This is a genomic window from Limnospira fusiformis SAG 85.79, assembly GCF_012516315.1.
GTDB classification, from domain to species: Bacteria; Cyanobacteriota; Cyanobacteriia; order Cyanobacteriales; family Microcoleaceae; genus Limnospira; species Limnospira fusiformis.
The window spans coordinates 1-57,671 of record NZ_CP051185.1; the positions used below are offsets into that span (position 1 = coordinate 1).

Genomic DNA, 57,671 nt, shown 5'->3' on the forward strand with positions numbered 1-57,671 from the left:
CAGAATCGCGGGAGCAAATCTTTAATTTTGGTAAGCCGTGGATATTTCTCTTGAACAGTTATGGAATCGAGTCTTGGAACGTCTCCAGCTACAGCTTGGGGAACCGACATATAATACCTGGATTAAGACAGCGATCGCCACTAGCCTAGAAAACGATTGTCTAGTAATTCGCACCGCTAACCCCTTCGCCTGTAATTGGTTACAAAAACACTACCGGGAAATCATCGCCGATGTCGTCCAGGATATTATGGGCGATCGCCTAGAAATTTGTATCACCACCGGAACCGGAGAATTAATGACAACCAATGATCACAGTCCTAGGGTGTCATCGAGCGGGTTAGATACCCCAGGGGAAGTAGTCTCTAGCGTGCATAAACCGCCTAACCTTAATTCTAAATATATGTTTTCCCAGTTTGTGGTGGGGTCGGGGAGTCGCTTGGCTCATGCTGCATCTCTGGCTGTAGCTGAGTCTCCCGGACGTGAATTTAACCCGCTGTTTCTCTGTGGTGGGGTAGGTTTGGGAAAAACTCATTTAATGCAGGCGATCGGTCATTACCGCTTAGAAATTAATCCTTATGCTCGTGTTTTTTATGTATCTACAGAAAAGTTTACCAATGATTTAATTGCCGCGATCCGTCGCGACAGTATGCAGAGTTTCCGGGACCATTACCGAGCGGCTGATGTGTTATTAGTTGATGATATCCAGTTTATTGAGGGGAAGGAGTACACCCAGGAAGAGTTTTTTCATACTTTTAACACTCTCCATGAGGCGGGGAAACAAATTGTCTTAGCCTCGGATCGCCCCCCGTCGAAAATTTCGGGATTGCAAGATCGCCTATGTTCTCGGTTTTCCATGGGGTTAGTAGCGGATATTCAACCTCCTGATTTAGAAACGCGGATGGCTATTCTTCAGAAAAAGGCTGAATATGAAAATATGCGACTCCCCCCAGCGGTGATTGAGTATATTGCGACTAACTACACCTCGAATATTCGGGAGTTGGAAGGAGCCTTAATTCGCGCGGTGGCTTATATTTCTATTTCCAGTCTTCCCATGAATGTGGAGAATATTGCGGCGGTTTTAACCCCGACAGAACCCAAGTCGGAGTCATCCCCAGAAATAGTCATCCAAGCGGTGGCGGACAAGTTTAAGGTATCGGTAGAGGATTTAAAAGGCAATTCTCGCCGTCGCGAAATTAGTTTAGCACGTCAGGTGGGGATGTATTTGATGCGACAGCATACGGATCTGAGTTTACCTAAGATTGGGGAAGTGTTTGGAGGGAAAGATCATACAACGGTTATGTATGGCTGCGAAAAGATTGCCAAACGTCGCGATCGCGATCCGGAACTCCATCAGATTCTACAACAGTTAAGCGATCGTATTAATTTAAACAGTCATTAAGTCCGGTAGGAGTCAACTAGCTTTATAGAGATATTGCTGGAAGCTGATAAAAACTTGCCGGATATCGCCAACCTTCCCCAATTGAGCCACAGCATCCCGGAGTCCGTGATATTTCAGTTCCAGCAGTGACCCTAGCTTATCTTCCCTCAATTCCTGCACCCCCTCTTTCATGTACTGCTCAAGGACAAACTCTAAAAACTCCTGTTGTTTGTCGTCATAGTGGGAAAAAATCAGGCGTTTTTGGGCGAGAACCCTCTGGCTGCGAGTTATCGGAGGCGTAGCATAGGCGATATAAGCCAGCACGTCATAAATATCGCTTTTTTCCGCGTCGATAATGCGGCTAATTTTCAGCAAGTCCTCGCCACTGTAGCCCCTCTCCGTCAGGCTGTCTAACAGGTTCTGGCGGGTATCAGGGCTGCTCCACAGTTCCCGCAGTTGGTTTTCATCTTGGAACAGTTCCGGGAGAGTGCCAAACAGACCCTTGATAAACTCAGCCGCTGATAACGGTTTCCCGTCGGGACTCCAGAAACTGGTCGCTAAGGTGTGCTGGATCTCGCGTTCTTTGCCGTCTGCCAGTTGGATTTTCACTTTCTGGGGTTGTCTCTTCTCTTCCGTTTCGCCCGGTTCTAGGGGGTCTTGAATCGAGGGCTTTTTGATTCCGGGCGTGATGGGGGTGGGGGTTTCCGGTTCGCCGTCCCATGCTGGGTCGTTAAAATGTTGGTACGCGCCAACAAAGATTATGTAAAATATTAGGCTGTTCTATAAATGCTGGTTTACCCAAAATCTTCATTTTTGAAGAAAGGTCAGTCATCACTATTGTTAAATCACCTACATTGAAAAGATACCCATTTGGTGAATTAGTACCAGTTAACCGTTTAGTATTTTTTGAATTAAAATATAAACGGCCATTTTCCGAATAATTTCCTGGTGTTAAGACAATTTGTTTTTCTAAGTCATTACTTGTATTAAAATCACCTCCTTTAAAAGCATAGCCGTGGGAAATGTCAATTAAGCTAGATAACTTCTTCTCAACCAAGCCCTCACCCTTCTGGCTAAAGACGCCATTGAGATAACTTTCAAACAGTTCACGGGCATTGGCGAGGTTCTTCTCTGTGTTGGCGATCGCTCTATCAATCCCCTCAAACGCCTCATCCAAAATCGCCACAATCCGCTTCTGTTCTATGATATTAGTAGGAACGTAAACAGTCTCGCTATGGACAGTGTTGCGATTGAGCGTTGGGACACCAGCACCACTTGAAAAAGAACTTAAATCGAATTTATTTAACAGATAGAAAATGAACCTGGGGTCATTGCCATGAAAATTTTTTACATAAAGAGTAGTGTTTAAAGGCCAGAAATCTTTTTCAATGAAAAAAACTGAGCCAATACTGCCGCTTCGTCCAGTAACAACTCCAGGCCCAGAAACCTTTGCTTCAACATGGATATCTATACAGCCACTTGAACTTATCAGAGGATATTCACCCTTCTTGCGTAGTCTTTTCGGAAGGTCAAATCCTCTTTGAAGTGTACAAACGTCTTCTAACTTCTTAATTACCCAACTTCTCATTCCAACATCCCCCCAATTCCTGCTAAAATAAACTCTGCAAATCTAGCCCATCAATCCATAAATAAAACCAGGTAGATTTCTAGGTTTGGTCATATGCAGCCAGAAAATCATCCCGTGAAATACCAGATTGAGTACAGATACTTCTCAGCGTAGAACCTTTAATTAGTTTATGATTCGGCAAAGTTAATGGAGTCCTTGTACCATCAATATTTTGACGAATCATAGAAATATGTTCTTTCTCCCTCACTATTGAAAATCCCAGCATCTCTAGTGCTTTAATAACTTTTGTTTTGGGTGCATTTACCGGAAATTTACTCATTATAAGCTAGTCTCAGCTACAAAAGCCTCTAATATAAAATCCTCCGATTCTAGTACCGATTTCCCAAAGGTTTCCACATGAAATAAAATCGCAGAACGGACATCATTTAAAGCCTCTTCATAACTATCTCCCTCACCCACAATCACCCCCTGTATTCCTAAAGGATAAGCCACATAACCATCAGCGTGTTTTTCTACAATAATTTTGATATTTTTCATAACCTACCTCAGTTCAATTATCTTAAATTCAGTAGCCATAAACCCGGTTTCTGGATTTTAGGGGATGTTGAAGTGCCGGTAGAGATGGAACTCGGGTAATTATAGGAGCTACTACGATATCCACGCCTAAGAATATTTGGGCGATCGCCTGAGAGTGCTGGCTGATTTCAGGCGACACGGAAGCCGATAAATACTCGCTGAATATTAGCAATATTGCCCAATTCTTTGACCGCATCCCGATCCGGAACTCCATCAGATTCTACAACAGTTAAGCGATCGTATTAATTTAAACAGTCATTAACAGTGGCGGCATTTCTGGACATCTAGGGGAGTGCGATCGCTCTCAAGTCTGACCTATAACAGGCTGTGGGGGTCATCCGATAAACCCTTCTGTTCAGCAAATCGTTGAACGTTGACTCGAATGAAGGAAGGATCGTCGCGTCCCTCCAGAAAAATGGCGATCGCCTTTCCCTGGGGTTGAAAACTTAGGAGAAATGTATTTAATTTAGCTTGGGATGATTTCGGTGCAGCCTTCAAAGCATCCAAAAAAGATGACATTTTTAAATCTCCTCGATAAACTCACTGATAGAATGTGCATATTCCGCTAGTGAATTTTCAAACACAAAAGGAGAATGAGTTACGGCAATTAAACCCGCACATTTTTGGGTATCTTTCAAGTCTTGCAGAAAACGGCGTTGCCAAGGTACAGATATAGATAATTCCGGCTCATCAATTACCAGGAAATACTTATCATAGTCACTTAAAAAGATATGAGTAAATAAGGAGATAATTTGCTTTTCCCCAGAAGATAAACCCGCAATCGGCACTTCTGTCATGTCTTTATTTTTTCGCTTAAAAACCAACTTAAATTCACTGGGGTTAAATTCTAAGGTTTTGTTGCTGAGATACTGATTGACCAAATCAACGAGGTTTCTAATTGGCTGTTCTTTTTCCTGTTGACTTTTATGAATTTCGACCAAACGAGTCAAAAAATAAGCAGTCACCCGTTGTTCTTCTAATAAAACCTGGTTAGTTTTTACATCTTTAAGTAACTGTCCCAGTTTTTGGCGATCGCCTTCTGAAAGAATATCCCCAATCCGAGGAAGCATCACCTTAATTGTTTCCCTAAATTTATCCGTAGACAGTTGAGATGGCTCAACATTTTTATAGTTATTACGAATAATGTCCCCTAAGTAACTTCCAGTCAGCCGATTAAGTGCAGTGCGGAAATTTTGATCCAAGTCTGATAAAGTCGAGTCAAATGCTTGCATTACATCTTCCATACCAAATTCAACAAGTTCAACATATCCAGACTGTAGCTTTTTCCGATAACTCTTAGTTTTAGAAAAAGGCAACACATCATCCAAGTCTATATCAGGAAAAACATCGCTTAGTTCTTTTTCAATTCGGCGATAAGTTGGCAAAAACAAGACTTGTTCTCTCTCGTTAGACTGTACAGCTTTAGCTAGTATATCTATAACCTGGTCTACTTCATTTTCATCTAAAGATGCCAATCTTGGACTAACTCTAGCTAACTCTCGCAATGCCATCAGGGAAATTCCAGGGAATTTATGCCTTAATTCTAGGAATCTGTTTTTTGACAACCAGTATTCTGAGTCATGGTCGGCTAATTCATTGATAAGACTGTCAAATTCTTGGGAAGATAGCCTTTGGTGAAAGTACCTCATCAACGACGACAATCTTTTTGGATTTTGAGTAGTGGGTAAATCCTCTCTTTTGATGGTATAATCTTGATTGCCAATTGTGACAATACAGGAATGAAAGGGAAGCTGGCTTAGGCGATCCCACTGAGTCGTTAATGTGTAGTATAATAAATTAATTAGTGTACTTTTCCCAGAGCCGTTTTCACCAACTAGGATTAAAGTATTGTCTTGAATGGGTACATCTAAATTATAAGCGTCAAAGAGACGCTCTATCCGAATTCGCTGGAGGTCAATAGACATTTTGATAAAATCACTTGGGTAATTATTTGTACAGTCGTCCCCTATTATAAGCCTTTCCCCTTCCAGTGAACAATTTTAGCTGACCCGGTTTGGGGAAACAGAGTTTAAGTCGGATAAAACCACTCGTAGCAAATCAGTTGTAAATCCTTCGCTGTAATTTCGCGAATTGGGGATTAATACTAGCTCTTTACTGTAACCAGTTAAACTTTCCGGGGGAGGGTGATTGCTTCTTATAGTCAAGATATCACCTGACCGAGGAATGCTCTACGTCTGATAAATCAACAATTCTTAGGGTAAAACCATTCATAACAAACGAGTTTAATGTCTTCTTGTTGGATGATTTGGAAATTTTTTAGTCTTGGATCTACTTCCGTTTCTGCATATAATTCATTGTCTACGAAGAAATCATCTAGTTCATTCACCAACTCAAGCAATTTTTTTGACTTTTGAAATCTATCCCATATTCGTCGAATATCTCGTTCAAACGCGCTGAGATTATTGGTTTCAATAACCGATATTATTCGCTCACTTATATCTGAACTTGGCATGGGGGATTCTGGGAATAATTCGTGCCGCTGAATCAGTATTTCTAAAACATTTTTCATAACCTTAGTGAGTGCTGGCTTAATTTTCGCCCCCGACTGTTGTTTTTGAAACATCATCATTAGATTATTGATCGCACTTTCCAGCACCGGAAAAATTGTTCGGTTGAATGGTGTTGGGGGTTGTTTTTCAGGTTGCGGGAAGTCTGATTCCTGGCATTTAATCCAGTTAAATATCTGGCGTTTATCCGTGATAGCAGCATTATCATCAGTACAAATTTCATTGTTGATGCGTGGATAAAAATGCCAGTAATGGTTATCTTCAGTCTTAAATGCTAGAAAAATGCCACCTTCGGCAAATTCAGACTTAGGAATGTTAAAATAACGGGTGCTGTGAATGCCCAAAGGAATATCCTCTACTTCTTCAGCAGTTTTGCGCTGGATATATTCGAGTAAGGGCAAGCGCATTTCATCTAGCGAGATTAAATCAGAGGCTTGTTCTAATTCTTCTAAAATTGCTTGCTTTTCTGCATCAGTGCTGGCTCGTTTCAGTCTAAATAATTCCTCTAGCGATTTATCAGAGATAGCTTCACCGAGTACACTAGCATCGAGTCCAACTTCTCGGTCAATGGTTGCAATCCGATCCTGCAACCGCTTCACCAAACCCAACAGTTCCTCTAACCCTTCTTCGGGGAAGCAGTTGTAGATATAGAGTTGTTCATAATCAGTGCCGAGTCTGTCAATCCGTCCGGCTCTCTGAATCATTCGCACCGGATTCCAGTGCAAATCATAGTTCACCAGCACTCCAGCATCTTGCAGGTTTTGACCTTCAGAAAGTACGTCTGTACAGATAAGGATATCAATTGGGTTGTTCAGCAGGCGTTCTAAATTTTCCTGAGTTTCATCATGGTTCGCTTTCGGTGCAAATCGGCTGACCTTCTCCTTACGCTGCTTTGAGGGTGTTGATCCAGTAATGAGTTCGATAGCTGGCGCGCGTCCGCTAACTGCCATCTGCCTCAACCACTCTGAATCATCAATTAGCTCTTTGTGTAAGTGTTCCGCCGTATCCTTAAAGTAGCTAAACACTAAGATTTTTTTCCCTTTCAGGCTCTCCAGCAGCAATTGCTTGAACGCGACCAGTTTGCGATCATAGTCAACTCCCGTTTCCACACTGTTTTTAATAGTCTCAAGCATTTGGAGGATATAGTCTAACATCCTCAAATCTGCCTGAATTTGCTGTTCCAAAGTATTCAGATTATATTGCTTGGCATCAACTGCTTCCAGATAATTAATAATTTCTGTAGCGGATTGGGATTCCTCCTCATCTTCAATTGCTAGAAGCAGTTTGCGGAAGTTCCTGCTATCGAGTAGCTTACCTTCTTTGGTAAGAATCTGATAAAATTTATCTTGGAATTTAGCCTGCCTTGTCACACTATTGCTAAAAGCAACTAGCCCACTTTCTAACCGCTTGAGGTAAAGCGCTTTTTGTAACGCCACCAGTGCCTTGTTCCGCTGTACCTCGTTTTCCTCTTGTCTCACTTTGCGCTTTTTGAAGGCCTTGATGTTGTAGGGGGCTAAGTTTAACTCATCAATGCAATTGGCAATTTTAAGATACATTCCAGAAAAGCTGGCTTCAAAATTATAGGTAAAATTCTCCAACTTCCGTGCTGGGAAATGAATGAGTTTACCCCCAATCCGAATCTCTTCACCTGCCTGCTGCCGCCGAATCACATCCTGCCTCGACCGTCGCACCATTGTCTCAAATAAGAGATTAGTAATTTCTATTTGACCTTTGGATAATGCTTTAAAATAAGTTTGAAGGTTGCTAATGCCGTCAGTCCGATAATAAGTATTTTGGCCGCGACCGAGCAACAGAATTTGATGGTACAGGTCGAACACACTATTGTTAATAGGAGTCGCGGTGAGCAAGACGAGTTTTTTACTACGCTTGCCACTATTTATCAACTTTTGGAGGGTGCGATAGCGGTTGGTGGCAGAGTTACGGAAATTATGGGATTCGTCAACCACTATGATATCGTAGTTGCTGTAACTACGAATATCAAACTCATTGCGGCTGATTTCTTCGTGAGAAATGACATCCGCTTTAATGCCGAACTCGTCCAGTTTTTTATTCCAAACCAAATCACGCAACTGAGCCGGACATAGCACCATGGCGCGAGGGACTTTCCCCGGTCTGCGTTCTTCAATTAAGTAATGGTCAAGCACCCGCAAACCGATGTAGGTTTTTCCTAATCCGACCGAATCGGCAACCATGCAGCCACCGTGCTTGTTAATCAGTCGCACTGCCCTAGCAAATCCTTCCTGCTGAAAACTAGCCAGTTCCACCGAGGTGCGATCGCCTTCCCCCAAAACCGACTCTTCCTTAAACAGTTCGTACAGTGCCTTGAGGAAAACCTGATAGGGCGTGTAAGCCTTGCTGCCAAACTTAGAGGCGTTGAGAGCGTCGATGAATTTGCTTTTGTAGTCTAGGTCAACGCTGGGGTCATCCCAAAACTTCTCAAACCACCTTTCTCGCAGGTCGCGGGCGATCGCCTCGATTTTGTTGACCACGTTCAGTTCAGAGTTACCTTTCAGCCCTGATGGTGTGAAGTTGCTCGAACCAACGATGCTGTATCTGTCAAATATGTAGGCCTTGGCGTGCAGAAATTGAGACTTGTCACCCACAGATCCAAACAATCGCATCTGGATATGGTCTTGCTGGAAGTAGGCGATCGCCCGGTCTATTTCCTGCTTGTATTTAAGGTTATATTCCCGCTGTTCCAGTTGTCGTCGGGTTTCTTCTTGGAAATATTTAACCAGGTCAATGCGATCGCTCTCCGCTGGTCGGATAGCCGGGTCGCGACCAATCAGCAACCGCAGCAATTCCAGATGGTTCATTGCTTCTTCCAAATGCACCCACGCCTCAATCTGGAAAAATCCCGTGGCGATATCCAAAACCCGTTGTTCTTCCTTTTCAATCAGTTGTTTAAGGATAGTTTCGAGTTTGTGTTGGTAATTGTCGATGTAGTCGGGTAATGTCATAGTATTTAGCAATTAAGGATAGTTAGGTGAACATCTTTTGCAAAATTCCCCATTGCTCTAGTTGATTGTGGGCAATGGCATACAGGTCAGTTTGATTGATACTTATACCCCAAACTATGTAGATGATATCTTTAGGTTTGAGTTCGGGCTTATTTTTGATTAGGTTCAACAGGTGTTCAATTAACAATGAGTCATCATTGGCATAGCATTGACGGTAAGCGTTGCGTTCTTGGAACTTAGCAAGTGGATCTATGTCAGGATTGCCAAAAAGTTGCGAAACCTGTGATTTTTGTGGCTCCATACCTGTATCAATTTTTGAGTTACTAGGATTGTTAGACAATTGTGATGGAATGATTTTCTTTTTCTCCAAATTAATTAGCCTATACTCAGTACATTTGCGGTTTCTTATTCCATGGGTTAATTTCCTGCGTTTTATTACTCCATAGGTTAATTGCAATTGTTTTATGGCTTGATTCTGAATTTGACGGATTCTTTCTCGTGTCAATCCACAGGAATCACCAATTTCTTGTAAAGTCCGTTCTCCCTGACCATCTAAGCCAAATCGAAGGGTTAACACTTTCTGATATCGTGGATCTAAAGTAGACAAGACTTGCTGAATTTCGTCACGCATCCATTGCTCTTCTAAGTATTGAGCCAGGTCATCGGTACCGTGGAGTAAATCAGCTAGACTGAAGTTATCGGTTAGCAGAGCATCCAATGACCTTGGTCGGCTTAATTGGTTGATTCCGCGTAAATCCTCAACTTCCTTCGCACTCATCTTTAACTCAACCGCAATCTCTTCTAAACTGGGGGTATGCTCAAGTTTAAGGGGGAGCTGACGGGTTGCTTTTTTGATTTTGTTCAAACTCTCATAGACGTGAACAGGTACTCGAATTATTCTAGATTCATTGCAAATACCACGGGTGATGGCTTGCCGAATCCACCACGTTGCATAGGTTGAGAATTTATAGTCCTTTGTCGGGTCAAACTTTTCGGTAGCCCTAATCAATCCAAAATTGCCATGCTGAATTAAATCTAATAACTCTAGGCCACGATGTTGGTAATTCTTGGCAATGGATACCACCAATCTGAGGTTACTACAAACTAAAGTGTGTTGAGCATATCGTCCCTTTGAGATAGCATCATGTAATTGGGATAACGACAACCCCGTAGTATTTGCCCACTCTAGGTCTGTAGGTTCTCGGTGCAGGCGGGAATCTAAGGACTTCTTATCTTGTTCTAACTCAAGCCATCGTTGCACCTTTTGAGCTAAGAATATCTCGTCCTGTCTTTTAAGTAATGGAATCCGGCCAATTTCTCTGAGGTAGCATTGCACTAAATCTTGACTGATGAGTTGCTGTTTTTCTTTCCTCACCTGTTTCAAGGTTTGGTGTTGTACCCGATAAAGTTGCCGAGGGTTGAGGCTATGGGCAGCCATCTTCTCCAATTGATTCAAGTCATAAAAGCTAGGGTCTTTGAGGTTGATGAGCATCTTAGCAATGCTCCACTTAACGTTAAATTGTTGGTCAAATGTTTGGAATGGACTGACCAACATTAATTTTTGATAGTTCACTGTAGCAACAATCAATATATCGGTATAACGTTGGCATAAACTTTTAGCGATCGCTATCAGCCGAGGCATTACTTCTACATTATAACTCCAGCTTTTCGGTTCTAACTCCAACAAAAATACCTGTAGCGCTCCCTTTTCCTGATTGGCAATTAGATACGCTGTTTTTATCGCTTCGGTATTGGTAGGCGATAACTCTAGGTCACTCACGTCAATCACATCGCAACAGGCATCGTAACCCAATAATTCAAATATCACGGCTACCGATAAAGCATCATTAATATTTTTTAAATCTTCTATATGTATATGCCGATAAACCATAACCTTCCCCTGATAAAAACATAAAAAATGACATGAAAAATTTGCCGTTTTTTTTTGATTACTACTCCCCTAAATTTTAATTTTTTCAGCAGTCATCCCATATATATGAGCTACCATATCATCTATTTTTGCTTCCCAATCCTCTACTTCGACTCCTTTGGTGTCTCGGTATTTATTAACTATAAATTCCATAGCTTTTTTGTCTACCTTTGAAGCTGATAAGATGGGAAATTGTGATAAATATTTATCCATAAATTTGACCAATCCTCATCCCATTAAATAACTAATTTGTGCATCAATCAAAACTTGATTATTTAAAATAGGTAAAATAAACTGCAAGTAAGTAAAAATGCAATATAATTTATTGAATAAACAACTGTTATTTTTATGAAAATCTAATTGACTATAAGATGCAATATCAGGATCTATAATTTTAGGCGTTTCCAATTTTTGACAATAAGCACAACTTCTTAATTCCCCAAAACACTTGCCTAGATCTACTCGTTTAATTAATTGATTTCGATATTCATTGAATCTCTTGTAAATAACAGAATAAGTTTTAGCAAAAATAGTTTCTGCTTCTTTGAAGGCTTGGCAGTGAGCGTGGTACAATTGGGAGGGGGATTTACCGTTAACAGCCAGGGCTTCCAGGCGATCGCGATCGAACGCCGTGGGGTTAGTGCGATCGATGAGTAGTTTGCGAATGTGACGCTTGATGTTCTTGTTGTCATCGAAGGCTTTACGAGGGTTAACCAACATCAATTGGTTATAATCGGTGGTAGCCATCAACAGAAATTCCGTGCTTTGTTGTCCTAACTGGTTAGCGATCGCCTTCAGGCGGCTACTGGCGGTGCTATCTTCCTGCCATTCTTCCGGGCGTAGTTGAAAAAGCAGCACCTTCAAATCCGGGTCGCCGTTATCCTGTTGTGCGATTAAGTAAGCCTTTTCAACCGCCTCACCATGGCGATCGCTCAGACCCACATCTTCCGGGTCAAATTCCTCGCCGCAGGTATTGTAACCCAACCGCCTGAATAAATCAGCGATTTTCTCCGGTCCAGTGAGACCCCTAATATCCTCAATTCCGAGCAAACGTTGATTAGTCATCTTGGCTTCCTGATCATGCGATCGCCATTCCCCCATAGTACCAATAAGCGATCGTTATTCTGGTGCTGCCCTTACGTCACCGGGCGAGTCCATCCCACTCAAATAACTTCCAGTGTACCCCCCCACCCACCACAAAAACCCCAATTTTTTACAATTCTTATTAATGAGCCAATCCCCATCTAATTAATAGGGAGCCGCCCCACAATCTTACCGACATTTCCGATATCACCCCCCGTCGAGAGTGTCTGCGAGTTATTGTTTTTGGTGGCGATCGGTTTCTCCTCGTGTGGAAAGTGTCTTAGGTGTTGTTATTGATTAATAGGCAATTTCCGAGAGGGGGAGAGTTTGTCCGGTCAATGATTGTCGCCCTTCAAAATATAGCCAGTATAATCAAAATATGACTGAACGATGAATCAGAATTGAGCAAGCCCCAACTGAAAAAGGAGCAACAGCCAATGGACTACAGAGAACGAATCACCCTAGAACCGAGCCAACGCAGTGGCAAACCCTGCATTCGCGGTATGCGGATCACCGTTTATGATGTGCTGTCCTATTTAGCCTCTGGCATGACCTACCAAGAAATTTTAGACGACTTTCCCTACCTCACCCAAGAGGATATCTTGGCTTGCCTCAGCTACGCCGCCAATCGGGAACAACAAACCCTACTGGTGCAAGCATGAATCTGCTATTTGACCACAATCTTTCACCTCGGCTAATACAAAGACTTGCTGACTTGTTTCCCGAATCAACCCACGTTTACCAAATCGGACTCGAGAAATCAGGCGATCGTGAGGTTTGGGATTATGCCAAGCACCATAAATTCATCATCGTCACCAAAGACAGCGACTACAACGAACTCCTCACATTAATGGGCTTTCCCCCAAAAATAATTTGGATTCGTCGAGGCAACTGCTCTACCACAGACATTGAAGCAATCCTGCGAACTCACGCAGCACATATTCAAACCTTAATCAGTGACTCTACCCTAGGCATCTTGACCCTCTACTAGCACCGGATTAGCGTTAAGGTAAGCTAAAATCGACAGCATTAGCTGTAAACTCAACAACAACTATGGCGACACAACTCCCCAGTCGCGATCGAACAGTCCGCCGTTGAGGCGATCGCCTCCCAGAAACTCCGAGGTCGCGTTTAAAGCGGGGAGTCAAGGCGATTTCAATGGGTAATGGTTCACTCGGCATCAATACCTTCCCACATTTCTGACAGGGGGAGGGTTTGTCCCGTGAAGGCTTCCTGTAGTCCTTGTTTAATGCCTTCTATGGCGATTTCGGTAGGTGTTTCGCCGGGGTCTTCTTCGTCTTCTTCCAGCATCAAGACGATGAGGCGGACTCGCTGAGGTTTGGTAATACCTAGGGAGCAATCAAGGGTTAGTTCTCCACTTTCGTTAATGGTCGCTGTGGTTTCAATAGCTTTCATGCTGTTTCGACTTTAGGGGTTTGTAGCTAATTTAGCGCATTTCCCCTTATCGAGTAGGTCGCCGGGGGTGGCGGCGGATTTGGCTGTCGGGTTCCCCAGCCTGTCGCTTTCCTCATGGTAGTGGGGTCGATTGGCGTTAAAGCACTTTTTTCCTGATTTGATAGGGGTTTGAGGATTCTAGGGCTGATTATCGGGATTTGCGTTAAAGCACTTTCAAGCCCAAAACCGAAGACGTTGATAGACTTCGGCATACCGCAGAACTCTATACTCTCCCCTGGCCTGATTAGCATTAAGGTAAGCTAAAATCGACAGCATTAGCTGTAAACTCAACAACAACTATGGTGACACAACTCCCCCTCCCAACCGATACCGAAATCATTTATCCCGAAAGTGATGGACAACCTATGGCCGATAATACCGTTCAATTTCGCTGGATTACTGTCATTTACGATAATCTAGCCTGGTTATTTGCCCAAGAGCCGAATGTGTTTATCGCCGGGGATTTATTGTGGTATCCAGTACAGGGAAATAATAAATTATGTCAAGCCCCAGATGTAATGGTGGCTTTTGGTGTTCCCAAAGGAGATAGAGGTTCTTATCAACAGTGGCAAGAGAATAATATTGCCCCGCAAGTCGTCTTTGAAATTCTTTCTCCGAACAACACTGAAAAGGAAATGAACCGCAAATTATTATTTTATGACCGCTACGGGGTGGAGGAATACTATATCTATGACCCTCAAAAGAATAAACTAACGGGATGGTTACGTTCTGAGACTTGGTTAGATATCATTGAACCCATCAATGGTTGGGTTTCCCCTCGTTTGGGCATTCGCTTTGACCTTTCCTCGGATAATTTGGTGTTGTATCGTCCCGATGGTCAACCCTTTGCCGATTATCTGGAAGCCCAACAGCAGTTAACAACTATGACTGAACAATTGGAACAGGAGCGGCAACGTAACCAACGTTTAGAACAATTGCTGCGAGAAGCAGGACTGAACCCTGATGCCAATTTATAGGCGGTTTCGGTGGGTGTCGCCCCGGGGTCTTATTCAATGGCTTTTATGCTGTTTCTAGCCGCCAGGGGTGGTTCCCCAGCCTGTCGCTTTCCTCATGGTAGTGGGGTCGATTGGCGTTAAAGCACTTTTTTCCTGATTTGATAGGGGTTTGAGGATTCTAGGGTTGATGATCGGGATTTGCGTTAAAGCACTTTCAAGCCCAAAACCGAAGACGTTGATAGACTTTGGCATACCGCAGAACTCTATACTCTCCCCTGGCCCGATTAGCATTAAGGTAAGCTAAAATCGACAGCATTAGCTGTAAACTAAACAACAACTATGGCGACACAACTCCCCCTCCCAACCGATACCGAAATCATTTATCCCGAAAGTGATGGACAACCTATGGCCGATAATACCCTTCAATTTCGCTGGATTACTGTCATTTACCATAATCTAGCCTGGTTATTTGCCCAAGAGCCGAATGTGTTTATCGCCGGGGATTTATTGTGGTATCCAGTACAGGGAAATAATAAATTATGTCAAGCCCCAGATGTAATGGTGGCTTTTGGTGTTCCCAAAGGAGATAGAGGTTCTTATCAACAGTGGCAAGAGAATAATATTGCCCCGCAAGTCGTCTTTGAAATTCTTTCTCCGAACAACACTGAAAAGGAAATGAGCCGCAAATTATTATTTTATGACCGCTACGGGGTGGAGGAATACTATATCTATGACCCTCAAAAGAATAAACTAACGGGATGGTTACGTTCTGAGGCTGGGTTAGATATCATTGAACCCATCAATGGTTGGGTTTCCCCTCGTTTGGGCATTCGCTTTGACCTGTCCTCGGATAATTTGGTGTTGTATCGTCCCGATGGTCAACCCTTTGCCGATTATCTGGAAGTCCAACAGCAGTTAACAACTATGACTGAACAATTGGAAGATGTGACTGAACAATTGGAACAGGAACGGCAAGCCAAACAAGCGGCTACTGAACAATTGGAACAGGAACGGCAACGTAACCAACGTTTAGAACAATTGCTGCGAGAAGCAGGACTGAATCCTGATGCCAATTTATAGGCGGTTTCGGTGGGTGTCGCCCCGGGGTCTTATTCAATGGCTTTTATGCTGTTTCTAGCCGCCAGGGGTGGTTCCCCAGCCTGTCGCTTTCCTGATGGTAGTGGGGTCGATTGGCGTTAAAGCACTTTTTTCCTGATTTGATAGGGGTTTGAGGATTCTAGGGCTGATTATCGGGATTTGCGTTAAAGCACTTTCAAGCCCAAAACCGAAGACGTTGATAGACTTTGGCATACCGCAGAACTCTATACTCTCCCCTGGCCCGATTAGCATTAAGGTAAGCTAAAATCGACAGCATTAGCTGTAAACTCAACAACAACTATGGTGACACAACTCCCCCTCCCAACCGATACCGAAATCATTTATCCCGAAAGTGATGGACAACCTATGGCCGATAATACCGTTCAATTTCGCTGGATTACTGTCATTTACCATAATCTAGCCTGGTTATTTGCCCAAGAGCCGAATGTGTTTATCGCCGGGGATTTATTGTGGTATCCAGTACAGGGAAATAATAAATTATGTCAAGCCCCAGATGTAATGGTGGCTTTTGGTGTTCCCAAAGGAGATAGAGGTTCTTATCAACAGTGGCAAGAGAATAATATTGCCCCGCAAGTCGTCTTTGAAATTCTTTCTCCGAACAACACTGAAAAGGAAATGAACCGCAAATTATTATTTTATGACCGCTACGGGGTGGAGGAATACTATATCTATGACCCTCAAAAGAATAAACTAACGGGATGGTTACGTTCTGAGGCTGGGTTAGATATCATTGAACCCATCAATAGTTGGGTTTCCCCTCGTTTGGGCATTCGCTTTGACCTGTCCTCGGATAATTTGGTGTTGTATCGTCCCGATGGTCAACCCTTTGCCGATTATCTGGAAGCCCAACAGCAGTTAACAACTATGACTGAACAATTGGAAGATGTGACTGAACAATTGGAACAGGAACGGCAAGCCAAACAAGCGGCTACTGAACAATTGGAACAGGAACGGCAACGTAACCAACGTTTAGAACAATTGCTGCGAGAAGCAGGACTGAACCCTGATGCCAATTTATAGGCGGTTTCGGTGGGTGTCGCCCCGGGGTCTTATTCAATGGCTTTTATGCTGTTTCTAGCCGCCAGGGGTGGTTCCCCAGCCTGTCGCTTTCCTCATGGTAGTGGGGTCGATTGGCGTTAAAGCACTTTTTTCCTGATTTGATAGGGGTTTGAGGATTCTAGGGCTGATTATCGGGATTTGCGTTAAAGCACTTTCAAGCCCAAAACCGAAGACGTTGATAGACTTTGGCATACCGCAGAACTCTATACTCTCCCCTGGCCCGATTAGCATTAAGGTAAGCTAAAATCGACAGCATTAGCTGTAAACTAAACAACAACTATGGTGACACAACTCCCCCTCCCAACCGATACCGAAATCATTTATCCCGAAAGTGATGGACAACCTATGGCCGATAATACCCTTCAATTTCGCTGGATTACTGTCATTTACCATAATCTAGCCTGGTTATTTGCCCAAGAGCCCAATGTGTTTATCGCCGGGGATTTATTGTGGTATCCAGTACAGGGAAATAATAAATTATGTCAAGCCCCAGATGTAATGGTGGCTTTTGGTGTTCCCAAAGGAGATAGAGGTTCTTATCAACAGTGGCAAGAGAATAATATTGCCCCGCAAGTCGTCTTTGAAATTCTTTCTCCGAACAACACTGAAAAGGAAATGAACCGCAAATTATTATTTTATGACCGCTACGGGGTGGAGGAATACTATATCTATGACCCTCAAAAGAATAACCTAACGGGATGGTTACGTTCTGAGACTTGGTTAGATATCATTGAACCCATCAATGGTTGGGTTTCCCCTCGTTTGGGCATTCGCTTTGACCTGTCCTCGGATAATTTGGTGTTGTATCGTCCCGATGGTCAACCCTTTGCCGATTATCTGGAAGTCCAACAGCAGTTAACAACTATGACTGAACAATTGGAAGATGTGACTGAACAATTGGAACAGGAACGGCAAGCCAAACAAGCGGCTACTGAACAATTGGAACAGGAACGGCAAGCCAAACAAGCGGCTACTGAACAATTGGAACAGGAACAGCAAGCCAAACAAGCGGCTACTGAACAATTGGAACAGCAACGGCAACGTAACCAACGTTTAGAACAATTACTGCGAGAAGCAGGACTGAATCCTGATGCCAATTTATAGGCGGTTTCGGTGGGTGTCGCCCCGGGGTCTTATTCAATGGCTTTTATGCTGTTTCTAGCCGCCAGGGGTGGTTCCCCAGCCTGTCGCTTTCCTCATGTGGGGGGGTCGATTGGCGTTAAAGCACTTTTTTCTCGATTTACCTATCTTCAACCTGAACTCATACCCTGTGGAAAATGTTGTGGATAACTTGCCTATTATTCCCAAATACTAAGGTTGACAGGGGATTGAACCAGACCAAATCCCTATCGATTTGATGGATTTTCCACAGTTTTTCCACAGATGCTGACAGGATGGAACCCTTAACCAAAGTCAAATTTAAACACAATTTCCACAATTTCCACAGTGGCTCGCCACCCCCCTAAACAATTAGCCTCAAAACTTAGCCTCAAAACTTAGCCTCAAAACTTAGCCTCAAAACTTAGCCTCAAAACTTAGCCTCAAAACTTAGCCTCAAAACTTAGCCTCAAAACTTAGCCTCAAAACTTAGTTTCAGAACTTAGGCGATCGCCACGTCCCCATAGCGCGATATAATGTTAGCTTCAGTCCCCTTGCTAAATACCTGAAATGCGGTTAATTGTAGAACAGGAACAACTCAGTTCTAATCTATCCTTAGTTTCCAGAGCCATTCCATCCCGTCCCAGTCACCCGATTTTATCTAACATTTTGGTGAAAGCTGATGCGGACACTCAACAATTGAGTTTAACCGCCTTTGACTTGAGTATGGGAATTAACACCAGTTTTCCGGCTCAGGTTCAGCAGGGGGGAGTTTTGACCTTACCTGCTAAATTGCTCAATGATATTGTCTCCCGTTTACCTGGGGGCGATATTCAGGTCGATGATGAAGAGACCGAGGCTGTAGTTACCCTAACTTCCAGTTCAGGACGCTATCAAGTCCGGGGAATGGTGGCTGAGGAGTATCCCGACTTACCCTCGGTAGAAGGTGAACATAGCATTCAACTAGCGGCTGATAGTTTATTGGAAGGCTTAAAGGGAACTCTCTTCGCTACCAGCCCTGATGAAACTAAGCAAGTCCTAGCTGGTGTTAATCTCAAGGTGGGAAAAGATACCCTTTGTTTTGCTTCCACCGACGGTCATAGACTCGCAGTGGTCAAGGTGGAAAATGTCCGAGACCCCAATAGCCAAGAACCAGAAAACTTGGAAATCACTATCCCAGCACGCGCCCTGCGGGAGGTGGAACGCATGATTGTCAGTGCTAACTCAGCGCGACATAGTGCCGCCACGGAGGAAGAATCAACAACCCCCCCCATGGTGACTTTAGGTTTTGATGATACCCAAGTGGTTTTTGAATTGGGGACTCGTCGTTTGAACTCTCGTAAGTTGGAGGGTGCTTATCCGGCTTATGAACAGTTAATACCTAATAAGTTTTTAAGCCAGGTGAATGTTGAACGGCGGACACTTTTGGCGGCTTTGGAGCGGATTGGGGTTTTAGCCAGCCAAAAAAATGATATTGTTAAATGTATCATTGATGAGGTAAATCAACAAATTTCCCTATCTGTAGAAGCTGCTGATGTCGGGAATGCTTTGGAGTCAATGCCTGCTCAGATTTCTGGTGAAGAACCCAAGGAACTTGCCTTTAATGTTAAATACTTAATGGATGGGTTAAAGGTGTTGAATAGTTCGGAAATTCAGATACAATTGAACGCGGCAAGCACCCCGGTAATTATCAATCCTTTTGGAGGTTTAAAAATGACCTATTTGGTGATGCCTATTCAACTGCGTAGATAGTAGTCAAATGGCAGATTAAAGGTTGCCAAGGTAGGCGGGGGCGGGGCTGTAGCCATTAATTAAGAATGCTTTTTATGGGTGAGAATACAACAATACTCTACCTAAAAAACATCGGATTTAACTGCGCCCCGCCCCAGAAAATATATATAATAGCTGGCATTGAGAGGAGGGATAAAACCCTAACCTATGACCAGAAACTTAATTAGTTTCGGATTCAGGAAATGTGCGTTTGAAGTCTTCTAGCAACTCGTCCATTTCCTCGAGAGCCTGATTTACATCAATTCGCAAAGGCCCTAAATTGGGTTTTTCCAATAACTTGAGTAGAGCCTCCCGTTTGCTCTCAATTAAGGCAACTCCCTCTCGGATCTTCTGTGAATCCATGGATTATCCTCTTGTCACCTAGTTAGATTTTCGATGATTTTAGCATCAAACTCAAGTTTTGTGTTCTGGTGATGTGAAAAAAAAAACCGGACTGGGGGACTGTAAATGATTGGGGTTGACGGGCAATTTTTTGGTAAAGTATTGATTGATGACAAAAATTGATAATTAGTTAATCTGATGTTGCGTAAAATTTCTCTGGCTCAAGTGGGTTTAGTGCTGGGTGGGTTAATTACTGTGGTGGGGTTTGTCGCCTATTTTGCTGACTATGCTACCCTGAACCTAGCGGGGTTTTTTTATGGGATTCCCCTATTATTGGGGGGACTAGCTCTGAAAGCGGCAGAAATTAAACCGATACCATTTTCTGAACCGACAACGCCAGAAGTCCTCAGCAAGCGGGAACAACAGGCGACCCCGACTCAAAATCAAGTGCGATCGGATGTGACCCGCTATCGTTATGGCCAATCTGCTCACCTGATTGATGCGATCGAACGCCTGAAGCTAGGAGGGAATGATGAGGAACACCCACAACTACAAGCCTTGCGGGAAGGGGTGGTTGATGGCAGTTATGCGCTCATTTTAGAATTTTACTCGCCTTTTGTGCCTCTATCGGTGTGGGAAGAGAAACAAAGCAAAATTGCTCAATTTTTTGGTCCGAATTTGCGGGTACAGGTGACTCAACCAGAAACTGATTGCGTGGATTTAATCATGATTGCTGATACGGAAAGCTAATTGAGGGCTAATCAATAGGCAAATTTGGGGTTAAATCCCATAGCTTTGGGGAACTGGTGTCTATGCTACCTATTCGGGATTGCCTTTTTCTAAACGTACTGCATACCACTGTAGATATTTTCCGGGTCCCAAATCAAGATCACAGCAGGTATTGATGAGATATTCGGCTTGCTGGGAGGGGGTGGGAAACTTTTGGAGCTCACGGGGGAGATCATCTTGTAGTTGGGCTAGAATAGCCTGTAACTTGTCTGTAAGTTCAGCGACAGTCATAAGTTGCTCGGGTTGGTTAGACTCCAAGACCACAAAGTGATCTTCCTGGTACATTAAAGAATCTGCCATAAAAAATTTTTACCAAATCTAAACATCAGCAGGACAATCTCTAGCATAATCATGGTACGATCATTTTGCTAGGATATCGAGAACCAGTGGGTGTGGCTTGGAATTTATGCTAAGTCAGGTTCAGCCTCGATGTTTTTTTGTTTTGACTGGCACTTCACCTTACTATGACAAGCCCTACATTTACCAAATCAGCGGAAAAGCTCTCTAAACTTGAAGCTATCAAAGAGCGCAGTAATCAACTGCGGGAGCCTTTAGCTACTGAACTGCTGAACGATCGCAACTATTTGACAGAGGATGCGGTTCAGATTCTCAAGTTTCATGGCTCCTACCAACAGGATAACCGAGATAATCGGGTTCCGGGACAAGAGAAAGATTATCAGTTTATGTTGCGAACCCGCAGCCCAGGCGGATTTATCCCCCCTGAACTTTATCAGACTCTGGATCATCTAGCGGATGAATACGGGAATGGGACACTGCGGACAACTACCCGCCAAGGGTTCCAACTCCATGGGATTCTCAAAAAGAACCTGAAAACGGTTCTCTCTAGCATTATCAAAAGCATGGGCTCGACTCTGGGTGCTTGTGGAGACTTGAACCGGAATGTGATGGCTCCTCCAGCCCCCTATTGCGATCGCCCTGAGTATGAGTATGCGAAAACCTACGCGAATTATATTGCGGATCTGCTGACTCCTCAGACTGGGGCTTATTATGAAATTTGGCTCGATGGGGAAAAAATAGTTAGTGCGGAGGAAAACCCGGAAGTCAAAGCGGCGCGCGATCGCAATGGTAATGGCACAATTTTCCATGAGGGGGAAGAGCCGATCTATGGCAAGCATTATATGCCCCGTAAGTTTAAGTGTGCGGTAACAGTCCCCGGAGATAACTCTGTTGATATTTATACCCAAGATGTGGGTTTGGTGGTCATAACTAATGCGGCGGGAGAATTGGAGGGATTTAACGTCCTAGCAGGCGGCGGTATGGGTAGAACTCACCGCAAGGAAGAAACCTTCCCCCGTATAGCTGATGAAATTGGCTATGTCGATCGCGCTGATATTTATGATTTGGTGAAGGCGATCGTAGCAACCCAGCGGGATTATGGCGATCGCACTAACCGCCGCCACGCGCGGATGAAATATTTAATTGAGGATTGGGGAGTTGACAAATTCCGCGCTCAGGTTGAGGATTATTTTGGCAAACCCCTAAAACCTTTTAAACCCCTGCCTCCCTGGAAATATCAAGATTACCTGGGATGGCATGAACAGGGCGACGGTAACTTATTTCTGGGTATCTCGGTAGAAAATGGTCGGGTGAAAGATGACGGGAGTTTCCGGCTGAAGGCGGCTTTACAGCAAATTAACCAAAAGTTTGAGTTGCCAATGTTAATTACAGGCAACCATAACATTATCCTGTATCAGATTTCGCCCAAACACCAAAAGACAATCGATCGCCTTCTGAAAGAACATGGGGTTTTGCCAGAAACAGAAATTGATCCTCTGGTCCGCTATGCCATGGCCTGTCCAGCTTTCCCGACTTGTGGATTAGCAATTACAGAATCTGAACGTGCAATCCCTGGTATCCTGGACCGGATTCGGGTATTGTTGGACAAGGTAGGGCTGGAACAGGAGCATTTTGTCGTTAGGATGACAGGATGTCCCAATGGATGTGCCAGACCCTACATGGCGGAACTGGGGTTCGTCGGTAGCGCTCCCGACACCTACCAGGTTTGGCTGGGAGGCTCTCCTAACCAAACGCGACTAGCTGAACCTTTTATGGAACGGCTGGCTCTATGTGACCTAGAAGCAGTTCTGGAGCCGATTTTTGTTGGCTTTAAACAGAATCGGCAACCGTCCGAGAGTTTTGGCGATTTTTGCCATCGTGTTGGTTTAGACTCCATCCGCACTTTTGTATCCAATTACCAAGTAGATTCCTCGATGAACATTGAGACGAAAGAAATCCCTGTCCCGACTTCCGTAGAAACACCCTCTAATGAGGCTCCCGCGCCCCAAGCTCCGGTCGATCCTAGCAAAATTCGACATCGGGTTAGTGTGCGTCATGACATCTATAGTCAACTAAAAGATGAGTCCAAACGCCAAAGCAAACCAATTGTGGAAATTGCTACCCAGGCGATTGAGGAGTACCTAGCTAAGGTGCGAGCTGAGTCCTAATTGCCTTTAATGGCAGATTAAGTAATCCCCACCCTACCAAAAGTCGGGTGGGGTCATTTTGTTAACAGAATTTCATGAGGGAACTTCAACGGATCGCGATCGCTTCTGAACAATTCCACGACCAACAAGTAGACCTGACTGCTGGACAACAGCATTATTTGGGTCGGGTTTTGCGCCTACAACCAGGCGATCGCTTTATTATTCTTGATGGTCGGGGGGGTTGGTGGCTGGCTATCTGGAAAGGCGGGCAAAATGCCACTGTAGTTGAACCGATAAGGATTAACAATGAGTTACCCATACCTGTGACTTTATGGGTGTCTATGCCTAAAGGAAGTGGCTTTGAGGAGATTGTGCGCTGTACTACGGAGTTGGGAGTGTCTCGTTTGGTTCCCATTATGAGCGCCCGCACTGTGGTTGTCCCTAGCCCTCAAAAACTAGCCCGCTGGCGACGTATTGCTACAGAGGCGGCGGAACAGTCAGAACGTCAGATCCTCCCGGAAATTACTGATCCACTATCGATACAGCAGGCTTGGGAAACCTTGTCAGACCAGGGAGAAGAGGTAGATAAATATATTTGTGTGGCTAGGGGAGATTTTCCCCACCTGTTGAATTGTTTGTTGGCTGCGAGAACGGGACAAGGAAAGGGTTATGTCTACAATTCCCTGCTTTTAGCTATTGGACCCGAAGGGGGATGGACAACACCAGAGGTTGAGGAGGCTATTAATAGGCGATTTCAGCCGGTGTCTCTGGGAAGCCGAATTTTGCGATCGGTCACAGCCCCCATGGTAGCTTTATCTCTGGTGGCTGCGGTCTCCGAAATGGATAATTATTAATTATTAATTATTAATTATTAATTGTTAATTTTGGCGATCGGTCACAGCCCCCATGGTAGCTTTATCTCTAGTAGCGGCGGTCTCCGAAATGGATAATTATTAATTATTAATTATTAATTATTAATTGTTAATTTTGGCGATCGGTCACAGCCCCCATGGTAGCTTTATCTCTAGTAGCGGCGGTCTCCGAAATGGATAATTATTAATTATTAATTATTAATTATTAATTATTAATTGTTAATTTTGGCGATCGGTCACAGCCCCCATGGTAGCTTTATCTCTAGTAGCGGCGGTCTCCGAAATGGATAATTATTAATTATTAATTATTAATTATTAATTATTAATTGTTAATTTTGGCGATCGGTCACAGCCCCCATGGTAGCTTTATCTCTGGTGGCTGCGGTCTCCGAAATGGATAATTATTAATTATTAATTATTAATTATTAATTGTTAATTTTGGCGATCGGTCACAGCCCCCATGGTAGCTTTATCTCTAGTAGCGGCGGTCTCCGAAATGGATAATTATTAATTATTAATTATTAATTATTAATTGTTAATTTTGGCGATCGGTCACAGCCCCCATGGTAGCTTTATCTCTAGTAGCGGCGGTCTCCGAAATGGATAATTATTAATTATTAATTATTAATTGTTAATTTTGGCGATCGGTCACAGCCCCCATGGTAGCTTTATCTCTAGTAGCGGCGGTCTCCGAAATGGATAATTATTAATTATTAATTATTAATTATTAATTATTAATTGTTAATTTTGGCGATCGCTCACAGCCCCCATGGTAGCTTTATCTCTGGTGGCTGCGGTCTCCGAAATGGATAATTATTAATTATTAATTGTTAATTGTTAATTGTTAATTGTCCGGCTTCTGATAAGCTCTAATCATGGCTTGGGTTCCTTGAGTAGAGCCTAAACCTTCATCCAAATTCTGAACTATTTTAAACAGGGTATCGGCTAATTTTACCCCTGGTAACTCCCTGGAAATAGCCTCTTGAACTAATCGCAAATCCTTAACCATGTGGCGAATCATAAAACCCGGAGCGAAATCATTGTTAGCTACCTTTTCCCCTAGGTTAGACAAAGCCCAAGACCCAGCGGCTCCGGTGCTGCATACCTCCACAATTAGTTGAGGGTCAATACCCTGATGTTCCGCTAGTAACATCGCCTCACATAGTCCAATCATGTTGAGGGAACATAGTACCTGATTACAGAGTTTGACAGCTTGACCGCTACCACTAGGACCACAATAGCGGATATTTTTACCCATTGTTTCTAACAAGGGTAGGCAGGTGTCAAAGCTATGGCGATCGCCACCCACCATAATAGTTAGAGTACCATTTTTCGCGCCGATATCTCCCCCGGAAACAGGTGCATCTAAAAACTGCATTTGATGGGATGCGATCGCCGAAGCGATCGGATGAACCGCCGCCGACCCAATAGTGCTAAAGTCTATAATGATCGCGCCCGGTTTAGCAAACTGAATCACCCCAAGGGAACCAAGGATGACTTCTTCCACGTCGGGAACATCTCCCACACAGGTACAGATCACCTCAGCTTCGGTCACAGCTTCTTCTATGCTATGGACGATTGTAGCACCTGCATCAGAGGCGATCGCCACACCAGGACGCGAGGGAGTACGATTCCATCCTTTCACATCATAACCACCTTGAGCGAGGTTAGCAGCCATATAGCCACCCATCACGCCAAGTCCCAAAAATGCAGTTTTAGTCACGAAATCCTTACCTCAATTTTTCAATATCTGTATTATTAGCTTGGGTAGTTTTCATATAGGAGAGTAACCAGTTAGCCATAGTAGCGCGCCGGGTTTGTCTCGGTCCAAAGTTTCCAATAGTGTAGCCTTTAAAGCCTAGTTCCTCTTTCAGGAGTTGTTTATTTTCTTTAGGTATCGACCGGGTGAGTTGAACAGTAGCCGGACGGCTTTCGATAAAGTCCGGGGGTTCTCGATATGTTTCTCGCCACTGTGTATCAACTTGAGTTATATCCCAGCGATCGCTTTGTTCGTCATAGCGATAACCAAGATAATACCAAACCAGTTGATTAACAGTGTTGTCCTCTATTTCCTCATTGAGAATCGCCCAAATCGTATCAGTATTTAGGGGGGGTAGTTCAGACATAACCTAGGTTGTAGTTTCCAGTTAATTACATGGGGGTAATGAGTTCTAAAGGTCCCAATCCAAACTCATCAGGAGAAACAGAGCGCAATTCAACCAATGCCATCATATCCTTAAAACCGGGCTGATCACTAGGGCTATCTGTCAACCCCATAGCAATAATTAAACCACACCAACCCTCAGTTTGGCTACAGCGTCTTTCCCAGTTTGTCCTAGCCCGCTGATGAGTTGGGTCATCCTCGATAAATTCCCCAAACAAATGCAACTCACCATTTTCTGTCTTCAAAATTCCCAGGTCATAATTCCGACCCTCAACTGGATCTTTCCCTGAGTTAAAACATATTCCCGCTAATCCTCCAGCCTCCTCCAAATTTTGAATTAGTGTTTTCGCCTCCGGCTCATAAGTTTGAATCAAAATCACAGGTAAACCATCCCCTTTCTGAGGAATATCCACATCAGAAGGCTGGTAGAACTCCGTATTGTTTCGCAAGTAATCCACCGTTTCCCAAGGAATTACACCCAAACTCAAAAATGATTTAGGTGGTATCAAATCATCTCGTAAGGTAGGGTAATCAAACTCCTCCTCGTCATCTTCCGCTGCTTTCACCATTTCCAGAAGTTCATCAGCCACCTCTGGTAAAGTTTTCACCTTCACCGAAATCATTTTGGTTTCAGGTGCATCAGGTACAGAACAAGATATGCGATAGCGTTTAGACAGCTCAGGAAATGAATCCTCATTTAATTTATAGCGAAAATCTCGTAAGAATCGGTGCAGTGCTTCCAAGGCTACCATCATCACCGTGGCTTCTTCTTCGTAGATGACCGATCGCAAACCTTCTAAGGGGTGTAAATTACCAAAGTTAGGTTCAATCTGCGATGCTGATAAAGTTTCCCAGATTACGTCCTCCTCCTCATCTTCTTCTGACAAAGGCTCAAAGGTGACAAACAGACAATCTTGAGTTAAAAATGCTTCTTCTAGGTTATCAAAAGGTCGGTCAGCAACAACTCTTTCTCGAAACCTTTTTAAAGATTCTAGGGAACGGTACATTAGCACCCCATAATCCATCCCTAACTTACCCAGTGTAGAAATGTAGATAGTTCCTACGTCTAAGTGATTGATTTCTATAGAAATAATTTGATGTTCCCCTAATTTATCCCAAGGTGCATCTTTCCAAATTTGCTCGGCTTTTTTGAGCAGGGGATCTACAAAGGCTTCGGGGAGTTGAGGGGGGCGACTTTCGGCTACTTCTTGGAGTCCCCTAAATATCTCATCAATTAGTGGTAAATCTGGTACATAGTCTATAACTATATCGAGTTCTTGTAGGACACCGCGCAGGAAAAACTGAATTTCGCGATCTTTGACCACAATTTTGTGAGGGCGGGCTGCTGGGGTAGGGCTTTGGGGATGTTCCATCGCCCTGAGTAAAGTTCGGACGATCGCTTCTGGGCCAATATTAGCCGATACCATATCCATTGACCGTACCATTCCCTGAGAACCGTCAACCCAAATGATGCAGTCATTATCAGCCTCTATATCTGTTTCCAAACTAGGTCGAGACTCGTGAGACATGGGACGGCGATCGCCCTCCCACACGCTAGGAATGGAGGGTAGTTTTTGTAAACGACGAAGGGTTGAACGATTGAGAAATGTCATTTAGATAATTTATAATATCGAGTAGTGCTACCAGATTAGGATTTTACACGATTCTCAGAACCAGGAAAGGACCCGCTCCGTTGAGAGTACCGGTTATTTGTCCCGGCTTTAGTCCCTAACTTAGATTGTATGACAAAATACCAAATTCGGGTAAATGCGATCGCGCCCAGATTAGATCTGGCTGTAGGACTGGGTTTCCGCCCCTAGCCCGGATCTCCTTGACCGCGATCTTAACACGATAAAAACTCGGGAGATTGGTAGCCCCGTCTCTTTATAGCGGGGCGGAAAAGCGACACGGCGGCTTTAGCCGCCATCAGGAATGGTGAGGGTCGTTAATGTAAGCTGTCACCTTAGCCGTGCTGACTTTCCCTGTAGCTTCGTAGTAATACGACCGAGTCCACAATGAAGGTAGCTTGCAGAGGTGAGGGAACTCCTGCCTGATCCGCCTAGATGAACGCCCCTTCATAACTTTGACTATTTGGTGAATGGCGACCTGAGAGCCGTGCTCTACCAGGATGTGAACGTGGTCAGGGGCTATTTCCAGAGCCTTGACCAGCCAGTCATTTTCTAGGGCAACCTCATTCAGTATTGCGGCAAGCCTCATCTTGACGTTGCCGACCAAAACCTTCTTCCGCCTTTTCGGAATCCAGACCAGGTGAACATGGGCCAGCCCTACCGAGTGGTTGCCGTGGCGGTAGTTGATTGACTCATCTCGCATTGTTGAAGGCTACCCATTTATCGACAATTCTAGTATACTTGTTTTATGGCTAAAACCTTTGCAGCACAAGTCAATCAACTCCCTGACGACCCTCCCCTGAGGGCCGCACTGGAGTATCTTGGCACGGCTTCAAATAACCTCTACAACTGCACGGTTTACCTGGCTAGGCAGTTGTATTTCAAGGCAGGTAAATTCTCGAATGGGCGCTGGCTATCGAGCCAGATGAAGCACAACGCCCACATGAAAGCGCTCTATACCAGCGCTGCACAGCAAACCTGTATCAGCGTGGGTGAGGCGTTCAAGGGCTACCGTGAGCTACTGAAGTTATGGCGCAGCGGTGGGCTGACTGAAAAGCCGAAGCCGCCCAATTACCGCAAGTCTGGCGGCATGTTTCAGCTTAGCTACCCTAGGCGGTGGCTGAGGCTGGTTGATGGTCAGGTTAGGGTGCCAATGGGAACGGCCTGCAAGGTCTGGTTTGACCTACCCGAAATCTTCCTGCCTTTCCCGTCAAACCTTGACTGGGAAAAGGTTAGAGAGGTGCAGATTGTTCCTCGTGCAGGCTACTTTGATGCCGTCTGGATCTGCGAAGCACCCCCCGTTGTGCCCGTGGTTCTAGACCCTGAGAAGTCGCTAGCCATTGATCACGGCATTGACAACTGGCTGACCTGTGTGGATAGCGAGGGCCATAGTTTGATTGTGGACGGCAAGCACCTGAAGGCGCTCAACCAGTTCTACAACAAACGGGTCGCCACCATCAAAGAGGGAAAGCCTCATGCCTTTTGGTGCAGGTTGCTAGATAAGCTCACGGGCAAGCGTAATCGCCAGATGCGGGATGCCGTCAACAAGGCAGATAGGCTAGTGGTCAATCACTGCCTGAAGCATGGCATTGGCACTGTGGTCTTTGGCTGGAATCAGGGGCAAAAAAACGGGGCCAGCATGGGCTGCCAAACCAACCAGAAATTTGTGCAGATTCCTACGGCAAGGCTGAAGAACCGAATAGCTCAGCTTTGCGAGGCCCACGGTATTTTGTTCGTTGAACAGGAGGAAAGTTATACGTCGCAAGCGTCCGCGTTAGACCTAGACAGTATTCCCGTTTACGGTGAAAAACCCGAGGGTTGGAAGGCTTCAGGTAGGCGCATTCGACGTGGAACCTATCGCTCTGCTGCTGGCGTTGAGGTCAATGCCGACTGCAACGGGGCGTGGAATATCGGTCGCAAAGCAAAAGTAACGGGGATGCAAGGCATCCCCGCAAGAGGCGTTTTGACTTCGCCTAGGCGTCTGAGAATTTGGGATCTTCCTGGTGTGTCGATCCTAACTCAGAAGTGCTGTAATCCCTCCGGGGAATCCCCGTCGCTTTAGCGCGGGGAGTAGTCAATCTCCCCCTTAGATTTGTTACAATCCTTGCTAGGATCAATAGATGGCAGGGTCGATTCGTGAGTTGAACTACCATACATTAATTAGCCCGGCTTTAAATTAGCTATGGAACCCCACGGGGAACTGTTTCAACAATAGTGTCTCCCATTCTGCCATGCTAAGGATAGCGTGCGAGACGTTTAGGATTGAAATAGGGCTGCAATGCCTGAAATAACCTCCTAGAGGGAGATAGACTGAATCAACCCAGTTTACCCCTTAACTGTTTATATGTTCCGACGCTCGGGCTGCAAACCGAGTAAGGCAGGAAACTCAAGGTCAATCCCATTTTAAGAAATCGCCAAATTTACCGTCCAGGTGAACTTAGGAGGAGTAAAATCCACTTGGGGCGATTATGGGAAAGAGTAAAGGCGGTAGCCACCCCCAGTTTTGGGAATCACAAACCCAGGATTGAAACGGGGAACGGAAGGCGTGAGGGAAAACCTATTCCCAATAATCCGACCACTGCCAACCATCCATGACTAAGGAAATCTGAATGTTCCGACTTGAACCATCGTCATTAGCAGGCAGCGAAATAGGTTGACACGCTGCGCCCAAAAGGGTAAGGGAAAAAGTAGGGTAATTCTATCATCACCTACACAGACCTTTAAAAGTACCCCGGTGGATAGGACAAGTCTAAAGATGGAATGCCCATATAAACGGAACGTTTAAACCCCTGTTAGGTTCTCGGCAAGTAAATCTTGTAGAGTAGTGAAAAGTGTAAGCGTATGGTGCGAGACGTTCGGGTATGAAATAGGGCTGAAATGCCCTAAATAACTACCCGGTGAGGATTCCAGCTCCGAATCTGGATATAAGGAGACCTCTCCTGAGCATCCTCATAACTGGTTATATCAAGTCCGGATAATCAATTATAGTAAAGTCTCGGTTTGAGGCCACCAATGAAAACTGGTCAAGCCTCGAATTAATTAGCGCTGTTTCCACAAACTTCGGCAGCGAGCACACAAGAGTTCCTCTAGCTGATCAAGATTCTCAAATGAACGATTGGCAATGGGTTCATCTACCAGAGGCCACAGTCTTTCTGCTGGTTGTAGTTCCGGGGAATGGGACGGTAGAAACATTAAATGCAGTCCTTCGGGTACTTTCAGATTCTTACTGATATGCCATCCGGCTTGATCAACCACTAACATAATGTGTTGATTTGGACCTAATTTAAATTCGGCAGCAAACTCCTGTAACACTCGACTAAATAGAGTTGTATTGACGTAAGGTATAATCCACCAATAAGTCTCTCCCGTTTCCGGTCTCACAAAACCATATAGCCATAACCACTCGAATTTCCAATTAATATGGGCGAGTGGTTGACAATCTTCCGCTACATAAATACGTCGCATCACCGGTTTGAGTCCCAGACGGTGTTCATCTTCGCTCCACAATTGCACCTGTGCATCAGGGTATCTCCGGCGAAGTCCCTCTAACTCCGTTACCAGTTTTTTTTTTCCAGGCTTGCTGCTCGTCTTCGTCACTTTCGATGTGAGCCGGTCTCGGTACACGAAGCCGAAATGTCATTTGTCGCAGAATCTCCCATCCCCTTTGTCGGCTAATTTTTCGTCCAGTTACTCCTGTCAACCAGTCTGCCACCTGGCGACCGTTCCACAGTCCCCCATCCGGCGCTGTTCCTTGCAGGGCTTGCCATAACTGAGCTTGAGTCACATCATCAATTAACGGTGGATGTCCGGGATTTCCTTTTCGGCGATCACCCAGCCCTTTTAATCCCAATTGGTTGTATCTCTTTACCAATTCATAAATCCAGATGCGACTGTAGCCCGTAATTTCTTGGACTTCCTCCGTGGTCTTCCCCTTAGCCAACAACCAAATAATTTGATATTGGCGACTTTCCAAGCCCTCTTGGGCTTGGTGATAAGCCCGGCCAAGTTCTTCGGTACTTAAGTGGGGAGCTATACTAATTCGTCTGGGCATAACGCAAGTTTGGCATTGGTCACTGATATTATAACCGATTAAGCGAACTTGATATTATATGTCCCGACGCTTAGGGAACTAAGCAAGGCAGGGAACTCAAGGTCATAAACGAACTGAGAAATCAGGGAGTAGAGAGTAACGGCGATAGCCACCCCCAGTTTTGGAAATCATAACTCCAGGATTGAAGCGGGGAACGGAAGGCGTGAGGTAGAACCTACTACCAAGACGCGACCACTGCCAACCATCTATGATTAGGAAGACCGAATGTCCGACTTGAACCATCGTAATACACTAGCAGCGAAATAGGTTGACACGCTGCGCTCAAAAGGGCAAGGGGAAAAGTAGGGGGTTCGTCCGACTACCTACACAGACCTTTAAAAGTACCCCGGTTCTGAGGACAAATCTAACGATGGAATGCCCATATAATCGGAACGTTGTAACCCCTCTAATGCTCTGCCTATAAACAAGTGAGTAATGCTATTCACAAGGCAGTAGTGAAAAATGTAAGCGCATGCTTAGAGGGTGAAGGATGTGACCAGAAGCTAAAGCCCAATTGTCATGGTTGGGATATGCCCACAGGTCACGGTGGGGATATAGATACTGCGGTCAGTAAGAATATAATGGCGAGGACGAGTTTAAAGACTACGTGGTGCATATAGCTCTGAACATCGAAGTAGAAAGCAGGTCTCTTGATTCTGCTCCTTTGACAAATAGGGTATCCACACCAGGAGCCGTGTGATGGGAAACTATCAAGCACGGTTCTGAATGGGAGAGGGTGAAGGTGACTTCACTCTCGACCCCTAACCCTATAAGGGGAAAGGATGTGACTGAAAGCCAATGCCTAACTGTAATGGTTGGGATATGCCCACTAGTCACGGTGTGGATATAGAGACTGCGATAAGTAAGAGTGCTTATGACGTGAGCGAGTTTAAAGACTACGTGGTGTATATAGCTCCCAAAGTTGAAGTCACAAAGCAGGGGGTAGTAACCCTGTTCCTACTGACAATAGGGTGTCCACATCAGGAGCCGTGTGATGTGAAAGTATCAAGCACGGTTTTGAATTGGAGTTGGGGGAGGTGACTTCCCTTTCGACCATAACAGGTAACGGTTCTCAATAGTCCGAGCCAGTCGTCAGACCCATCTCGATCTCTAGTTCACGCTTGGCGAAAATCATAAAAATCAAGGAGCTTAATTTAATCGCAGATTAGTTGAACCAATTAGGGCGATGCGCTACAATACCAAGTATGGGTGCGAGACCTTCGGGTATGAAATAGAGCTGAAATGGGCGAAATAACTACCCGGTGAGGACTTAAACCCCTTGCTTGATTGGGTCGCATCCCTGACCATCCCATAACACAGCCTGATTTTTTTGCCCACCTTCGAGACTTCCAATATGGTTGCCAAGGTGAAGCGTCTAATCAGGTCTAAGACTGCCCGCGCCATACTGACATGGGCGCATTATCGATTCAAACTAACCCTGAGACATCAAGCGCGGAAATAACTGAACAGTTGTAGATGTGACCGAAGAATACACCAGCAAAACCTGTACTCACTGTGGTCATGTTCATTCCCAGCTAGGTGGCTCAAAAGTGTTCCGATGTCCTGAGTGCGGGTTCACTCTACCACGGGACTTGAACGGTGCTTTTGGAATCTTTCTAAAAGCTTTGCGGGATACCGCCTCTGTTACCTTAACGGGTAATAGTGCTATCGTCGCATTGTCCAGGAACAACCGGAAAAATGTCGCGTAAATGTATCAGTTAGGAAAGCCAATGACACAAGCAACTGAGTCTAAAACCCCAACCCAAGGAATTCAGATGACTGATGCTGCTGTTCAGCAGGTGCTTTTCCTGCGCGAGAAGCAGGGTAGAGACCTCTGTTTACGGGTGGGTGTCCGTCAGGGGGGATGTTCTGGTATGTCCTACATGATGGATTTTATTGAACCCAATAACATCCAGGATACCGATGAGGTCTTCGACCATAATGGTTTTCAGGTTGTTTGTGATCCCAAGAGTTTGCTGTATATTTATGGTATGGTCCTTGACTACAGCAACGCTTTGATTGGGGGTGGGTTCCAATTTACTAATCCTAATGCTAGTCAAACCTGTGGCTGTGGTAAGTCCTTTGCTACTTGATTTTTGACGGACTACATCAGGTATGATTAAAGGCGATCGCAGATTGTAGTTAGACAATGGCGATCGCTTTGTAGTCTGTAATACTTGCTCTCTAACGATGAAAACTACTGAAGAACTGTTTAAGGAAGGATTTGAGCGTTATCAAGCTGGGGAAGCTATGGATACCTTAATCCCCGTGTTTCGTGAAGTGTGCGATCGCTCTCCTAAAAATAGTAACGCCTGGACTAGCCTAGCTTGGTTATACCTCCTTGCTGATAAACCTTCTGCGGCTTATAAAGCCGCCAAGTTAGCAGTTAAATTAAATCCCCACGACCCCCAAGCTAGGGTAAATTTAGCCGTATCGATGTTGGATTTACAAAAACCCGGGGTTCGTCCCCATGTAGAAATGGCTCAACAGATGATTATGGCTGATTCGGAGTGGCTAGAGGAAGTCAAAAAAAATTTGGACGATGGATTGACTCGCAAACCTGAATGGAAAAGTTTACTTAGGGTTAAACAATGGCTGCTAGAACTTTAGCAATACTAATTTGATGATATGCTAACATATAGCATCGCCAGTAATAGACCTGAAATTATCGGGTCTGTTCACGGCAATTCAAGTAAATTCCAGTTGAATAGGGCGACTGAGTAAATATTCCTACTAGGTAGCTCTTGAAACTCCTTTACAAAAAATAATATTATTTAACCAACAATTGGCAAAATAAATGATAAGATTTGGGAACTTCACGCATTAACAATCTTATTTGAAGTTAGCAGACCAATTTGATAACACAAGGAGTAGAAATAACTATGGGCAATGATAACGTAGAAATAACTATGGGCAATGATAACCAGGTTAATGATAACCAAGTTTACGTTAAGGCTGATACCCGCAATCATAAAGGCTTTTTTGTGCAGCAGGGTGCTTACAAGTTAAAAAACATTGAAGAGTCGGGCTGGGCGTTAATTTGCTTAGATTCCGTTTGCTACTATGTCGATCCTGATAATTTACAATCATCTCAGTCAGGGGAGAGTGCAGAATCTTAGAGTATTAAATACTAAGAGTATATACCTATAAATTAGATAAATTAGGCTGTCCTCACAGGTAAGGACAGCTATTTTTTTTTGGGGGGGGGTAACAATCAGTCAAATGAGTATGATTACTGATGGCGGTAGGGAAGTTGATCACCATACCAAATAGATTCTATCTGTTGAGCGATCGCCTGTGCTTCCTCTTGAAGAGTATGGATTGGGTCTTCAGTATCAATTAACACGGTGACATGACCCAGTTTACGACCCGGACGGGACTGAATTTTCCCATACCAGTGAACTTTAGCTTGAGGAATAGCAGCCAGTTGTTCCCGTTTAGCTAAATAGTCATTTTCCGCCAACTCAAACCCCAACAAATTCACCATCACCGCGCCGCCACATTTAAGGTCAGGATTTCCCAAAGGTAAACCAGAGACCGCCCGCAAATGTTGTTCAAATTGGGAGGTATGACAAGCATCAAGGCTAAAGTGACCGGAATTATGGGTGCGGGGGGCGATTTCATTCACCAAAACCTCCCCAGAAGCGGTCAGGAAAAACTCAATACCAAATAGCCCCACCACGTCTAAACCATGGAGAAGGGTATGGGCTAATCGATTAATTTGATCCTGTAAATGGGTGCTAATCTTAGCGGGGGCGATCACCCGATGACAAACCTGATCATGTTGGATAGTTTCCACGATGGGATAAATAGCGACATCTCCGGTGACTGACCGGGCGGCGATCGCTGCCAATTCCCGTTCAAAGGGGATAAACTCCTGTAGTAGCATGGGGGGATAATCAAACTTCGCCCAGGTAGCCTTCAAGGTAGCAGCATCAGGAATGATAAAGGTTCCCTGGCCATCATAACCATGCCGTCTAGCTTTGAGAACTACCGGATAACCCAAACCTTGTGTAATCTGAGGGTTAAGATCACCTTCAACCCGTGTTAGAGCCTCAAACCGAGGCACAGGCAAGCCTAAACCTTGTAATTGAGATAATTGCTCAAATTTATCTAACAGGGGTGCTAAAGCCTCCAGACGGGGGCGGAAACAGACCCCGGCTTCTGCCAATACCCGGAGGGCATCAAGATCAATAAACTCATTCTCAAAAGTAATGACATCGCAGCGTTTAGCTAACTCCTGAGTAGCGATCGCATCAGCAATATTTCCTAAAACCGTATCGGTGGCGATCGCCACAGCCGGATCACTATTATGGGGAGTTTGGACCACCAGAGACACCCCCAAATTCTTAGCCGCACTAGCCATCATCCAAGCTAATTGTCCGCCGCCAATGACACCAACGCGGGTAAGTGTTTGATTGGAAGGGGGGGGTATAAGGGTGACGTTCATCGTAAAAAACCTCCGCGACACTTGACGGTTTTATGTGATTAAAGCTGATCAATCTGTTTGGCTTGTTCAGGAAGACTTGCTTGTTGCTGACCCTGCGATCGCCATCTAGCATTAAGTAGACCTATGGGAGTCCCCACCACATCAACCCACTCACCGCGACCTATAATCGCCTTAGCACTATTGATGGGCAATTCCTTGACTATCCACCGCCCCAGGCTATATATATAGTCTTTAGGCTGCATTTGAGGCATTAAATCCACGCCGTGGATTTGGTGAAGATAGCGGTTGGATTCTCCATAGCGTCGCCACTGACTTTGTAATCCTTTGAGGGTGCTGCGGTGGCGATGTTTGACCTGTGCTTTTTCCATAAAGGCTAACTTGTAGCTGGTTTGCTGTTGAATGCGCCAACACAAATCAGCATCTCCCCCGGTGGTGAGATAGGGACGAAATAACCCCGTTTTTTGGAATGCGTCTCGTCGCACGGCTAAATTAGCGGTTTGACCGTAGGGATAAAAAGGGTGTGCGAGGGTGTGTTTTTGAGAAAGGGTATCTTGGCGGCTGGCGTGTTTTTCTAGGAGAGTGTTTCCGGGTAAAGCGATAATTTCCCCTGCTACTATGCCGATTTGATCATCTCCAAATGGTTGTACCAGGTTTTTTAACCATTCCGGTTCTGGGCGACAGTCAGCGTCGGTAAAGGCGATAATTTCGCCTCTGGCGGCGCGGATACCACGATTTCGGGCTGCGTAGGAACTTTGGATTTGATTTTCCGTCAGGGGTCGCAGGGGCAGGGTTGGATCTTGGGTAGCTGTTTGCAGAATTTCCCCAGTGCGATCGCTGCTGTTATTGTCTACTAGCAGATACTCAACCTGATTGGTTGGGTAAATTTGCGATCGCAAACAATCAATCAAATCTGGAAAATCCGCTTCGCCGTTATAGATAGGGATGACAACAGAAATATATGGCATAATAGGCAGTTCAAATTGAACTTTTTAACCACACAAGAAAATCCCTAACCAGCTATCAGAAAAACAACCCAAATTAGTAAGCCTTGTACACAGTAGAAACAGCCTACAACTTGAGTTTCTGACCAGCCAGAAAGTTCGAGGTGATGGTGAATTGGAGCCATTCTCAACAGACGTTTACCAACTCCGTTGGCATCTTTAGTCGCCTTGTAGTAGGTCACTTGGGCAATGACAGACAGGGTTTCGATTAAGAAAATCAAACTAATAATTAATAACACCCAGAGGGTATTAGTAATCAAAGCCACCCCAGCTAAGGCTCCCCCTAAAGCTAAGGCTCCTGTGTCTCCCATAAATACTTTAGCAGGGTTGCGGTTGTGGGAAACAAATCCTACACAAGCGCCGGACATACAGGCACAAAATAGGGCAATTTCTGGGTAAGTGGGGGCGAGATAGGCGGCCATTCCCAAAAAGGCGATCGCTCCTAATCCTCCCATTAAACCATCAACCCCATCAGTTAAGTTAGTGGCATTACTTTCCGCCACCTGAACGAATGTAGCGAGAGGCCAGAATAACACCCCTAGGGATAGAGTTAAGCCAAAGGGTAAGGCGATGTTAGATGCTACCGAAGCCTGATTGTAGGCTAACCAAATACAGAACAGCACTGCAAACAACACTTGCAGCGCCAATTTCATCTTAGCAGAGATACCTTTATTAGATTTTCGTCTCAAGATTTGCCAGTCATCTATGAACCCCACTAAACCAAAGGCAGCGGTGAGCGCACAAATTGCCATCACATTAGCATCAAATCCTGAGCCGGCTAGTGCGATCGCAATACCGACCGGAATAAAGAAAATCCCTCCCATGGTTGGGGTTCCCGCTTTCTTGAGGTGGGCTTGCGGACCGTCTTCCCGGATGAACTGTCCCGCTTTAATCCGGGTTAAGATAGGGATAATCCACTGTCCGGTCGCCGCCACGACCAAGGCGCAAATGGTAAACGGTACGAACAAGGAAATATTAGTAGGCCAGAGGTGGCTTACTGTCATATCCAAGCCAATGGCGAAAGCGCTCAATCCTAAACAAAGGAACAGTAATAAATACGATCCTGATAGTTGTAGGGACTTGGAGTTAGTAAATTTACTATCCACAGGTTTTTCAATCAATCCTCAACACCAAAAACTTTGTAGGCAAATACAATTTGCACTAGGGTAACTTATGAGTCCCCATTGATAAATCTTCCTCAGTCGATACCCGCACTCAATCGCTACTCCGATTAGTGGCACTGTTCCTTAGTCTTCGTCGATTTCATCATCGCTTTCATCCTCATCAACATAAGAAGGATCATCAACCATGAGTTCTGATATTTCTTCTTCGTCGGGCCTGTAACTATTCACAGGTTCCTGAACAGTGTCTCGCGGAATCAAGCGCCCAGTCTGGGTTAGCCAGTCTAACAGGGAAACCTGCTGTTTAGATGGAATCACATCAGCGGGTTCATGGCTTGGGGTTTCGCGCAAAGAGGGATTTTGCATAGGTTTTGGTTTCGTGATTCAGTTTACCCCGGCTAAGAGTCTTGGGAGTCATCCCCTCGACTCTATTGCGCCTGAGTTAGTTTACTGTGGCTCCTATATGTTTATTAGGCAGAAAGTACCAATAGAGATCCATATTGAAGCCGTCCATAATTTACCACGATTCCTAAAACAATCTACATGATTTGACCAAATTTTCCGCACTCCCACCCGTAAATCCTTCTACCCAAACCCGGGAAGAGGTTGCGGAGTTCTACGCCTGGTGCTGCTGAGGGTCTAGCTGTTGGGGATAAGAAACTACAGATAATTGATTGATTTTTGTATATCCTGATTTGCAGGTAGCCGAATGGGTCGCCCTTTTTGTTTAAATGGCATGATGCAAATCTTCGGGTTTCAGGTGGGAATGAATCACCTGACCATCTTTAAACCAAACTACCCTTTTGGTTTGGCGGGCTACATCGGGTTCGTGAGTTACCATAACTACAGTCATGCCGCTGTTATTCATTTCGGTGAAAATATCCATGACTTCCTGGGTGGTTTTGGAGTCTAAAGCTCCTGTGGGTTCGTCTGCTAGTAATAATACTGGACGGTTGACAATGGCGCGGGCGATCGCCACCCTTTGCTGTTGTCCCCCAGATAGTTGGTTGGGTTTGTTGTGCATACGATTTTCTAAACCTACCCTAATTAGGGCCTCTGTGGCTCGTTCTCGCCTTTCCTTGGCGGAAATTCCCGCGTAGAGCATTGGTAACATCACATTATCGAGGGCTGTCATTTGTGCCAGAAGGTGGAATTGCTGAAACACAAAACCAATTTTTAGGTTCCGAATTTTGGCTAGTTCCCCTTCATTCATTTGGGCGACACCTACCCCGTCTAATTGATAAGAACCTGAACTAGGACGATCTAAACAGCCGATAATGTTCATGGCTGTGGATTTTCCTGAACCGGACGCTCCCATAATTGAGCAGTATTCTCCTGGTTCTACCGTCAGGCTCACACCATTTAAGGCTTTAACTTCTATGTCTCCCATTCCATAAACTTTGCTCACTCCTTCTAAATGCACGATCGCTTTTGGTGACTCATTTTGAGATTTATTCCCAATCTCTCTCGGAAAGGTTTTCATAATCTTTGCTTATATTAAGTTTTGTAACAAAATTATCGCCCCCGCCGATAGGGGGATGGGAGGGGGTTGCTTAGTTGAGCATCTTGTGCTATTATTAGATAATCGAGATATTTGCAATTTTTTTATTTAGGTCAATATTTCCATTATTTAACTTGCCACTTTCATCCTAGCAGTTTTCCCCCGTCCTGTCAACCCCCTGGGCGCGGCGCGAGATTTGTTAATTTATATTAAGTTTTGTAACAAAATTATCGCCCCCGCCGATAGGGGGATGGGAGGGGGTTGCTTAGTTGAGCATCTTGTGCTATTATTAGATAATTGAGATATTTGCAATTTTTTTTATTTAGGTCAATATTTCCATTATCTAACTTGCCACTTTCATCCTAGCAGTTTTCCCCCGTCCTGTCAACCCCCTGGGCGCGGCGCGAGATTTGTTAATTTATATTAAGTTTTGTAACAAAATTATCGCCCCCGCCGATAGGGGGATGGGAGGGGGTTGCTTAGTTGAGCATCTTGTGCTATTATTAGATAATCGAGATATTTGCAATTTTTTTATTTAAGTTAATATTTCGATTATGTAACTTGCCACTTTCATCGTAGCAGTTTTCCCCCGTCCTGTCAACCCCCTGGGCGCGGCGGGAGGTGGGCTGAATAAAAAATCAACAAAAAAAGGGGACTAGGGAGAGGGAGAGGAAGAAGAAGACGAAGTAGTAGGTGCAAACTCTGCGAGGATATGGGTTAGGGTAGGAAAGCGGGTAATTTCGCCGAAGGTAGAGGGACTAACAGGGTTTTGGTAAGTAAAATGGCGGTAATTCAAACAAAAGCGGTCCCAGTCAGCCATTTGTACGCGAAATACAATGATGAAAAAATTAGCCAACCACAGAGAGAGAGAAATGGAGAAATAGATAGATTTGTGATAGTAGGCACAAGTTTCGGCGATCGCCTGATTTAATGTCAAGGGTGGGTTTCCTAAAACCAGCCATTCAGGTTGTGGAGACTGTGGGGGATGATTAACTAAATATTGGACAACTGTAGCAATATCGGCGGCGTGGACAAAATGAAAACTCGCATCAGCTTTAAACCAGCGAATCAGATTAATCCAGCTTACCACCTGTGGTAGACCAGAGGAAAGATGGGAATAGGGTTTATCCGTATCTCCCCCCAAAACCAGGGTAGGGAAGAGAACCCGCAAGGGGGGAAAATCAGGATAGTTTTGGGAAATCTGCTGCAAACAATGATATTTTGAGCTAATATAATCGGTGCCAATTTCTCCAGCTTCGGGGATGAGTTGATTTTGGCGGTCAAGGACACTGGCTGTAGAGAAATAAATGACTTGCTGACAGCGTTGATGATCGAGGGATTTGAGTAAGTGGTGGGTACTGGTTATATTAACATCAAAGACTTCAGGTTTTCCGCCCCATGATGTGGCTGCCAAAATGGCGATATCAATGGTTTTTAATAAGTCGGAGAATTTATCAATCTCTCGCAAATCACCTAATAAAATGTGAATATCTGGTCGTTTTTGATAATCAAAGCCTAGCTTGTCTGGATTACGAACAAAAAAGTACAGTTCATAATTAGTGTGATTAATTAAACTTTCGGCGATATAGTGACCAATGCAGCCACTAGCACCAGTGATGAAAACTCTTTTGGTCATAACAAAACAAGAGGCAGGCGGACAACAGAGGAGACAGGCTAAGAGAGGGAGGGAGAAGAGGAGAGGCAGGGGGGAATCAATGATTAATGATTAATTAATTTTTCCGACCAGGGGAAACACCCCCTCTGCAAGTAACTGTTGACTATTGACGATTCTTAAAAACCAGTTTTTGGGAAGGTATATTGATGGATACCGAAAACCGTATAAGAAAGCCATTTTCTGAGAATCAATAAGATGTGACAGTTAGACATGAGTTGCCAATAGTTGATCTGCTTGTTTGGCAGTTTCAAAGAAATAGGCAACATTTTCCTCTGGGGTCTTCTGTAAAACTCCATGACCGAGGTTAAGAATATGACCTTGGTTTCCGGCTTTGCGGATAGTTTCCAAAATGCGATCGCGGATAGTTTCTTTAGATCCAAATAAAACACAAGGATCAATATTTCCTTGTACTCCCAAATGGTGACCGATGCGATTTCTAGCTTCAGCCATATCCACGGTCCAGTCAACGCTGATCAGATCAACTCCAGATTTACCCATTCTCTCTAAAATTCCGGCACTGCCGTTAATATAGAGAATCAGAGGGGTATCAGGATGTTTAGCTTTGACCTGTTTAACGACTTGCTGTTGATAGGGTAAAGCAAAAGTTTCAAAGTCCTGGGGGCTTAATTGACCCGCCCAAGAATCAAACATTTGCACAACCTGGGCCCCGGAGTCAATCTGGTAACAGGCGTAAGTGGCGATCGCAGAAGCCAGTTTACCCAAAAATTGGTGTAGCATGGCAGGTTCACTGAATGCCATACTTTTGATAATAGTGTAATCCTTAGAACTTTTGCCTTCGATGGCATAAGCTGCTAGGGTCCAAGGTGCGCCTACAAATCCTAACACGGCAGCTTTGTTGGCGACTTCGCGGCGCAGAGTTTGGAGAATTTCCCGAATAAATGGCAGGGAGGCTTCTGGTTCGATAGGATGTAGTTGGTCAATTTGAGACTGAGTGCGGATAGGCGGATCAATGATCGGACCTTTGCTTTCCACGATGTCGAAATCAATGCCTATACCGGGTAAGGGAGTCAGGATATCTGAAAATAGGATCACTCCGTCTGGCGCAAAGGCGCGGAAGGGTTGTAGGGAAATTTCCACGGCGATATCTGTTTTTTCAGAGCGATCGCGGAAGGAGGGATATTGTTCCCGCAGATCGCGATATGCTTTCATATAGCGACCCGCCTGCCGCATCATCCACACGGGGGGACGGTCTAAGACTTCACCACGCGCAGCGCGCAACAGATAAGGGGTTTGGGTCGAGTCGGTCATGGGTAATTAATGTTACTTACTAAGTCAAGGAATAATTGATTGAGCCATTTAGTAGCTTACCATTATGCGATCGTCTGGGGATATCTCTGGCATGAGGAGTTAGCCCAAGTTTGGTAAAGAATTGTAACGTTGATCTGCCATGGGCTACCACTAGGGTTTGTGGTGGTGGCGCTGGGGGATTTTTTGATGTTGACTCACCTGGTCTACTTCTGACTCGGACTTCCTCAGAGAGGGACTGGTCAAATTTTGGTTTCTAATAGGGTCGGAGACGGGTGAGAAATTTGGCATTTTTGCAGACGGGAAAATATGGCTAGGTTGAGTTTTTCATGACAACGGATAGCCGGATAGTTGGGGGACTGACTATCCCGACAAATGTTCGATTTTTTGATGAATGAATTAACAGAGGCAAAGGTTAAGGGGGTATCTGGGTCTAACTGCTGAAAATTTTGCCAGATTTGATGTTGTCTGGTTAAACTGAATTCCCCCTGGCTGGCTTGGTGCCAGGTTTGGTCAATTTGGCTCAATTCGTGACAGGGAAACTTGGCGATATCTTTGGGGGTGAGTTCCTGATTTTTTTTACCCATAATTAACAACATCATTCGATAGGTCTGACGTTCGGCTTTTTGCCAAGCACCAAAGCTGATTAAATTCCCTAGGCGATCGTAGTCGGGAGGGAGGGGGGCGATCTGAGAAGTTCTGGGATTTGTGAACATACCCATCCCTAAAGATAGGAGACTACAAATCAGGGTAAAAATAATCATTAAATATTCAGGTTTTGCCATGAATTATTTATCGGGTAGATACAACTCTTCTTAGCACTTTAATGGTGGCGATCGCCTCCTGTGCTACCTGGTCAATTTCGGCTTCTGTATTAAACCTTCCTATCCCAAATCTCAGGGAGGCATAAGCTAGATTTTCGGGGACTCCCAAGGCTTTTAAAACGTGGGAAGGTTCAATGCGGGTTGAGGTACAGGCGGAACCTGATGATACTGCCATTGTTGGCTGTAATGCTAATAGTAATGCTTGACCATCTACCCCGTCAATACTGACATTTAGGTTTCCGGGTAAGCGTTGGGTAGGATGACCATTCAGACGGATATTGTCGAGGGTTGACAGTTGATTCCAAAGGCGATCGCGTAATTTGGTTAACCGTTTGGCTTCGGTTGCCATTTCGCTTAAAGCTAGTTTTACTGCTGCACCAAATCCGACAATTTGAGGGGTGTAAAGGGTTCCTGAACGGATGCCCCTTTCTTGTCCGCCGCCGTGAATTTGCGGGGCGATTTTGACGCGGGGTTGGCGACGACGCACATACAGACAACCAATGCCTTTGGGTCCATAGATTTTGTGGGCAGTTAAGGACATTAAATCAATGTTCATTTCTTCGACATCTAATGGTATTTTACCCAAGGCTTGCGCCGCGTCTGTATGAAATAATATTTGGCGATCACGACAGATTTTCCCGATTTCTGCTAGGGGTTGCAATACCCCGATTTCGTTATTAGCAGCCATGACTGAAACTAGAATTGTATCGGGTCTCAAAGCCTCTTCTAGTTCGGTTAAATCAATTAAGCCATCGGGTTTAACGCCGAGTAAAGTTACCTCAAATCCTAGGCTTTGTAAGTAATCGTAGGGGTCGAGGACTGCATGGTGTTCTGTAGCCACAGTAATTAGATGACGACCCTGGCTAAAATAGGCTTCTGCTACTCCTTTAATGGCTAAATTATTGGCTTCGGTTGCGCCGCTGGTAAAAATTATTTCGGTGGGGGTAGCATTAATGGCATCAGCGATAATTTGTCGCGCTTGTTTGACGGCGGCTTCGGTTTCCCAACCATAGAGATGATTGACACTGGCGGGGTTGCCAAAGTGTTCGGTAAAGTAGGGAATCATCACTTCTAAAACGCGCTTATCTACCGGGGTAGTAGCATGACAATCAAGATAAATAGGACGTGCAGACATGGGTGATAACTTTGATTAATACTTGAGACTATTATTTAGAGTGAGTAGATAGCCATAGGTTTGGTAGCAAAAGGGGGAATGATGGGGAATAATATATTGATGAAATCCCCCAGGGGTCTATCTTTAAATGAATAATCAGAATACAAGGCTGTGGGTATGGTAGCCCAAAAATCAGATCTAGGGTATGTATACACAGAATTTATATCCATAGCGCCGAGATTATTATAATTTAAAATCGGTAATTTTCCTAAAATTATGGTAAATTCACGGTCAATAGATTATAATAGGTAATATCTAAGTTTTGAGAGTTGCGATTGCTGGCGATCGCCGTTTCGCCAAGCCTACCAACATGGCTATACTGGCTAAATTCAGATTACCCCAGAGCTAACTCGGAAGAAGTCCACCAAAGCGTTGATACCCCATTAAGGGATGTGGTGACTGAGCGCCAACATCAAACTTTTGAGAACTCCTATGGTCAAAATCAATTGAGCCTAGGAGAAACCGATGATTCTGGCGCGGTAGAGATTTGGGTTGAGGAAGACGAAGTAGCCGAACTAGCTAAAATGGAGGTAAGATCATAATTGTTCAATACATCGCACAACAGATCCGATAAATCATGACTACTTTAGCACTGACTCCAGAAAATGTGGAAACCGTCCTGGATGAACTACGTCCCTATTTGATGGCTGACGGTGGAAACGTGGAAGTTGTAGAACTTGACGGTCCTATTGTCCGGCTACGGCTTCAAGGAGCCTGCGGTTCCTGTCCCAGTTCGACGATGACGCTGAAAATGGGGATTGAACGCCGTCTGCGGGAAAGAATCCCGGAAATTGCGGAAGTTGAATCAGTTATGTAATAACTGTCACTGTTAGTTTCAGGTTATGGGGGTTCTCATCAATAGCGGTGGTGGAACCCCCTAATTAGCCAGAGGGTGGCGGTTAATTGTCCAGAGGCAGTTTTTTGGGCAGAATTTACCCTATAATTTATAGGTGAGGAACGATAATAACTAAATGGGTATCGGGGAATTTCTCAGGAAAATGGGTAATTTACTCGGCTGTTTCTCCAGGAAGAGAGTTGAGTTTTGCTCTCGGAGTTGGGGGATAAACAGAGATTTCCTAAATCCATCTATCCTCAACAATTCCAACATTAAGTGCATCAATGCGTATTCTTCTGGTTGAGGACGATTTACACCTAGCAGATGCTCTGGTCGCCATGCTGACGAGCCAGAAATATCAGGTAGATCTCGTCAATGATGGACAGCAGGGATGGGAATATATCCAAAGCAGCAGTTATGATCTGGTTTTACTGGATATAGAACTACCATTGCTGGATGGTATTAGTTTATGTCACCAATTACGATCGCATAATTTCCAAGTTCCGATACTGCTATTAACGGCGCGCAATAATCAACAGGACAAAGTGAAAGGCTTAGACGCGGGAGCCGATGACTACATGGTGAAACCGTTAGATATTGCGGAATTATCGGCTCGTATCCGTGCTTTGCTGCGTCGTAGTAGCGAGGCGACATCATCAGTATTAACCTATGAAAAAATGGTTTTGGATACTAGCACCTGCGATGTTAGTTATAACGGAAAACCGCTGAAACTCACCCCGAAAGAATATGGGTTACTAGAACTATTGATGGGGAACCGTCAACGGACTTTCAGTATTGATAAAATCCTAGATAAGTTGTGGACTTTTGATGATCCGCCTTCTGCTAATACAGTCCGCGCTCATATTAAGGGATTACGACAAAAACTGAAAGCGGCTGGTGCTGGTGCTGAGTTTATCGAAACTGTCTATGGGTTAGGATATCGGCTAAATCAGAATTTGGAGAAACCCCATTCAGCGACAGCGAGGGTTAACTCAGAACCCAATGGCGATCGCCAATTCCAACTGAATCAATCGATCCAAAAAGTTTGGGAAAGATTTAGAGAGACCCTAGACGATCGCATAATCACGATTGAAAAAGCGATCGCCGCCGCCAATGATGGACAGATCAATCTGTTAATGCAACAACAGGCGCGACAGGAAGCGCACAAACTAGCGGGATCACTGGGAACCTTCGGACGGAGGGAAGGGTCAACTGTGGCTCGTGAAATTGAGTTGATCCTGCAACTTGACACCCCCCTAATTATTGAACACCTACCATCTCTGTCAATTCTGATTGGTCGCCTGCGTCAAATAGTCGAAACCGCGAGCCCCAACAATTGTACCTCTGACCAACAGCAAATCGATTCTCCCCGGCTACTAATCATTGATACCAACGAGCCATTTATCCAAAACCTAATTATAGAAGCGAGTCGTCATCAGATCCAAGCGGAAATTATCACGGAAGAAGCGACGATACGCAAAATATGCGATCGTACTCCCAGCGGTAGGGAAAAAAATATGCTTCAACTCCTCCCCTCTCCCCAAGTAGTGCTACTGAACTTTGATCGCTATCCTTTCCGTCAGCTATTAGTTGACCTGACCCAACAAAAGCCCCCCATACCGACGGTAGTATTTACGACCCAAGGAGATATCAGTAAGCGGGTAGAAGTAGTGCGGCTAGGTGGTAGTGCATTTTTAGAAAAACCTGTCACCATAGAAAGGGCGATCGCAGTAGTCAGGGATGTTTTCCGTCAGTATTATGCCATCAATACCAGGGTGATGATTGTCGATGATGACCCCCAAATGTTAGCAGCAATCCAAGGGTTACTGCAACCTTGGGGTATTCAAACCATAACCCTAGACGACCCTCGCCAATTTTGGAAAACCCTGGAATCAAGCCACCCTGACTTGTTAGTTTTAGATATAGAAATGCCGCATCTCAATGGCATTGAATTATGCCAAATTGTCCGCAATGATCCTCGTTGGCGAGGTCTCCCAGTTTTGTTTGTCACCGCCCAAACCGATCGCCAAATTCGCGAGCAAGTTTTTCAAGCCGGAGCCGATGATTATTTAACCAAACCTTTCACCGGATCGGAACTTGCTACTCGCATTGTTAATAGACTCAAAAGAACTCAGAACCTAGCCACCAGAACCGATTTTGCCTATCACTAAAACCGCTAGATATTCTAGCTATTGTATGACCTAATTCTACATAAAATAAAGTCATTTTATTTCATCTCATTTATATGCTCCATGAGGTTTTTAAAATCCAATGGCGAGAAAAAAAACTCCGAAAAAAACGAAACTCATCCAGTCACTCAAAGCAGCCAATCGACAACTCAAGCAAGAAATTGCCGATCGCCTGCGGGTTGAGGAAGCATTACGAGCCAGTTCCGAACTATTGCAAACGCTAATTAATGCTATTCCCGATCTGGTTTGTTTTAAAGATAGCCAAGGGAGATGGCTAGAGGCAAATCAAGCAGTTTTAGACCTGTTGCAATTAAATAAGATTGATTATCGTGGTAAAACTGATGCCGAAATTTTTGATATAATTAAACACGTGAATGCTTTATCTTGTTATCAAGAAATACTTTTAGATTCTCAGTGCAAAGACGAAAAAGCTTGGCAGTTACAGAAAGTCTATCAAGAAGAAGAAAAAATCCGTCAAAATGATGGCATTCTGAGAATTTATGATGTGATGAAAGTGCCACTTTTTACAGCCACGGGAGTCCGGAAAGGGTTAGTAATTTTGGGTCGAGATATTACCGCAAAAAAACAGGCAGAAGCCGATTATATTCGTTTAGCATCGATGGTAGAATCTTCGGAAGATGCGATTATTGGTAATACCTTAGATGGTATAATTATCAGTTGGAATGAAGGAGCCAAGCAAATCTATGGCTATAGTGCTTCCCAAGCCATTGGCTCTCCGATTTCGATGTTAGCTTTACCAGAAAGACCCAATGAAATGCCTCGCATTTTAACTAGCATTACAGCGGAAGGCGGTATTGATCATTATGAAACCATCCACGTCCGCCAAGATGGTGCAAATATTGATGTTTCTCTAACGATTTCCCCTATTAAAGATGCTTTAGGTCAAATTACAGGCATTTCCATGATTGCCAGGGATATTAGTTATCGTAAAAGAATTGAGTGTACCCTGGAGCAACTGCGCCACCAAAATGAGTTAATTCTTGATTCGGCGGGGGAAGGAATTTGTGGTCTCAACCAAGATGGTAAAATCACCTTTATTAATCCGGCTGGGGCGCGCATGACTGGATATGATATTAGAGAACTAATCATGAGCGATTTACGGCAGATTACTAAAGGCCATTGTCGTTCCCAGACCCCAGGGGAACCCCACCCAGATAGCCTCCAGCCCTCGCCAATTTTTGCTACCCTAGAAGATGGGAAGGTTCGCCATGTTATAGATGGGGTATTCTGGCGCAAGGACGGGACAATTTTACCCGTGGAGTATGTCAGTACCCCCATGCGACAAGAAGGGGCGATTATTGGCGCTGTGATCACATTTAAGGATATTACGGAAAGGCAAGCGATGGAAAAGATGAAGGATGAGTTTATTTCTGTCGTTAGCCATGAACTGCGTACTCCCCTGACTTCTATTCGTGGTTCTTTGGGGCTATTATCTAGCGGCTTATTAGCCTCTAGTCCGGAAAAAAGCCAACGGATGTTAGATATCGCAATGTTTAATTGCGATCGCCTCATGCGTTTAGTTAACGATATCCTTGACCTGGAGAGAATGCACTCGGGTCAGCTTCCCATGCACAAAGATTGGGTCAATCTGGCGGATTTGATGATACAAGCTGCTGATGAAATGTTACCTGTGGCGGAGAAAGCAGGGGTGGATCTCTGTGTGATTCCTCTGGAATTTAAAGTGATGGTTGATCGTGATCGGATTATTCAGATGCTCACCAATTTGTTGAGTAATTCCATTCGCTTTTCTGGCGCTAACAAGCGGATTGATTTTACCGCTAAACCACAGGAAAATGATGTTTTGATTTCGGTACGCGATCGCGGTCGTGGTATTCCACCAGATAAAATTGAGACTATCTTTGGTCGTTTTCAACAGGTGGATGCGTCGGACTCTCGACAAAATGGGGGGACTGGATTGGGACTGGCTATCTGTCGCAGCATTGTCCAACAGCATGGCGGTAAAATTTGGGCGGAAAGTATTTTTGGCGCTGGAAGTACATTTTTTGTCAGCCTACCCATTAACCCCTAAATTGATGCAAAGCAGCATCAAAATCAGAAATAGTAAAGGAAAACAGATGACAACTAAGCGAATTCTATTAATTGATGATGAGGATGACATCCGAGAAATTGCCCAACTGAGTTTGGAAATGATCGGTGGATGGAATGTAATTACTGCCTGTTGTGGCATGGAAGGGATAGAAACAGCCGAAAACGAACACCCAGACGCGATTATGCTTGATGTCATGATGCCGGAGTTAGATGGTTTTGCTACTTTTCAAAAACTACAAGCGAATCAGCAAACGAAAGATATTCCTGTGATTTTGCTGACGGCGAAAATTCAATCTAGCGATCGCCAAAAGTTTGATAGTCTCGGTGTCAGTGGTGTAATTGCTAAACCCTTTGAACCTCTTTCTTTGGCTGAAGAGGTTGCCCAAATTCTGGGCTGGACTTAACCCTATTTCCCTCCTACCTGGTATGGGCAAAAATTTTTTTGCCCCCACCATATTTTCACCACCATATTAACTTACTGTAAATTTGATCTGAGTGATAGTACAATAGTAATTGTGGTTCAATAACGCCATCATATCATTGATGAACCTGGCGATATTAATCACCCCAATTGAATAGTTTTATTACCATCAATGCACTTGCCAACCCTGGTTTTGACTACCGCGTTGAACTTTACCGCTAACGGTGTATTCTTAATTGCTTTTTTTAAGGTTAGGAATCACGATTTTCTCAAATGGATGGCTTATGGATGTTTTTCATTCGCTTTGGGATGTCTGTTATTGTTTTTGAGGTTTAGCTATGGAATTAATGTATATACACTGCCATTATCTAATATATTTCTAGCCTTAATGCCCATTTTGCTAACCCATTCTATTTTCATTTTTTTAGACAAATCTATCAATCGTAAAATCCACAAATTATATCTAATTATTGCGCTCAGTGTACTTGTTTTTAGCCTGATTTTTCTCATATCGATTATGCACCATAAGTGGATACCTGGAATCTACACATCAGCCCTAAATGCAATTCTTTACCTGATTCCAGGATTAATTGTCCTCCGAGAACCGGTGCGTAGAAATACAATTATTAGGATCATGCTTTGGCTTGATCTGATGCTGTTTATAGTTCTGATTGCCAGAACATTAATCCTCCTAAATTTCTGCCTTTCTCCGAGTACCGATGATACAATAAGCAACTTTCACATGATGGGTTTACTGCTGTTTCTGACCATCCCCTGCGTCAATGCCCAGACCCTCTGCTTTCCGGTACTCGACTTCATGGAAACCTATAGGGAGCTACTGGTAGCCAACAAAAAACTTGAGAAGTTAGCAACCGTTGACGAATTGACCGGGCTATTAAATCGCCGCTTTTTAAATTCTAGGCTAGAACAAGAGATAGCCTACCACCAGCAAATGGGCTTCCCACTCTCTATAATGTTGATAGACATAGATCATTTTAAAAAAATCAATGATCAGTTCGGACATTTAGCTGGTGATTATGTCCTCCAAAAAGTCGCGAAACTCACAAATAAATTTTTGAGAGTCAATGATTTAGCGTTCCGATATGGTGGGGAAGAATTTATGGTTTTGTTACCCAGAAGCGAAATTTCACAAGCCCTAGACATGGCAGAGCGTCTGCGGGTGAGTATTTCCCAACTGTACTTTAACCATCCTGATATCCCATCTGATTTTCAGATAACGGCTTCTTTTGGTATCTCAGAATTGACCAAAGATGTGCGATGCTTAGATGATTTATTGAAGCAAGCAGACCTCGCACTCTATCAAGCGAAGTCTCAAGGTCGCAACCAAGTTTGTATGGGATAACCCGACTTTTATTTTACCCGGTTGGGATTAAAATACAGGGCGTTGAGGTTGGCTGATAGTTATGAGTTGGCAGGTGGGTGATTGGTTGCACCGGGGAGAATATCGAGGCGATCGCTCATTTATGAAACCTTCGACCTCGTTGGTCAAGTCATGGGAGTACCCGATCGCACTACCGGATTAAAAGACTATAATTTAAGGGCGAAAGCCATTGACCAGTTAATTGGATTGTCATACCCTAAACAAAGGGGAATTGTGATCAAATAATATTAAGGTTTACGCGCCATGAAGTTCGGCTCACATTTACTAGAGAAGGCTGCCTACCTGAGCAGTGTCCTTGTCGCCTCCAGCTTGATGCTAATGGAGCCAGGTCAAGCACAAGCCGGCCGAAACTATCGGGGCCGTTGCAGTTTTTATGGTCAGAACCAACCCCAAGCACAGTCAATTGGTTGCTCCATTGAACAAAGTTCTCGGAGAATTGTGATCCGTTGGGATGATGGTTATACCACAAACCTAGAGTACGACTCGAATTCCCGTCAATGGCGATCGATACCCTCACAGTCGAGAAGTACGGTTCGCTTTTATTCAGAAACAGGGGATGTAGCTCAAGTGGAAATTCATGGAGGCCCTGGCCAGGGATTGATTGTGATTAGTCGTTAATCAGCTTGTGCGACACTAGAGCAAACATTCTGAATTATCCGCCCCCAAAACCATGATCATATTTATAGCCTGAGTGTTGTTAATAGCAACCCTAAGTCGCTAATTATCAGTCAAAAGCACAGATTTATCATCGCTGCTCAATATATGGTTTGATTACTGACCAATTAAGAACTTTGTCCCGCCGCACGCCGAGCCAGAGATAAAACGCGAGGGCGCGCCCTACCTATCAGTCCAAAGTTTAACCCATAACGGAAGATTTCCGGCATATAATAATCATCTTTTTCCTGAATGACTACGCCATTATCTAATAAGGTTTTAATTTCCTCAGTCGATAACTGAGCAGCTTCGCGGCTAAAAGGAATTTTGCGGTTAGCGTCTGCCAATTTCTGTAATTTCGCAAAAATCTTTTTTAAGGCAGTATTTTCGGTCTGAATTTCTTTTATTTTCTCCTTGCTACATTCCGGTAAAGCATCCCGAATTGCTTTAGGAATCAGGATTCGATCCTGCCACCGAGTATCATTCATAGATTTATCGGCGGCTATCTTTAAAAATCTGACCAAATCTCGCGATTGAATTTGACCGTTGAAATCAGAAAGAGCAGCCAGGACAAATTGCACAGAACGAGCTTCTTTAGATTTTTCACTACCCAATTTTTTACCCCACAGTGGGACTAAAGTATCGGTGATTTCCTCCTCGCTCATATTTGGCAATTTGTCAAGATTAATGTTAAAATCTGGAAGGGCTTTTTTGGTAACCCAAACCACTAATCTAAGTGCTTCTTGCCGATTCCATTTTAAGGCATAAGGCTGATAACGAGCCATCATCTGAGCGGCATTTTGACGCACCGCCGCCAAGACAATATCTCGCCGGACAAAAATAATTATTCCCAAAGGACGACCGGGCTGTTGCGCCAACCATTCCGGTACTTCTTGCAGTAAAGCGCGTAGAGCTTTTTGTTGATTTTCATCATTATCAAAGTTTTGAAATAAGTCTTCTAGCCCATCAATGACGACAATAAGCTGCTGTTTGTTTTTAAATAAATGGTCGGTTAATTTTCGACCCGCCCCGGCTTCCTCCGGTTTAAATCCCACCCCCCAAGCTATGACATCTAGCCAACATTCCCGCCACTGACCTTCATGGAGGTTTCCCGTCTGATTTTGTCTTATATAATCCCGAATATCGTTAGAGGATTTAGGATGAGAAAACATTAATATTTTGGCAGTTTCTCTTTGCACATTTTCGACTATTTTTTTGGCATTATCCTCTAAATTGTTTGATGATAATATGGGAGCTATCAAGGCATTATTTGTGACTGTTTCCCCAGTTTCCTGGACAAATTTTTCCCAATTTTGACGGCGAACAATTTGCATAAATGTATAAGTTTTTCCTGAACCTTTAGCGCCCACTACGACTGTAATAGGGAGTTGTCGTCGATGGTCTGAAGCCAATTGCTTTAAAGGAATCGTTGCCCAAAAATTATCGATTTGTGCTGTCTCAGCATAAACCAATTTTTCCGCCAATTCTTTAATCTGTTGTCGTTGATATTTTAAACTTAAACTAGGAAGACTTTCTGGGATTGATGCACCACTTGGACTAGGCAACCAATCTAGCAGTGGACTAACTGCATCTACAATACCCGATCGCTCTAGCTTACTCATCACCTCTTCCCAAGTAGGAGGTAAAACCAGCAAACTATCAGCAAAGGGGGTAATTACTCTGAGAATATCCCCATTGTCTTCGATAAATGTTTTGGCGGCTTCCAGCAATTGTTGTTCAGGTTCAATCACCCAATCGGTGAATTTTTTATCTTCAGGAACTTGGCTGAAAATTAAGGCGGGGAATGGGTCTTCTTCTCTGGTGGAAGGCGATCGCTCTCCAATCAGTTCTAAAACTCTCGCCGTTCCGGCGATCGATTGTCCGCTCAGGGTAGTAACAAATATCCGATAAACTCGCGGATCTAAAATTAAACCTGTCGCTAATTCTGAGAGTCCAGCCCGCAAGTCTACCAAGACCACATCGACTCCCAGATATTTCCCGAGACGGGCTAAGATATCGGTCAATATAAAAGCATTTTTAGAACCTTGGATCAGATGTTCTGGTCGAATTTCTAAAGAGGTAAATCCTGAAGTAGAGCGAAATGATGGCAGAATAAATATCCCATCAATTAAGGCATTTTGTAGGCGATCGCTCACTAATTGAATGGCGGTTTCATAATGGGGAGATTCATCACCATGAACCAATGCTAACAAGTCCGCAAAAGAAACGGGAGGATAGGGCAATCTTCGCTCAAATAACCAACTAATTCCCGGAGCTTCTAAGTCCCCATCAACTAACAGAACCGTTTGTTTTTTAGCAGTTAAAGCCTTGGCTAAGGCGATCGCATGAGTAGTCCTTCCCACTCCACCTTTAAAAGAATGAAACGCCACCACTGGGGGAAAATCTGATGGCATAATAGCCGGAGGTTCGACATTCTCACTAGGAGGAAAAAGCACTCCAGGTCTGGATAAACTCGGAGTCAGTCTAGGAGTTGGGGGGTCTTCCTCGGTTTCTTCCCAACAAATCGGCAAAATCCGTTGATTTTCATCAACACTCTCTAAGATAATATAATTATTTCGGAAGCGAGGGTCGTAGATTTCACTCAGCCAATCGTGGGCTTCTGCTTGAGTTCCCGGACGAATTCCCATGGTTAACCCGTCCCAGTAGGTTCGCGCCCAAACCAACCCGTTTGGCCATTCATTTTGCTTTTGTTTCCGCAGCAAAACTTCTTCTACATCAACCCAAGTATAAAGACGAATATCTGAGGGAATCATCGGTTTATGTTCTCCTTAATCCATTGGCTAATACTGTTTAACCACTCAACTAAAACTTTTTCATCTTCAGGCTTAATCTTAATACCATATCGCCAAACTTGATGAGCTTTTTCTATGTTTAAAGTTGAACCACCTTTGGCTAGATGAAAATTAGGAGTTTGGCTAATTGTGCTGGCGGAAATTTTCAGTTCCTTGACCCATCTATCTAGGTTATGACCAGATTCAGATAAGAGGGTTGGATCGGGAATCTGTGCTGTGGTTCGCAACTGGTTTCGTTTGAGAAAAATGCTCTTTAGCCCACATTCAACCGCATAGAATAGGAGTAAATAAGCCGAAATATGTTTAATTTGTTCAGCCGATTGAAAATGAGTATGAAAGGCTTGCCGTAAGTCGCTCACCCCGACCTGAATTTTTTGAGAACCCTGCATTTTGACTATCTTTGTTTTCAGAGGGGATAAGTAGGCGATCGCCTTTGGTTCTTTGGCTATAGCGATCACGACTGTATTTGAGAATTTTAGCTGATACATTTACGCGACATTTATCCGGCTATTGCCTGACAATGCGACGATAGCACTATTACCCGTTAAGGTAACAGAGGCGGTATCCCGCAAAGCTTTTAGAAAGATTCCAAAAGCACCGTTCCAGTCCCTGGGTAGAGTGAACCCGCACTCAGGACATCGGAACACTTTTGAGCCACCTAGCTGGGAATGCACATGACCACAGTGAGTACAGGTTTTGCTGGTGTATTCTTCCGTCACATCTACAACTGTGGTTCCAGTTATCTCGGCTTGATGTCTCAGGGTTAGTTTGAATCGATAATGCGCCCATGTCAGCATGGCGCGGGCAGTCTTGGATTTGATTTTCCGCTTGGCTTTGGCAACCATGTTGGAAGTCTCGAAGGTCGGCAGAAAAATTATGCTGTAGTTGTGAGTCAAGTAGTGAGCAATTTGTTTGTGGGCTTCATCAACTAGATTGCGGATTTTGGTTCTCATTCGTTGAGCCGCTTGCCTCATCCGTCGCCTTCTTGAACGACAGGGTTCCTTGGCGATTCGGCTCATCAAATCATCCAAATGTTGACATAGCCTAGTAATGCCTCCAATATCCCCGGAGCCCAATTCCAGAAATCGTGAACCATCAAACCCGGTTATGAAAGTTCGCACACCCGGGTCTAATGCAATTACGCCATTCGCTTCAGTTGGGGTAACGGCAACTGGTTCAGGGAAAATCGCCAACCATCGACCTTTGGTAAACACCAACTGAGTCCCTTGCCCGCAAGTTTTAGGGATGGGTTCGGAAACCATGAAAGTTAATCCTTTCGTTAGTCTTGGATACCAACTCCCTGAAGAGAAATTAGTATTATTGAACTTAATCCCTTGAGAGCTGTCACGACAACTTCTAAACCTGGCATCAGGACTGGCGCTCAAAGCCTGATAGGCATCAAAGATGGCATTTTGCCGAATGTGGCAGGGTGTTTCTTTGACCCATTCGGGTAAGTCACTCTGCATCACTTTATTGCGTAACTTTAACTTGCTTAGTCGTTTACCACTCCTAGATAATGCAATTGCTTGGTTGTAGCAATACCTACAAGCAGCCAGCCATTTACGCCAGACTTGATTTAGCTCGGGGCTGGGGTAAATCCGGATCTTCTTTGACCTGAGTTTTGTATTTACTCCGTCCGTATAATCTGGAGCTAAAGCAGTGGAGGATGGCGAGGATGTCCTCAACCATTTCTGGTTCTGGACTGAGACTTGTCTGGTTGAGAACCATGAGTGAGCACCTGTTTTGCTCACAGAGCCATCGAAACAAGTCAAATCCCCATATTGCCAATCGGTCTGGGTGGGCAACGACAACCATGCGGACATCTCCTGACAAATGATGTCCCAGTCAGGCCAGCATTTTCTTTCCCTTGAAGTTGAGCCCGCCTCCGATTTCTGAGACGACTTCTGCTTCGGGGTAGAGGTTGGACAGTGCGGCCACCTGTCGGTTGAGGTCGGACTGCTGGGCGCGGCTACTAACTCTGGCATAGATAACGACTTTGCGTTTGTCACTGCCTGATTTGGCAGCAGTATATGACTCAACGTTGTACCGTCGTTGCCCAGCGGGGGTTCTGATGGTCTCGATTGAGCCATTTTTGTCCCATCTGCGGAGTGTTCTTTCATGGACTCCAAGGATTTGAGCCACTTCCTTGGGTTTGACATATCTGGCAATAGGTTTATCCTCAACTCTTCTCGCTTCTTATACCATATTGCCCTAAAATATTAACCTAATTTGAGATTAAATCATGCTCTCTAGGATTTGATCAAACCTTGGGAGGCGATCGCCTTAACGCAATACTTGTCCCTCAACCCAATACTTGCCCATTGCTCAGGCGATCTAGTAAAATGATAATCGTTCTCACGATGGGGTTAATATGCTCAGTCAAATCAACCGTCCCACCTCTGAGGAAAACCATTCCCAAAGAGAT

57 protein-coding genes and 3 pseudogenes (1 of these 60 running past the window's edge) are annotated in these 57,671 nt (G+C 44.4%); 25 read left to right on the plus strand and 35 right to left on the minus strand.

Translation table 11 applies throughout. The features are described 5' to 3' along the window. Positions 1-37: 37 nt before the first annotated feature. Positions 38-1,399: a chromosomal replication initiator protein DnaA gene (gene dnaA, locus HFV01_RS00005; protein ID WP_006668320.1), complete on the plus strand. Its 1,362-nt coding sequence runs from the start codon at positions 38-40 to the stop codon at positions 1,397-1,399. Positions 1,400-1,411: 12 nt separating this feature from the next. On the opposite strand, the gene HFV01_RS00010 is transcribed toward dnaA, so the two are convergent. The 11 genes from HFV01_RS00010 to HFV01_RS29975 all read right to left on the minus strand — a co-directional run bounded on the left by HFV01_RS00010 (position 1,412) and on the right by HFV01_RS29975 (position 12,046). Then, on the minus strand, positions 1,412-1,987 hold the full coding sequence (locus HFV01_RS00010; protein ID WP_008055802.1) for a type I restriction-modification enzyme R subunit C-terminal domain-containing protein: 576 nt from the start codon (positions 1,985-1,987) through the stop codon (positions 1,412-1,414). A 121-nt stretch (positions 1,988-2,108) separates the two neighbouring features. Then, entirely contained in the window at positions 2,109-2,966 is an 858-nt protein-coding gene (locus HFV01_RS00015) for a restriction endonuclease subunit S (RefSeq protein ID WP_008055803.1), read from the minus strand. Between the two features lie 79 nt (positions 2,967-3,045). Further along, complete coding sequence (locus HFV01_RS00020) at positions 3,046-3,285, minus strand: type II toxin-antitoxin system HicA family toxin (RefSeq protein WP_008055804.1); 240 nt, start codon at positions 3,283-3,285, stop codon at positions 3,046-3,048. Further along, complete coding sequence (locus tag HFV01_RS00025) at positions 3,285-3,503, minus strand: type II toxin-antitoxin system HicB family antitoxin (protein WP_006668324.1); 219 nt, start codon at positions 3,501-3,503, stop codon at positions 3,285-3,287. The genes HFV01_RS00020 and HFV01_RS00025 overlap by 1 nt, the downstream gene beginning before the upstream one ends. A gap of 28 nt (positions 3,504-3,531) precedes the next feature. Next, positions 3,532-3,714, minus strand: a complete 183-nt coding sequence (locus HFV01_RS00030; protein ID WP_152343994.1) for a hypothetical protein — start codon at positions 3,712-3,714, stop codon at positions 3,532-3,534. A 143-nt stretch (positions 3,715-3,857) separates the two neighbouring features. Next, the gene (locus tag HFV01_RS00035; RefSeq protein ID WP_008055805.1) at positions 3,858-4,061 is read right to left on the minus strand and encodes a hypothetical protein; all 204 of its coding nucleotides are present in this window, start codon (positions 4,059-4,061) and stop codon (positions 3,858-3,860) included. Between the two features lie 2 nt (positions 4,062-4,063). Then, entirely contained in the window at positions 4,064-5,467 is a 1,404-nt protein-coding gene (locus tag HFV01_RS00040; RefSeq protein ID WP_108614646.1) for an AAA family ATPase, read from the minus strand. A 278-nt stretch (positions 5,468-5,745) separates the two neighbouring features. Continuing rightward, positions 5,746-9,051 carry a helicase-related protein gene (locus HFV01_RS00045; RefSeq protein WP_193520716.1) on the minus strand — a complete coding sequence of 1,102 codons (3,306 nt, stop codon included), beginning with the start codon at positions 9,049-9,051 and terminating at the stop codon, positions 5,746-5,748. A gap of 22 nt (positions 9,052-9,073) precedes the next feature. After that, a complete protein-coding gene (locus HFV01_RS00050) occupies positions 9,074-10,942 on the minus strand; it encodes a sigma-70 family RNA polymerase sigma factor (RefSeq protein WP_193520717.1) in 1,869 nt (622 codons plus the stop codon). A 69-nt stretch (positions 10,943-11,011) separates the two neighbouring features. Further along, on the minus strand, positions 11,012-11,194 hold the full coding sequence (locus HFV01_RS00055; RefSeq protein WP_193520718.1) for a hypothetical protein: 183 nt from the start codon (positions 11,192-11,194) through the stop codon (positions 11,012-11,014). A gap of 15 nt (positions 11,195-11,209) precedes the next feature. Further along, positions 11,210-12,046, minus strand: a complete 837-nt coding sequence (locus tag HFV01_RS29975) for a hypothetical protein (protein WP_315663964.1) — start codon at positions 12,044-12,046, stop codon at positions 11,210-11,212. Between the two features lie 455 nt (positions 12,047-12,501). Between HFV01_RS29975 and HFV01_RS00065 the strand changes: the two genes are divergently transcribed. Together HFV01_RS00065 and HFV01_RS00070 are read left to right on the plus strand one after the other, a co-directional pair. Beyond that, entirely contained in the window at positions 12,502-12,726 is a 225-nt protein-coding gene (locus HFV01_RS00065; protein ID WP_006668326.1) for a DUF433 domain-containing protein, read from the plus strand. Then, entirely contained in the window at positions 12,723-13,055 is a 333-nt protein-coding gene (locus HFV01_RS00070; RefSeq protein ID WP_108614647.1) for a DUF5615 family PIN-like protein, read from the plus strand. Before HFV01_RS00065 ends, HFV01_RS00070 begins: the two co-directional genes overlap by 4 nt. A gap of 13 nt (positions 13,056-13,068) precedes the next feature. Here the strand turns inward: HFV01_RS00070 and HFV01_RS00075 are convergent, their stop codons facing one another. Further along, positions 13,069-13,245: a hypothetical protein gene (locus HFV01_RS00075; RefSeq protein ID WP_006623046.1), complete on the minus strand. Its 177-nt coding sequence runs from the start codon at positions 13,243-13,245 to the stop codon at positions 13,069-13,071. Next, the gene (locus HFV01_RS00080) at positions 13,235-13,480 is read right to left on the minus strand and encodes a type II toxin-antitoxin system RelN family antitoxin (protein ID WP_006623047.1); all 246 of its coding nucleotides are present in this window, start codon (positions 13,478-13,480) and stop codon (positions 13,235-13,237) included. The genes HFV01_RS00075 and HFV01_RS00080 overlap by 11 nt, the downstream gene beginning before the upstream one ends. Positions 13,481-13,818: 338 nt before the next feature. On the opposite strand from HFV01_RS00080, the gene HFV01_RS00085 reads away from it, so the two are divergent. The 5 genes from HFV01_RS00085 to dnaN all read left to right on the plus strand — a co-directional run bounded on the left by HFV01_RS00085 (position 13,819) and on the right by dnaN (position 19,503). Beyond that, the gene (locus HFV01_RS00085; protein ID WP_193520719.1) at positions 13,819-14,496 is read left to right on the plus strand and encodes a Uma2 family endonuclease; all 678 of its coding nucleotides are present in this window, start codon (positions 13,819-13,821) and stop codon (positions 14,494-14,496) included. 318 nt (positions 14,497-14,814) lie between these two features. Continuing rightward, positions 14,815-15,555 carry a Uma2 family endonuclease gene (locus HFV01_RS00090; RefSeq protein ID WP_193520720.1) on the plus strand — a complete coding sequence of 247 codons (741 nt, stop codon included), beginning with the start codon at positions 14,815-14,817 and terminating at the stop codon, positions 15,553-15,555. A gap of 318 nt (positions 15,556-15,873) precedes the next feature. Continuing rightward, the gene (locus HFV01_RS00095) at positions 15,874-16,614 is read left to right on the plus strand and encodes a Uma2 family endonuclease (protein ID WP_193520721.1); all 741 of its coding nucleotides are present in this window, start codon (positions 15,874-15,876) and stop codon (positions 16,612-16,614) included. A 318-nt stretch (positions 16,615-16,932) separates the two neighbouring features. Further along, positions 16,933-17,757, plus strand: coding sequence for a Uma2 family endonuclease (locus HFV01_RS00100; RefSeq protein ID WP_193520722.1), 825 nt, complete (start codon positions 16,933-16,935; stop codon positions 17,755-17,757). Positions 17,758-18,321: 564 nt separating this feature from the next. After that, positions 18,322-19,503 (plus strand): DNA polymerase III subunit beta, encoded by a 1,182-nt coding sequence (gene dnaN, locus HFV01_RS00105; RefSeq protein ID WP_006623055.1) that lies wholly within the window; start codon positions 18,322-18,324, stop codon positions 19,501-19,503. A 198-nt stretch (positions 19,504-19,701) separates the two neighbouring features. Here the strand turns inward: dnaN and HFV01_RS00110 are convergent, their stop codons facing one another. Then, complete coding sequence (locus tag HFV01_RS00110; protein ID WP_006623056.1) at positions 19,702-19,884, minus strand: hypothetical protein; 183 nt, start codon at positions 19,882-19,884, stop codon at positions 19,702-19,704. A 177-nt stretch (positions 19,885-20,061) separates the two neighbouring features. On the opposite strand from HFV01_RS00110, the gene HFV01_RS00115 reads away from it, so the two are divergent. Continuing rightward, complete coding sequence (locus tag HFV01_RS00115; RefSeq protein ID WP_006623057.1) at positions 20,062-20,613, plus strand: DUF2854 domain-containing protein; 552 nt, start codon at positions 20,062-20,064, stop codon at positions 20,611-20,613. A 69-nt stretch (positions 20,614-20,682) separates the two neighbouring features. On the opposite strand, the gene HFV01_RS00120 is transcribed toward HFV01_RS00115, so the two are convergent. Next, positions 20,683-20,952, minus strand: coding sequence for a CRR7 family NDH-1 assembly protein (locus HFV01_RS00120; RefSeq protein ID WP_006623058.1), 270 nt, complete (start codon positions 20,950-20,952; stop codon positions 20,683-20,685). Between the two features lie 164 nt (positions 20,953-21,116). Here HFV01_RS00120 and sir point away from each other — a divergent pair, with 164 nt between their 5' ends. Then, the gene (gene sir, locus HFV01_RS00125; RefSeq protein WP_006623059.1) at positions 21,117-23,117 is read left to right on the plus strand and encodes a sulfite reductase, ferredoxin dependent; all 2,001 of its coding nucleotides are present in this window, start codon (positions 21,117-21,119) and stop codon (positions 23,115-23,117) included. A 74-nt stretch (positions 23,118-23,191) separates the two neighbouring features. Then, complete coding sequence (locus HFV01_RS00130; RefSeq protein ID WP_006668331.1) at positions 23,192-23,950, plus strand: 16S rRNA (uracil(1498)-N(3))-methyltransferase; 759 nt, start codon at positions 23,192-23,194, stop codon at positions 23,948-23,950. Between the two features lie 862 nt (positions 23,951-24,812). On the opposite strand, the gene HFV01_RS00135 is transcribed toward HFV01_RS00130, so the two are convergent. From HFV01_RS00135 to tnpA, 4 genes are all read right to left on the minus strand, one after another. After that, positions 24,813-25,691 (minus strand): NAD(P)-dependent oxidoreductase, encoded by an 879-nt coding sequence (locus HFV01_RS00135; protein ID WP_006623061.1) that lies wholly within the window; start codon positions 25,689-25,691, stop codon positions 24,813-24,815. A 7-nt stretch (positions 25,692-25,698) separates the two neighbouring features. Further along, positions 25,699-26,094, minus strand: coding sequence for a DUF1823 family protein (locus HFV01_RS00140; RefSeq protein ID WP_006623062.1), 396 nt, complete (start codon positions 26,092-26,094; stop codon positions 25,699-25,701). Between the two features lie 25 nt (positions 26,095-26,119). Then, entirely contained in the window at positions 26,120-27,745 is a 1,626-nt protein-coding gene (locus HFV01_RS00145; protein WP_006668332.1) for a DUF6930 domain-containing protein, read from the minus strand. Between the two features lie 313 nt (positions 27,746-28,058). Further along, on the minus strand, positions 28,059-28,463 hold the full coding sequence (gene tnpA / locus HFV01_RS00150) for an IS200/IS605 family transposase (protein WP_035759030.1): 405 nt from the start codon (positions 28,461-28,463) through the stop codon (positions 28,059-28,061). Positions 28,464-28,508: 45 nt separating this feature from the next. Between tnpA and HFV01_RS00155 the strand changes: the two genes are divergently transcribed. Further along, positions 28,509-29,822 (plus strand): RNA-guided endonuclease InsQ/TnpB family protein, encoded by a 1,314-nt coding sequence (locus HFV01_RS00155; RefSeq protein ID WP_193520723.1) that lies wholly within the window; start codon positions 28,509-28,511, stop codon positions 29,820-29,822. Between the two features lie 404 nt (positions 29,823-30,226). Here HFV01_RS00155 and HFV01_RS29980 read toward each other — a convergent pair whose 3' ends face one another. The 3 genes and pseudogenes from HFV01_RS29980 to HFV01_RS00165 form a co-directional block, all read right to left on the minus strand. Then, a complete protein-coding gene (locus tag HFV01_RS29980; protein WP_006623065.1) occupies positions 30,227-30,349 on the minus strand; it encodes a hypothetical protein in 123 nt (40 codons plus the stop codon). A 450-nt stretch (positions 30,350-30,799) separates the two neighbouring features. Then, positions 30,800-31,811 (minus strand): annotated as a pseudogene (locus HFV01_RS00160) (IS630-like element ISAtsp4 family transposase). A gap of 102 nt (positions 31,812-31,913) precedes the next feature. Next, positions 31,914-32,093 (minus strand): hypothetical protein, encoded by a 180-nt coding sequence (locus HFV01_RS00165; protein ID WP_008050473.1) that lies wholly within the window; start codon positions 32,091-32,093, stop codon positions 31,914-31,916. A 1,072-nt stretch (positions 32,094-33,165) separates the two neighbouring features. Between HFV01_RS00165 and HFV01_RS00170 the strand changes: the two are divergent. From HFV01_RS00170 to HFV01_RS00185, 4 genes and pseudogenes are all read left to right on the plus strand, one after another. Further along, a pseudogene (locus HFV01_RS00170) lies at positions 33,166-33,559 on the plus strand (zinc ribbon domain-containing protein); the annotation flags it as partial. A gap of 21 nt (positions 33,560-33,580) precedes the next feature. Next, the gene (locus tag HFV01_RS00175; protein ID WP_006668338.1) at positions 33,581-33,943 is read left to right on the plus strand and encodes a HesB/IscA family protein; all 363 of its coding nucleotides are present in this window, start codon (positions 33,581-33,583) and stop codon (positions 33,941-33,943) included. A 97-nt stretch (positions 33,944-34,040) separates the two neighbouring features. Then, positions 34,041-34,460: a tetratricopeptide repeat protein gene (locus HFV01_RS00180; protein ID WP_006623072.1), complete on the plus strand. Its 420-nt coding sequence runs from the start codon at positions 34,041-34,043 to the stop codon at positions 34,458-34,460. Positions 34,461-34,732: 272 nt separating this feature from the next. Then, the gene (locus HFV01_RS00185; protein ID WP_006619724.1) at positions 34,733-34,969 is read left to right on the plus strand and encodes a hypothetical protein; all 237 of its coding nucleotides are present in this window, start codon (positions 34,733-34,735) and stop codon (positions 34,967-34,969) included. Between the two features lie 113 nt (positions 34,970-35,082). Here HFV01_RS00185 and HFV01_RS00190 read toward each other — a convergent pair whose 3' ends face one another. The 9 genes from HFV01_RS00190 to HFV01_RS00230 all read right to left on the minus strand — a co-directional run bounded on the left by HFV01_RS00190 (position 35,083) and on the right by HFV01_RS00230 (position 44,823). After that, the gene (locus tag HFV01_RS00190; protein WP_006668339.1) at positions 35,083-36,300 is read right to left on the minus strand and encodes a 5-(carboxyamino)imidazole ribonucleotide synthase; all 1,218 of its coding nucleotides are present in this window, start codon (positions 36,298-36,300) and stop codon (positions 35,083-35,085) included. Between the two features lie 38 nt (positions 36,301-36,338). Continuing rightward, positions 36,339-37,265: a glycosyltransferase family 2 protein gene (locus HFV01_RS00195; RefSeq protein ID WP_006623074.1), complete on the minus strand. Its 927-nt coding sequence runs from the start codon at positions 37,263-37,265 to the stop codon at positions 36,339-36,341. Between the two features lie 44 nt (positions 37,266-37,309). Next, positions 37,310-38,407, minus strand: a complete 1,098-nt coding sequence (gene mraY / locus HFV01_RS00200) for a phospho-N-acetylmuramoyl-pentapeptide-transferase (protein ID WP_006668340.1) — start codon at positions 38,405-38,407, stop codon at positions 37,310-37,312. A 141-nt stretch (positions 38,408-38,548) separates the two neighbouring features. Next, positions 38,549-38,788, minus strand: coding sequence for a DUF3134 domain-containing protein (locus tag HFV01_RS00205; RefSeq protein ID WP_006623076.1), 240 nt, complete (start codon positions 38,786-38,788; stop codon positions 38,549-38,551). 361 nt (positions 38,789-39,149) lie between these two features. Further along, positions 39,150-39,905, minus strand: coding sequence for an ABC transporter ATP-binding protein (locus HFV01_RS00210; RefSeq protein WP_006623077.1), 756 nt, complete (start codon positions 39,903-39,905; stop codon positions 39,150-39,152). Between the two features lie 673 nt (positions 39,906-40,578). Beyond that, complete coding sequence (locus tag HFV01_RS00215) at positions 40,579-41,559, minus strand: NAD-dependent epimerase/dehydratase family protein (RefSeq protein ID WP_006668341.1); 981 nt, start codon at positions 41,557-41,559, stop codon at positions 40,579-40,581. Positions 41,560-41,802: 243 nt separating this feature from the next. Next, complete coding sequence (gene hemE, locus HFV01_RS00220; protein WP_006623080.1) at positions 41,803-42,867, minus strand: uroporphyrinogen decarboxylase; 1,065 nt, start codon at positions 42,865-42,867, stop codon at positions 41,803-41,805. Positions 42,868-43,106: 239 nt separating this feature from the next. After that, positions 43,107-43,649, minus strand: a complete 543-nt coding sequence (locus tag HFV01_RS00225; protein ID WP_006623081.1) for a GUN4 domain-containing protein — start codon at positions 43,647-43,649, stop codon at positions 43,107-43,109. 7 nt (positions 43,650-43,656) lie between these two features. Beyond that, complete coding sequence (locus tag HFV01_RS00230; RefSeq protein WP_046318660.1) at positions 43,657-44,823, minus strand: IscS subfamily cysteine desulfurase; 1,167 nt, start codon at positions 44,821-44,823, stop codon at positions 43,657-43,659. A 308-nt stretch (positions 44,824-45,131) separates the two neighbouring features. Between HFV01_RS00230 and HFV01_RS00235 the strand changes: the two genes are divergently transcribed. From HFV01_RS00235 to HFV01_RS00270, 8 genes are all read left to right on the plus strand, one after another. After that, positions 45,132-45,404, plus strand: a complete 273-nt coding sequence (locus HFV01_RS00235; protein WP_039932235.1) for a DUF3386 family protein — start codon at positions 45,132-45,134, stop codon at positions 45,402-45,404. 35 nt (positions 45,405-45,439) lie between these two features. Continuing rightward, a complete protein-coding gene (locus HFV01_RS00240; RefSeq protein ID WP_006623085.1) occupies positions 45,440-45,679 on the plus strand; it encodes a NifU family protein in 240 nt (79 codons plus the stop codon). Between the two features lie 302 nt (positions 45,680-45,981). Continuing rightward, positions 45,982-47,868 carry a response regulator gene (locus tag HFV01_RS00245; RefSeq protein ID WP_193520724.1) on the plus strand — a complete coding sequence of 629 codons (1,887 nt, stop codon included), beginning with the start codon at positions 45,982-45,984 and terminating at the stop codon, positions 47,866-47,868. 100 nt (positions 47,869-47,968) lie between these two features. Next, positions 47,969-49,936 (plus strand): PAS domain-containing sensor histidine kinase, encoded by a 1,968-nt coding sequence (locus tag HFV01_RS00250; RefSeq protein ID WP_006623088.1) that lies wholly within the window; start codon positions 47,969-47,971, stop codon positions 49,934-49,936. A gap of 46 nt (positions 49,937-49,982) precedes the next feature. Further along, positions 49,983-50,360: a response regulator gene (locus HFV01_RS00255; protein ID WP_006668345.1), complete on the plus strand. Its 378-nt coding sequence runs from the start codon at positions 49,983-49,985 to the stop codon at positions 50,358-50,360. Positions 50,361-50,894: 534 nt separating this feature from the next. Next, positions 50,895-51,740, plus strand: coding sequence for a GGDEF domain-containing protein (locus tag HFV01_RS00260; protein WP_231296485.1), 846 nt, complete (start codon positions 50,895-50,897; stop codon positions 51,738-51,740). An 81-nt stretch (positions 51,741-51,821) separates the two neighbouring features. After that, positions 51,822-52,004, plus strand: a complete 183-nt coding sequence (locus tag HFV01_RS00265) for a hypothetical protein (RefSeq protein WP_111890852.1) — start codon at positions 51,822-51,824, stop codon at positions 52,002-52,004. A gap of 18 nt (positions 52,005-52,022) precedes the next feature. Next, complete coding sequence (locus HFV01_RS00270; protein WP_006623092.1) at positions 52,023-52,397, plus strand: hypothetical protein; 375 nt, start codon at positions 52,023-52,025, stop codon at positions 52,395-52,397. A gap of 164 nt (positions 52,398-52,561) precedes the next feature. On the opposite strand, the gene HFV01_RS00275 is transcribed toward HFV01_RS00270, so the two are convergent. From HFV01_RS00275 to HFV01_RS31900, 4 genes and pseudogenes are all read right to left on the minus strand, one after another. Then, positions 52,562-55,207 (minus strand): MinD/ParA family ATP-binding protein, encoded by a 2,646-nt coding sequence (locus HFV01_RS00275; protein WP_006623093.1) that lies wholly within the window; start codon positions 55,205-55,207, stop codon positions 52,562-52,564. After that, positions 55,204-55,734, minus strand: coding sequence for a hypothetical protein (locus tag HFV01_RS00280; protein WP_006623094.1), 531 nt, complete (start codon positions 55,732-55,734; stop codon positions 55,204-55,206). The genes HFV01_RS00275 and HFV01_RS00280 overlap by 4 nt, the downstream gene beginning before the upstream one ends. Beyond that, positions 55,735-57,336, minus strand: a complete 1,602-nt coding sequence (locus HFV01_RS00285; RefSeq protein ID WP_423241841.1) for an RNA-guided endonuclease InsQ/TnpB family protein — start codon at positions 57,334-57,336, stop codon at positions 55,735-55,737. After that, a pseudogene (locus tag HFV01_RS31900) lies at positions 57,335-57,388 on the minus strand (hypothetical protein); the annotation flags it as partial. The gene HFV01_RS00285 and the pseudogene HFV01_RS31900, both read right to left, overlap by 2 nt. A gap of 229 nt (positions 57,389-57,617) precedes the next feature. On the opposite strand from HFV01_RS31900, the gene thrS reads away from it, so the two are divergent. Continuing rightward, on the plus strand, positions 57,618-57,671 hold the beginning of the coding sequence (gene thrS / locus HFV01_RS00295; RefSeq protein WP_193520725.1) for a threonine--tRNA ligase. 1,815 nt of this gene lie beyond the right edge of the window; 54 of the gene's 1,869 nt are visible here — the first part of the coding sequence; it begins with the start codon at positions 57,618-57,620; the stop codon falls past the right edge of the window.

Coding starts and splice junctions, on each gene's coding strand:
- HFV01_RS00015 (WP_008055803.1), bottom strand. CDS start 2,966: ATGAGAAGTTGGGTAATTAAGAAGTTAGAAGACGTTTGTACACTTCAA.
- HFV01_RS00020 (WP_008055804.1), bottom strand. CDS start 3,285: ATGAGTAAATTTCCGGTAAATGCACCCAAAACAAAAGTTATTAAAGCA.
- HFV01_RS00025 (WP_006668324.1), bottom strand. CDS start 3,503: ATGAAAAATATCAAAATTATTGTAGAAAAACACGCTGATGGTTATGTG.
- HFV01_RS00035 (WP_008055805.1), bottom strand. CDS start 4,061: ATGTCATCTTTTTTGGATGCTTTGAAGGCTGCACCGAAATCATCCCAA.
- HFV01_RS00040 (WP_108614646.1), bottom strand. CDS start 5,467: ATGTCTATTGACCTCCAGCGAATTCGGATAGAGCGTCTCTTTGACGCT.
- HFV01_RS00045 (WP_193520716.1), bottom strand. CDS start 9,051: ATGACATTACCCGACTACATCGACAATTACCAACACAAACTCGAAACT.
- HFV01_RS00050 (WP_193520717.1), bottom strand. CDS start 10,942: ATGGTTTATCGGCATATACATATAGAAGATTTAAAAAATATTAATGAT.
- HFV01_RS00055 (WP_193520718.1), bottom strand. CDS start 11,194: ATGGATAAATATTTATCACAATTTCCCATCTTATCAGCTTCAAAGGTA.
- HFV01_RS29975 (WP_315663964.1), bottom strand. CDS start 12,046: ATGACTAATCAACGTTTGCTCGGAATTGAGGATATTAGGGGTCTCACT.
- HFV01_RS00065 (WP_006668326.1), top strand. CDS start 12,502: ATGGACTACAGAGAACGAATCACCCTAGAACCGAGCCAACGCAGTGGC.
- HFV01_RS00070 (WP_108614647.1), top strand. CDS start 12,723: ATGAATCTGCTATTTGACCACAATCTTTCACCTCGGCTAATACAAAGA.
- HFV01_RS00075 (WP_006623046.1), bottom strand. CDS start 13,245: ATGCCGAGTGAACCATTACCCATTGAAATCGCCTTGACTCCCCGCTTT.
- HFV01_RS00080 (WP_006623047.1), bottom strand. CDS start 13,480: ATGAAAGCTATTGAAACCACAGCGACCATTAACGAAAGTGGAGAACTA.
- HFV01_RS00085 (WP_193520719.1), top strand. CDS start 13,819: ATGGTGACACAACTCCCCCTCCCAACCGATACCGAAATCATTTATCCC.
- HFV01_RS00090 (WP_193520720.1), top strand. CDS start 14,815: ATGGCGACACAACTCCCCCTCCCAACCGATACCGAAATCATTTATCCC.
- HFV01_RS00095 (WP_193520721.1), top strand. CDS start 15,874: ATGGTGACACAACTCCCCCTCCCAACCGATACCGAAATCATTTATCCC.
- HFV01_RS00100 (WP_193520722.1), top strand. CDS start 16,933: ATGGTGACACAACTCCCCCTCCCAACCGATACCGAAATCATTTATCCC.
- dnaN (WP_006623055.1), top strand. CDS start 18,322: ATGCGGTTAATTGTAGAACAGGAACAACTCAGTTCTAATCTATCCTTA.
- HFV01_RS00110 (WP_006623056.1), bottom strand. CDS start 19,884: ATGGATTCACAGAAGATCCGAGAGGGAGTTGCCTTAATTGAGAGCAAA.
- HFV01_RS00115 (WP_006623057.1), top strand. CDS start 20,062: ATGTTGCGTAAAATTTCTCTGGCTCAAGTGGGTTTAGTGCTGGGTGGG.
- HFV01_RS00120 (WP_006623058.1), bottom strand. CDS start 20,952: ATGGCAGATTCTTTAATGTACCAGGAAGATCACTTTGTGGTCTTGGAG.
- sir (WP_006623059.1), top strand. CDS start 21,117: ATGACAAGCCCTACATTTACCAAATCAGCGGAAAAGCTCTCTAAACTT.
- HFV01_RS00130 (WP_006668331.1), top strand. CDS start 23,192: ATGAGGGAACTTCAACGGATCGCGATCGCTTCTGAACAATTCCACGAC.
- HFV01_RS00140 (WP_006623062.1), bottom strand. CDS start 26,094: ATGTCTGAACTACCCCCCCTAAATACTGATACGATTTGGGCGATTCTC.
- HFV01_RS00145 (WP_006668332.1), bottom strand. CDS start 27,745: ATGACATTTCTCAATCGTTCAACCCTTCGTCGTTTACAAAAACTACCC.
- tnpA (WP_035759030.1), bottom strand. CDS start 28,463: ATGCGAGATGAGTCAATCAACTACCGCCACGGCAACCACTCGGTAGGG.
- HFV01_RS00155 (WP_193520723.1), top strand. CDS start 28,509: ATGGCTAAAACCTTTGCAGCACAAGTCAATCAACTCCCTGACGACCCT.
- HFV01_RS29980 (WP_006623065.1), bottom strand. CDS start 30,349: ATGGTTGGCAGTGGTCGGATTATTGGGAATAGGTTTTCCCTCACGCCT.
- HFV01_RS00165 (WP_008050473.1), bottom strand. CDS start 32,093: ATGGTTCAAGTCGGACATTCGGTCTTCCTAATCATAGATGGTTGGCAG.
- HFV01_RS00175 (WP_006668338.1), top strand. CDS start 33,581: ATGACACAAGCAACTGAGTCTAAAACCCCAACCCAAGGAATTCAGATG.
- HFV01_RS00180 (WP_006623072.1), top strand. CDS start 34,041: ATGAAAACTACTGAAGAACTGTTTAAGGAAGGATTTGAGCGTTATCAA.
- HFV01_RS00185 (WP_006619724.1), top strand. CDS start 34,733: ATGGGCAATGATAACGTAGAAATAACTATGGGCAATGATAACCAGGTT.
- HFV01_RS00190 (WP_006668339.1), bottom strand. CDS start 36,300: ATGAACGTCACCCTTATACCCCCCCCTTCCAATCAAACACTTACCCGC.
- HFV01_RS00195 (WP_006623074.1), bottom strand. CDS start 37,265: ATGCCATATATTTCTGTTGTCATCCCTATCTATAACGGCGAAGCGGAT.
- HFV01_RS00205 (WP_006623076.1), bottom strand. CDS start 38,788: ATGCAAAATCCCTCTTTGCGCGAAACCCCAAGCCATGAACCCGCTGAT.
- HFV01_RS00210 (WP_006623077.1), bottom strand. CDS start 39,905: ATGAAAACCTTTCCGAGAGAGATTGGGAATAAATCTCAAAATGAGTCA.
- HFV01_RS00215 (WP_006668341.1), bottom strand. CDS start 41,559: ATGACCAAAAGAGTTTTCATCACTGGTGCTAGTGGCTGCATTGGTCAC.
- hemE (WP_006623080.1), bottom strand. CDS start 42,867: ATGACCGACTCGACCCAAACCCCTTATCTGTTGCGCGCTGCGCGTGGT.
- HFV01_RS00225 (WP_006623081.1), bottom strand. CDS start 43,649: ATGGCAAAACCTGAATATTTAATGATTATTTTTACCCTGATTTGTAGT.
- HFV01_RS00230 (WP_046318660.1), bottom strand. CDS start 44,823: ATGTCTGCACGTCCTATTTATCTTGATTGTCATGCTACTACCCCGGTA.
- HFV01_RS00240 (WP_006623085.1), top strand. CDS start 45,440: ATGACTACTTTAGCACTGACTCCAGAAAATGTGGAAACCGTCCTGGAT.
- HFV01_RS00245 (WP_193520724.1), top strand. CDS start 45,982: ATGCGTATTCTTCTGGTTGAGGACGATTTACACCTAGCAGATGCTCTG.
- HFV01_RS00250 (WP_006623088.1), top strand. CDS start 47,969: ATGGCGAGAAAAAAAACTCCGAAAAAAACGAAACTCATCCAGTCACTC.
- HFV01_RS00255 (WP_006668345.1), top strand. CDS start 49,983: ATGACAACTAAGCGAATTCTATTAATTGATGATGAGGATGACATCCGA.
- HFV01_RS00260 (WP_231296485.1), top strand. CDS start 50,895: ATGCACCATAAGTGGATACCTGGAATCTACACATCAGCCCTAAATGCA.
- HFV01_RS00270 (WP_006623092.1), top strand. CDS start 52,023: ATGAAGTTCGGCTCACATTTACTAGAGAAGGCTGCCTACCTGAGCAGT.
- HFV01_RS00275 (WP_006623093.1), bottom strand. CDS start 55,207: ATGATTCCCTCAGATATTCGTCTTTATACTTGGGTTGATGTAGAAGAA.
- HFV01_RS00280 (WP_006623094.1), bottom strand. CDS start 55,734: ATGTATCAGCTAAAATTCTCAAATACAGTCGTGATCGCTATAGCCAAA.
- HFV01_RS00285 (WP_423241841.1), bottom strand. CDS start 57,336: ATGGCTCAATCGAGACCATCAGAACCCCCGCTGGGCAACGACGGTACA.